Origin of the sequence: Pontibacter aydingkolensis, assembly GCF_019443125.1 — a bacterium.
Classification (GTDB): domain Bacteria; phylum Bacteroidota; class Bacteroidia; order Cytophagales; family Hymenobacteraceae; genus Pontibacter; species Pontibacter aydingkolensis.
In genome coordinates this window covers 1-57,671 of the sequence record NZ_JAHYXK010000007.1, presented here as the reverse complement: position 1 = coordinate 57,671, position 57,671 = coordinate 1, and the positions used below count along the sequence as shown (strand labels likewise).

Sequence of the window (57,671 nt, the reverse complement as noted above, 5' to 3'; positions counted from 1 at the left end):
TAACGTCTGACGCTGCTGAGGCTTTTGCAGAGGCCCCAGGCGGTTTCTACGATGCAGAGGTGGCAGCCAGACTGGTGAAATACCTGTTCGCACCGCGCAACTCTATGGATCCGGCTGATGCTTACCGTAAGTTCCGTGGTCGCGATGCCAAGATAGATGCACTGATGCGTGACCGCGGTTTCCCGGTGCCTAAGCCGCAGTCTAGAAAATAGCATACAGCTGCCATGATATAAATTTGCTGTACAGCTAAAAGTATAAAAGCCCTGTAAACAAAGTGTTTACAGGGCTTTTATACTTTTAGCTTTTATACTTAGGTGGCGCTCAGGCTGGTATTCCAGATATCTTTGTCCAGTTTCCAATTACCGTTCTGATTATGCCATACTACGATATACTTACCTTTATCAACCATAGCACCATCAGCTCCACTCAAAGTATAATTTCCCATTTCTATAGCTGTGTTTTCGCATGGCTGCACTTCCATCGTCTCCAGCTTAACCTCTTTTATGCCCATTCCTATGGCACCTTGCCAAAAGTCTTGCACAGCTTGTTTACCTTTGATGATATCCATACCTGCAGGTAGCAGCATGCCTTCATCTGTGTACAGGTTGGCTACGCCTTCTGCATTACCCTGAGCAAAAGCCTGCATAAATTTTTTGTTGACGTTCATGATCTCCGCCTTGGTGTTCCTGGTAATTGTTTCCATATTGCTTACTTAGTTTATATAATGATTGTTAATGATATAGAATAACTGGTACTTATTAGATTGCTTAAATACAATTAAAAATAAGAATTAAACTAGTATCAACCACTAACATCATCCCCCCGTTACACTTATTAAGTAAGGGTATAATTTTATCGTGCAGATCAGGTTAAAGTAGTGGCTAAAGTAATTATCTGATATAGTGCACAGGATGGTAGAGCATCCTAAACCATACATGTCTGAGTGCTCCCTAAATTCTGTCTGTTTATCAAAAAGTAACTTTTACCACCTCACACCGTCTTTAGTAAAGTGCAATGTTATACTTTAACCAACGTGTGCCATTGAAAACAATTTTACAACACCGTATACTCTTAATTCTGCCTTTAATTCTTTGGAGCGCAGTATGCCTGGCACAGTATCCAGAGGATAAGCCCGAAGAAAAACCATACCTTAAACTTGGCGGGGCAGTCCGATTCAATTATAACCTATCCACCTGGAAAGAAGACCAGTTGGAGCGTGGCGGCGACTTTGGTTTCGATCTGTTTCGCATCAATGCTGAGGCAGAATACAAAGGCATCAAATTAAATGCAGAATACCGTTTTTATTCCGAAGCTTTTGGTGGACATTTTTTGAAGCAAGGCTGGTTTCAATACGACTTCTCAGACCAATCGCAGATACAGGTAGGCTTGCACCAAGTGCCCTTCGGCATTCAGCAATACAACTCCAACAACTGGTTCTTTAACATGACCTATTATGTAGGTTTTGAGGATGACCACGACATGGGTATAAAGTATATACACGACTCTGGGAGGTGGCAATGGCAGGCAGCTTACTACAAAAGCGCAGAGGATTTTGTGTTCAGTTCCCAGGAGCCCAGCCCCAACCGCTATTCTTACGACGTAACCGGCCGCAACAAAGAAAACAACCAGCTGGACTTTAAACTGGTGCGCCGCTTAGGTGATAGCCTTGCCCATGAACTGGGTTTTTCGTTGCAAGGCGGTCTGCTTTACAACCTCGACACAGAACGAAACGGCACCCGCCACGCCGGGGCCATACACTACGAGTACAAAACCAACCACAGCCCCTGGAATGTAAAATTGCAGGCAATGCTCTATCGCTTTGACCCAAAGTATGCAGCTGGTAACAACCTTAACTTTATAGAAATGGGTGCCTACGGTGCCAATTATAACGTTGCTAATAAAGGTGAGATCTATACATTGGGAGTAGCTTACCACATACCAGTAAACACCCGTCTGCTGCAAGGAGTAGATATTTACAACAACTACGGCTACTATAATAAGCGCGTAAGCGGCTACGAAAATGCACACATGAACGTGCTTGGAGCACTCTTCACAGCTGGCCCCATGTACATCTATACCGATGCTGCATTTGGCTACAATCACCCCTGGCTGGGCCCCGAGTGGGCCAACGCCTTTACAACCGGAACACCCGGCGATACCAGGTGGCATATGCGCTTTAACATTAACATGGGCTATTATTTCTGATATTATAATGCAGATGAATGAGTAAAGTAAAAACTAATACAAAAAAATCTTTCGGGCTGGATGTAAATGGTCCCGTGTTCTGGTCTTCCATCGTATTCCTGATAGTCAGTATAGCACTAGTGCTCATATTCCGGAAAGATGCGGAGGAGTTCTTCGGTGACACGCAGGCGGCGGTTACAGCAAATATGGGCTGGCTATTTATACTTAGCGTGAACATCTTTGTGGTGTACTGCCTGTTTATGGCTTTCAGTCGTTTTGGGAAAATACGGTTGGGCGGCAAAGATGCGAAGCCGGAGTTCAGTACTTCTTCCTGGTTTGCCATGCTGTTCAGCGCCGGCATGGGTATTGGTTTGCTTTTCTGGAGCATTGCCGAGCCTGTTAACCACTTCCAGACCCCTCCTCTGGGCGAACCGGGCACACCAGCTGCTGCCAGGCAGGCCATGAATTATACTTTCCTGCACTGGGGGTTGCATGCCTGGGCAATTTATGCGCTGGTGGCGCTGTCACTGGCTTACTTTACCTATAACCGGCAGCTGCCCCTTACCGTGCGGTCTGCTTTTTACCCTTTTCTGGGAGAGCGCATTCATGGCATTGCAGGGCATGTGATTGATATACTTGCCGTAATAGCTACCCTGTTTGGTCTGGCTACTTCATTAGGCTTAGGCGTGCAGCAGGTGGCATCTGGCTTAAATCATGTATTCCCTGCCATTGTAAATAACGTAACCACCCAGATCATACTTATAGGCGTTATCACAGGCATCGCCACCATTTCTGTAGTAACCGGGGTGGACAAAGGCGTGCGCATCCTGAGTGAGTGGAACATCCGCATTGCCCTGTTTATACTTTTGGCCGTGTTGGTACTGGGTCCAACAGTTTTTATACTTGGCTCTTATGTGCAGAATACCGGCTCCTATATTGGCAACTTTATGCAACTCTCTTTCTGGAACGAGGCCTACTCAAACAGGAACTGGCAAGGCAGCTGGACGGTGTTCTACTGGGCCTGGTGGATCTCATGGGCACCATTTGTAGGAATTTTTATTGCGCGGGTATCCAAAGGAAGAACTATCAAAGAATTTATACTTGGCGTGCTCATTGCTCCTTCCCTACTCTCTTTTCTGTGGATGACGGCCTTTGGCAGCACAGCCCTCCGCGAAACCCTTGCCGGAGACCTGACTATTGCTGAGGCAGTGGCAGCCGATATGTCAACGGCCTTGTTTGTGTTCTTTGAACAGTTACCATTCTCAACAGCGCTTTCTGTGATAGGAATTATACTTGTAGCCGGCTTCTTTGTAACCTCCTCCGACTCCGGCTCATTGGTTGTGGTCAGCCTTACTTCTGGGGGCAAGCCCGATCCGTCGGTGGCCATACGGGTTTTCTGGGCGCTGGCTGGCGGGGCAATTGCGGCAGTACTGTTACTTGGCGGTGGCCTGCAGGCCTTGCAGACAGCTGTTATCATTACCGGTTTGCCCTTTGCTATTATACTTTTGTTAATGTGCTATAGCCTCTACCGCGGCCTAAGCGAAGAGGCACAAGAAGAAACCAAGCTGGGTAAGGCACAGGAACGCAAAGCGTATCAACAGCTGGTAGCAGAAATGCTTGCAAAACGCGCCCAGAAGCAGGAAACCATTCAAAAGTCTAATCCCATAAATCCCCCAAAACCTGACGCGCCATGATTAAGATAGATGCCATGATGGTCTGCTTAGACCTGAGCGATATAGACGAAAAACTAGTTGCTTTCTCCAGGACTATCTGCGAGCGCATGCAGGTGGGTAAAGTATACTTTGTACATAACATTAAGCTGTATGAACTGGGCGATGATTTCCGCGAAATGTTTGGTGACGTGGACCTGGCCCAGGAGGTAGAAGGCAACATAAACGACATTGTAGACGAGCAGTTTGCCAATAAAACAGCTTATGAGGTACTGGTAAGCGAAGAACCCAACACCGAAGTTATACTTGCCGACCTGGTAAAACGCTACAACATTAAACTAACGCTACTGGGTAAGAAAATGAGCACCAAAAGCACCGGCTCATTGGGCACCAAGCTGCTGCGTATACTTCCGTGTAGTGTGCTGGTGTTTCCCGAGACAGCCAGCTTTAACATACAAAAAGTGCTGGTGCCGATAGATTTCTCTGATACTTCGGTACATGCGCTTCGGCTTAGCAAGAACCTCTCAGACCAGTTAGGCCTACAACTTGAGATCATGCATGTGTACCGCTTGCCCTCTCAGTTCTTTCCGTTGATATCAGAAGAAAAAGCAGTCAGAAAAGCCGAAGAAGTTGTAAAAGGAAAATTCGCTGATCTGCAAAAGCGACACAATGAAATTGCCGGTATACCTTATACTTTGGTACGGGCCGCTAACAAAAGTATAGCAGAACGCATCAGCCTGCACCTCGAAAAAGGCCGCCACGACCTGCTGGTGCTTGGCTTAAAAGGTAACAACCCGTTGCCATCGCTAAGCCTGGGAAGCGTGCCTACCGAAATGTATAATACCGATATCAATGTGCCGCTATGGCTGGTGTATTCCGAAGAAGTGATCAAATAAAATATGGTGGTTTACAGAAGCCAAAGGCATAAGCTATACTATGCCGGCCCTAACGAGGTTTCGGATGCCTGTAACCACCATGTCTATACCGATAGCACCCAGGAAGAAGCCATTGATGCGAAGTAGGATCTCCATGTTTTTGTCGAAAGCAACCTGTACTTTTCTGGAGCGCATGCCGCGCCGTAAGTTTTTAAGCCCCATTATAATACCAAAATTCACCAGCATGATGATGACCAGCGAAAGTATACCTTGCCACAACACCAGCTGCTCCGACATCAGTACCGTAAGCGAAATAGTACCGGCACCCACCATAAATGGCAGTGCGATCTCAGAAGCCAGGTCGTGCAGATCTCCCTTTATCTGGATAAAGGCTTTTTTGCCCTGCACTATAAAAATATAAGCGAAAGAGAACAGTACAATTCCCCCGAATATCCTGAACGATTCAAAATTGATGCGAAACACCTTTTGAAACACCAGATCGCCCAGTAGCAAAAAAGCAAGGTAGATACCAAAGGAAATACTGCTCGCTTTGATAAAAACAGATCTGAAATCCTCATCAGGCAGGTCGCTCATAACAGGCTTCAGGTACAGGAAGAGCGCAAAGGGGTTTAGCATCACCAAAAAACTAACTATAGCTGTTATCATAAAATCAGGAGTGTTTAGGGGTGCTTCTAACTACGCAACATTGAGAAGCTGGATGTATAAAGGTTGGTATTTAAGCTAACAAATGATTAATTGCCCACTCCTAGCCTATCCAAGGATTATACTCAGGATATATGCCGCCCATTTAAGTGCAGCGGTAGCTGGTGGTTTACAATGAGGCCAGTTTGTAAAGGCTTTCTGCGCAAGCAGAAATTATACTTTATTTGATATACACTTTGCGAGATTTATACTTTTTGAAGAATTCCCCTCTTGGGAGGGGCAGGGGTGGGTTCATTTACAGTAGCCAAAGTATAAAGTATAGTCAAGGTTATCGTCCTTGCTTCTCTGAACAAAGCAGTTAAAAACTGCTGCCATACTTAACCACCTTTACCGCTGCGCTCAAACTGGCGGTATGCACTTAATTATTTTTTCCAACTATTTACTTACCTTAACCTATAACGGTATCCGCGGATAGTTTTGTACTTCAACCTCTTCCCCACTCTTCGTGTTAATTATGCGGCTTGGGCGGTTACTTTGCGCCAGTTCATGCGCTTTGCCTAGTGCTTCTTCCTCACTGCTGAATATGTCTACAGTAGCTTTACTATGGTCCAGCACCTGCCACTGCTCTTTCTCCTCATCCCATGCTATGCGGTAAATATTATCTCTTAATTGGTGCTTATCCCGGATCAGGTCAAGTATAACTTTGCCATCGCTGTAGTTGCCATCCGGGTAAGTCATAGGCAACAGGGCAAAAAAGATATAGTACATCGAAAAGTATGTAAACTGGTAGGTTAGTATTCCTGCCTCCACCACCTCTTCTTCTACCAGATACATCACGGCAACGGATGATATGGCATTAAACAGCACTCCTCCTGAAAAAATCAGGATATAAGCGAAGCGCTGATTTCGCTTCAGGTTATCAAAAGAGCACAAGCCATACCAGAAGTAGTACTTTCTTACCTCCAACATTCCCACGCGAAAAAGCACTCTTCCGGTGCCTACCGTTACTTTTATGTTTTTTCCGCCCATCAGCCAGGCAAAAAACACATGGCCAGCTTCGTGCAGCAAAGAAATTACCGGCAGCACCAGAAAAAAGGCCAGGAAGAACTTAGGAAGATCACTAATGCCAAACATAACCCTACTTGTTACGATTTCTGGCAGCTTTGTTCCATTAAAGATAAACAAGTAACCTACCTGACAAGAATAAACAAGATGAATTGGTTTATACTTTAAAGTATGAACATCTCAGACACCTGCGCGTTATTGGATAAAATTGAAAGCTAATTAGAAGATTGAAGAGATTCCTGAAAGCAAGCTGGCAGATACTGAAAGACTCTAAAAAGAACTTTCAGAAAGACGAGCCTATCGTCTACAGTGCGGCTATTGCCTTTTTTACAATATTCTCACTTCCTGCCATTCTCATCTTCCTTACTTTTCTGGGTAATATCTTTTTTCCGGAGAGTGAGGTGCGGCAAGCGGTGGTGCAACACATAGAGTCTCTGATCACAAAAGAAGCGGCTCAACAAGTAGATGAGGTACAGAGTAATATCAGCGAGGTGCCTTTAAGTTTCTGGGGTATTGTAGTGGGCCTGGCAGTGGTTATCAAAAGCGCTACGATCATTTTCTTTATCACCCAGAAAGCCCTGAACTCGGTGTGGCAGGTACGGGTAAAAACAGGGGTTAATTACCTGAAGTTGTTAAAGCACCGGGTTATTACACTGGTGCTGGTGGCCAGCCTTGGCTTCTTCTTTTTATCAAGTATTCTGCTGGATGTGCTGCTGAATGTTTTTACTGATGAGCTGCGAGAGCTGTTCGAGGAGCACCTTAGCCCTGCCCTTCGCACCATAAACACGACATTTAATATTGCTATGATGCTGGCTTTCTTCACTGCTTTACACAAATTTTTGCCCGATGCCAAGGTAGGCTGGAAAAACGCATTAGCCGGCGGCGTGATCACTTCATTTCTTTTCCTGATCGGCAAAGAAATCATCAATCTTATACTTGATAACATTAAAGTAACAGGCATTTACGCGACAGCTGGTTCGCTGGTAGTGTTGCTGCTATGGGTATTTTACTCTGCCGTTATCTTAATGCTGGGAGCTGAGGTTACAAAAGCCTATTCCGATTACCATGAAGAGGACATAGAGCCTTCAGAGATAGCCACGAAGTATAACCGCACAATGGAAAAGGAAGCGCAGCCTTAGTCTCTGCTACAGCAAATCCTTTACAGCCATTATAATAAACGCAATCGTGCCCCCGTAAACAGCAATTTTTGTTGTGGTGGAGGCATTCTCTAAAAAAGACGTTTGGCTGTTATACTTTATCACACCCAGCATAGTAAGCGACAAGTATAAAAACAGGATGATCGGAATAAGCGTGAAAATTATTTCTAGTATGCTGCTCATGTATCTTTAAAGTATAAGTGTAACACCAACATAAAAACAGCACCTCCAAAGTATGGGCTCTGGAGGTGCTGCAAGTATAAATTTAAGCGTAGAGACTAGTATGCTCTGCCTCCCTTGTTCTCAACAAAGTTCATAAAGGCACGATTTACAACACCTGTACCGCCCGGAGTTGGGTAGTTGCCGGTAAAGTACCAGTCACCTTTATGGTTCGGACATGCCTGGTGCAGGTCTTCTATAGTTTGGTAGATAACCTGAACTTCGGCGTTGATACCTGGCGCTTTCACTATTTGCGATACTTTGGCAGATATTTCATCAGCAGTAAACTGATTGAACAGCTCCTGAACATAGTTCTTCTCCTGGAAAGCCGGTGTACCCTGCGCCTCTACGCATTTCTGATAGACTTCCTGTACCATGTTGCTTTTACCATGATCATCCAGCAAAGCCAGCATAGCCCTGAAAGCCACAAATTCCTTTACTCTGGACATATCGATGCCATAGCAATCCGGGTAGCGGATCTGAGGTGCGCATGACACGATGATGATCCGCTTTGGCTCCAGTTTGTCCAGCATTTTGATAATGCTTTTCTCCAAAGTGGTACCACGTACGATAGAGTCGTCGAGCACTACCAGCGTATCGATGTTCTTCTTTATTACCTCGTAGGTGGTGTCGTAAACGTGCGTAACCAGATCGTCGCGGCTGCTGTTGTCTGTGATGAACGTCCGTAGTTTGGCATCTTTAATTACCAGCTTGTGCGCCCTCGGCTTGTACTGTAATATCTCGTCGAGTTCGGTTTCGGAAAGCTGGTTGTTTAGAATGGCATTTTTACGATACGTGCGCAGGTAATCTTCAATTCCCTTCATCATGCCAAGCCACGAAGTTTCGGCGGTGTTCGGAATATAAGAGAAAACCGTATCCTTTAGGTTATAGTCTATTGCCTCCAGTATCTGATTACACAGCAAACGGCCCATGTTCAGACGTTCGTTATAGATCTCAGGGTCGTTGCCCCTGGAGAAGTAGATGCGTTCAAAACTGCACGACAATTTCTCGCCCTGCGGCATGATCTCCTTCAATTCAGGGTTTCCGGCTTTATCAACGATCAGGGCATGGCCCGGGGTTATCTCCTTTATCTGATTGTAATCAATATCGAAAGCCGTTTTAATAGCAGGCTTTTCAGATGCGATCACCACCACTTCGTCATCCACATAATAATAGGCCGGACGAATACCATTCGGGTCACGGACAACAAAAGATGCACCGTAACCTGTTAGACCAGCCATGGCATAACCACCGTCAAAATCCTTACAGGCGCGTTTTAAAACACGCTGCAGGTTCAGGTTCTTCTCGATCAGGTTCGTTATTTCCTTGTTGGTGTAGTCACCTTTCTTGAACTCGTCGAACAGCATCTGGTTCTCTTCATCCAGAAAGTGTCCTATCTTCTCAAGTACAGTAGTTGTGTCGGTTTTATGTTTTGGATGCTGCCCCAACTCGATCAGTTTGGCAAACTGCTCATCTACGTTGGTCATGTTAAAGTTACCGGCTACTGCCAGACTTCGGCTGCGCCAGTTGTTCTCACGCACCATTGGGTGGCAGTTGTCTACGCTGTTAAGGCCGTGTGTGCCGTAACGCAAATGGCCTAAGTAAACATCGCCTAAAAATGGCATGTTTTCCCAGATCCACTCCGTATTGTTTGCCTGCTCCGGGTTATCTTCCTTCAGCTTTTTAAATTCCTTGCCAATCTTACCAAAAATACTGTCGATGGCGCGGGTTTTAACAGAACGAAAACGATTGATGTAATCTATACCAGGAAGGGCGTTGATCTTGATACTGGCTACACCTGCACCGTCCTGCCCCCGGTTGTGCTGCTTTTGCATGAGCAGGTACAGCTTGTTAACGCCGTACATTGGGGTGCCATACTTCTCAACGTAATACTCGATTGGTTTTCGGAGCCTGATCAGGGCTATACCGCATTCGTGCTTAATAGAGTCGCTCATGGTGCTTTTATAGTGCCAGCAGTTGGTCGATCCAGTTGAGGAGCAGGTCTGGTTTAAAGAACAGCACCAGCAACGGAAGAGCGAACAACGCTAATAATAGTTTATTCGACAGTGAAGTAACTAAATTTTCTTCTCTTAAATTCCTTTTAAGGAAAAGGTAGTACGGAATCTTTATATAATAAAACAAGGCTACACCAGTAAGCAGAATACCTACCACCAGCAACGCCAGCAGCATTGGGTTGCTACCTAAAGTATAAGCCTCCCAGATATTGGTAAAAATAAGCAGCTTGCCCATAAAACCGGCCAATGGCGGCAGGCCTGTAAGCGATAGCAAGTATAGCAGCGCCATCACGCCCAGGTACGGGTATACTTTGCCAAGCCCAGAGAATTGTTCCAGGTCCTCCACGCCCAGTTCATCTTCCGAGATCTGCAGAAACAGAAAAATGCCAAAGTTCATGAACAGCAGCACCGCCAGGTAAAAAAGTATACCGGAAGTATAATTAGTACCGAACGCCAGCAAAGCCGCCAGCAGAAAACCCGCATGCGAAATAGATGAAAAAGCCATGAGCCTGCGCGGTGTTTTCTGCCACAAAGCAGTCAGGTTACCAATAACCAGTGTTGCCAGCGCCGCAATGCCCAAAAACAGCTGCACATCCGAAAAAGCAAGGCTATCGGCAAAAGGAGTTACAAAGCGAAGTATAACGATTACACCTGCCATTTTTGGGCCGGTAGAAAACAATGCAACTACAGGCATAGGTGCACCACGGTACACATCGGGCACCCAGAAATGAAACGGCGCAGCCGATATCTTAAAGAAGAACCCGGCAAATACAAGTATGGCCGCTATAGCTACCAGCAGGCCATCCGCCTGTAAAAGGGCTAGTCCGAAGCCAGTGGATGTATAGTTAAGCGAGCCGGTAAAGCCATAGAAAAACGACATGCCATATACCATAACCCCTGCCGAAAGCGAACCATACAAGATATACTTAATGCCGGCCTCTACAGAGCGGCTGTTATCTTTAAGTATGGTTGTGAGGATGTAGGAAGCGATAGAAACAGTTTCGATAGCCAGGAAAACCATGAGCAGGTTAACAGACTTGGCCATCAGGTTGAGGCCCAGCACAAGTATAAGTATAAGCCCGTAATACTCGCCACGGCCTTTTTCGAGGTGCTCAAGCGGCTTGTTCTGCAGTGATAGAAGTATGGTAAAGATGCCTGCCGCACTAAAAAGTATACCGCCAAACCTAGCCAGCCCGTCAGATAGCAGCAAATCCAGGAAAATCTCGTCGCCGGAAGTATAACCGCCTAAGATCTGGATGATCAGGGTAGCGAATAAAGCTGTAAGCGCCAGCCAGGGCAGCAGTTGCTTTATAGTTTTAGACTTGAAAAGATCTAGGGTAACCAGCAGCAGAAAAAACCCGGCCAGCAGCAGCTCAGGCAGTAAAGAACCTGCACCTGAAACTATGGCGTTGATCTTGTCTGATAAAAAAGCTGCCTGTTCGTTCACTTATTTGGTAATCGATGATAAAACCATGTTTAACTGCTCCTGCCCGTTCTGTAGTACCAGCTCCGTAAAACCGGTAACCGAAACACCCATTTTATCGAGCAGCAGGTGCGGGAAGATACCGAATAGCACGGCAAGTATAGCCAGCGGCACCAGCATCAGGTATTCACGTTTGGTCAGATCGAAGATCATTACTTTTTCGCGCAGCTCCGGGAATATCCAGTATTTGCCGAAAAACATGCGCTGCAAGGCCCACAGGTAATAAGCGGCACTCAGCAGCAGACCAACAACAGCCACCACCGTCATCCAGCGCGGCAGCATACCCGTTACATCCGGGGCGCTAAAGCCACCCAGCAACACCATCAACTCCGAAATAAACCCTGAGAAACCCGGCAAACCAAGCGAGGCAAAGAAAGCTATCACCACAAAAGTTGTGTAAGCCGGCATGCGGTTAGCCAAACCTCTGAAGTTAAGAATCATTCTGTCATGGGCACGGTCATAGATGACCCCAACCACCAGGAACAGCATAGCCGATATAATGCCATGACTGAACATCATGTAAACAGCACCATTCACCCCCTCTACAGTAAGCGAGGCTAAACCCAGCAGCACAAAACCCATATGCGACACCGACGAGTAAGCGATCAGTTTTTTCAGGTCGTTCATGGCCAGGGCACACAGTGCACCGTAGATAATGGAGAGCACGCCCAAACCACCAACAAGTACAGAAAAGTATGCACCGGCGTCCGGGAATATTGGGTAAACTATACGGATCAAACCATAGCCACCCACTTTCAAAAGTATAGCTGCCAGCAACACCGATATTGGCGTTGGTGCCTCCACGTGGGCATCGGGTAACCAGGTATGTACAGGCACCGACGGCACCTTGATAGCAAAACCGGCAAACAGCAACAGGAAGGCGATAAAGCGAAGCGGCAAATCCCAAAGTATACTTCCTGAAAGCACGTGCAGCAAACTACCCGGTATAAAGTTGGCAGGCTCCATCATGGCAGGTATGCTGAACGTACGCACCAACTCAGAGCCGCTGATCACGTTTTGCTGCAGCATTTGCTGTACCTGGAGTATAGCATCCGGACTGGCAACACCGTTTTGCAATAGGTTTAACTGCACTGCCGTAGCCATAGGATCAATCACCGAAGTATACAACCCGATCATCACGATAAGTATGAATAGCGAGCCAACCAGGGTATAAATAAAGAACTTGATTGCAGCGTACTCACGCTTCGGACCACCCCAGATACCGATTAGGAAGTACATTGGCAGGAGCATGAACTCGAAAAAGAGGTAGAACAGGAAGAAATCCAGCGCCAGGAAACAGCCCATTACGCTTGTTATGAGCAGCAGGTAAAGCAGAAAGTAGCCTTTGATGTTTTTGGTGATGGTCCAGGATGAGATGACCCCTATAACACCGATAATGCCCGTTAGCAGTACAAGGCCAATACTAATCCCATCTACGCCTACAAAATAATCTATCTGCAAACGGCCCAGGCTACCCAGCGAAAAACCGATCCAGTTCAGTTTCTCTACAAACTGATACCCCATCTGTCCGTTTGCAAAAGCTGCACCATCGAACCTGAAGTATAAAAGTATGGCCAGTACCATCTGCACCATTGCACCGGCCAGCGCCACAACCTTAATGGGCTGTTGCAGTCGGGTAGGCAAAAGCAGCACAACAAGCGCCGCCAGCAAAGGTGAGAAGATTAAGCCGCTAAGTATAAAATCCATCAACTGGTTGATTGTTGATTGTTAGTTGTTGATTGTTGATTGTTAGTTGTTAATTGTTATCGTTAGACACTCATAGGTCTGTAAGACACTGTGAGGTCTGATTTCTTCTGTACTCTGCTGCTTCGGATTTGCAATCCGAAAGAGCAATTTGGCAATTCAGTGCCAATTCAGTTTATTACTCCAGACAGAAATCCCTCTAATCACTAAAATCCCCCTTAATCTGTGGTCAAAGATACTTTAAAACAGAACGATATATAGTATAATCAGAATAAATCCGAATAAAGAATAAGCGTAGTAGCTCTGCACTTTACCATTTTGCAATCCGCGGCCAAAACGCCCCAGAAATTTAGAGGTAGCCGCGATCAGCCATACTGTGCCGTCTACAAACAGCCTGTCGAACCAACCTATCATTTTAGAGAACACCACCAGCCATTTGCTACCATAGTTCAAAGTATAGTCAATTACCCGCTTATCTACCCTGTAAAGCCCTTTTGCTAACAGCAGGATTGGGGTCACAAAAGTATAATGGTATAGTTGGTCGAGGTAAAAGTGATTGTAAGATAACCTGCTGAATGTACTCGTTGGCTGTTCCTGCAGCAGTTCTTCGCTGGTTTTGCGGTTATACTTTGCCAGGGCTATGGCTATACCCGCTGCTGCCAGCAAGGCCGAAGCAATGCCTATCAATATATGCGGCAAGGTGTTCGAATCGTCCTGCAGCCTCACTGTCTGTACCAGGTTATCTGCCAGCAACGCAATGTCGTAATTTTTCAGGCTGATGCCTTCTACTACCCAGCTACCTTTAAAGACCAGCGGATTGAGAGAAAAGAAAATTCCCAGCGAAAGTATGGCAAGTAAAATAACCGGCACCAGCATAACACGCTCCGTTTCCAGTTTATGCGAAAACCGTATCTGCTGCACATTAAACGGAGCCCTGAAACTGCCAAAGAACATGAACCACATGTGGCGCGCCATGTAAAAAGCCGTGAGCACCACCACTACAAAGCCAGTAACCGGAACTATAAAGTATATCAGATTGCCATTGCTGCTCATAGTTTGCGCCCAGGCCCAGGCCACTGAAAGTATGGCATCTTTAGACAGAAAACCCGAAGTAAGCGGAATACCAGCCAGTGCGGCTGCAGCCAGCAGGTAACTATAAAATGTGAGCGGCATTGTTTTGCGCAGGCCTCCCATATTACGGATATCCTGGGCATCTACGTTACCAACAATATGCGAATGGTGCAGCCCCCGGTGCATGGCATGAATGATGATACCAGCATTGAGGAAAAGCGCAGCCTTAAAAAAGGCGTGTGTGGTCAGGTGGAAAAGCGAGGCATCGTACGCGCCGGCACCCATCCCCATTACCATATAACCCAGTTGGGAGATAGTTGAAAAAGCCAGCACTGCTTTTATATCGTATTGTTTAAGCGCAGCTAAGGCACCGACTAAGGCTGTAATGGCACCAACTATAGCGATAATGGTAAGTGCATCCGGCGTAAAAAAGGCATAGCAACGGGCCACTAGGTATACACCGGCTGCTACCATTGTTGCAGCATGTATCAGCGACGAAACCGGCGTTGGCCCCTGCATGGCATCGGGCAACCAGACCTGCAACGGAAACTGTGCCGACTTACCCACACAACCCATAAACAAGCCCAACCCGGCCAGCGTTAAAAACAACGGACTAAGCTCCAGCAGCCAGGACTGGCCGTTTAAAGTATAGCTTAGTATAAAGTCTGTACTCACCCAGTTCCCGGACCCGATCAGCGCTCTAAGCGCCTCCAGATCGAATGTGCGGAAGTAAGTATAAAAAGCAAATAACCCCAGCAGCAAACCAATATCTCCTACCCTATTTACTAGGAAAGCTTTTTTGCTGGCAGCAGCAGCAGCAGGCCGCTGGCACCAGAACCCAATGAGCAGGTACGATGAAAAACCAACCAACTCCCAGAACATAAATAGTAATAGCAGGTTATCCACCAGCACAATACCCAGCATGCTAAAGGTAAATAGACCCAGGTAAGCAAAATAACGATGGTAGCCTCTATCGCCGTGCATGTATCCTACAGAGAACAATTGCACCAGCGACGAGATGAAGGTAACGATCACTAACATCAGCACTGTGAGGTTATCTAAAAGTATACCTGCTGTGAAGTCAGAAACTATAGTTGCCGGGATGGTAAACCAGGTAGTGCGGGAATGGAAAATGGCTGTGTTCCAGGTTTGGGTAAAAAGCCACACTGCAAGTACAAACGAAAGTCCTGTCAGACCTATGCTCAGCCAATCGCCCCGACGGGGTAACTTACGGCCAAACAAGTATAGAACTATAAACCCGAGTAGCGGCAGCAGCAACACTACCAATGCTGTAGTGGTCTGTAGCGTGCCTGCCAGCGGCTTTAAAAGTTCGGACAGCTCCAAGTGTATACTTTATAGTTTCAGGGTTTGCTCTATTTCAGCGGCCAAAGTTAAGTATATTGGACCACAGATTAAGGGGATTAAATTGATTTATATGATTTTTCTGGCAGGACCGCAGATTAAATATTTTTTTTGGAATTTTTGACAGGTGATTTATGCTATTGCCTGCAGTTCTGGGTCCAACCACTCCTAGCCCCTACTTTTCTAAGGCGGGGAATTTTTACCTGCTTTAGATAAGTATAAACTTTGTTGTTTTAGCTTAACCTCCCTTCCACCAAGATCCTTACAGGATGACAAAGTATAAGGCAGCAGCAATTATGATTACACAAGAAACAGTAAGTAAAATTCCCCGCCTTAGAAAAGGAGGGGCTAGGAGTGGTTGGATTACCTGGATAAGTTACTTCTCAACTGTAGCGATCTCGCTTAGGTTGGCAGTTTTAAAATGCTGGTACACGCGCAACACAATAGCCAGCGCCACAGCAGCCTCGGCGGCAGCCACTAGAATAACGAACAGCGAAAACATCTGTCCCTGCAAGAGCGATGGATCGTAGCGGCTGAAAGCTACCAGATTAAGGTTAGCAGCGTTAAAGATCAGCTCAATGCCCATCAATACTACCACCGCGTGGCGTTTGGTGATAACTGCCAGTATGCCCAGGCTGAAAAGCACAGCACTCAAAAGTAAAATATGTTCTAAAGGAATCTGCTCCATCGTTATACTTTCTGTTTATCGGTGGCAATGTAAGCGGCTCCCATCAAGGCGATCAGCAGTAGCAACGAAGCCAATTCAAATGGCACCACAAAATCGGTCATCAATTTAAGGCCTATACTTTGCACAGTACTTTTTTGGTTGCCCAGCACATCCATCTCTATTGTCTGCAGCCACGGAAGTAAACTGATATTGGCCTTAAGTATACTATAGCTCAACCCAACAAGTATAAGCCCTGCCACCAATGTACCCCAAACCGTGTTCACGTTCTCCGACATAACCGATTTATCATGCACACGGCTACTGAGCATGATACCAAAAAGTATAAGCACCAGTACGCCACCCACATACACCATCAACTGGGTAACCGCAATAAAGTCAGCGAACAGCAGCACGTAAATGCCGGCTACACTTAGCAAGGTTATCAACAACGAAAAACCCGCATAAAGCAAATTACGCGTTAGCACCATGTACGCTCCCGAAAGTATAGCCAGTATGGCGAAGATGTAGAAAAGCACGATTTCGTTATTAGTTGTTCGTTATTAGTTATTCGTTTTTAGACCTCGCAGCGTCCGGAGGTCCTGCGAGCGTCTTGTTGCAAAGGCTTTAGCTTCGTAGTCAGACACTAGCGGGAGCTGCACACGCCGCTAGGGCTTTAGCTCTATTGCTTTCTAGCTGCCAAAGCAGCTGCTTTTGCTGCTGCCATTTCTTCCTGCTGCTTGGCCAGTAGCTGCCTCTTTTCTTCGGCCTGTTCTGGAGTGAGATCGGTGAAGTGGTAGATCATATTTTTGATGTCTACTTCCGCGAAATCGTACACAGGTGTCATAGTCAGGCAATCGGTTGGGCAAACGGTGGTGCAAAGGCCGCAGTAACAGCACTTGGCCATATCGATATCGAAAACAGGCGCGTACAAGCGCTTTTTTGTGCCGTCGGAGGTTACCCCAATCTCTTCCGTGGCTTTTACAGACTCAATCGTGATGCAATTTACCGGGCATACTTTAGCGCAAAGGTCGCAAACAATGCAGTCGTCAATTTCGTTGTGAAGGCGGTAACGGCCATTGTCGGGTACAGGCAATGCCTCGTAAGGGTACTTTAGCGTTACAAGTCCGTCGGGTTGGTTGAAGTAATTCTTATCGGATACATACTCCGGAGTGCGTCGGTTTTTAGCATTCCTGAAGTGCTTCCACGTCAGGCGCAGGCCACTTACCAGCGACTTCACCACGTCCCAGAATCCGGATTTATGTTTTATGGTTTTAGTTTCCATAATCTTAATGGAGTGTTAACCCACCCCTGGCCCCTCCCTTGAAGGGAATTATCTTACAGTTTTGTCATCTCAAATGTAATGAGAGATCTATTTAGAATTTAAGATAGATTTCTCCCTTATCGAGGGCCCCTACCCCCAGCTCGAAATGACATTTAAATTAGATCATCAGCAACCGCCAAATTCCTGCTATTAAAACAACAGCTAAAGCAATTGGTGTAAGCACTTTCCAGCATAGGTGCATTAGCTGGTCTACGCGCAGGCGCGGGTACGTCCAGCGTATCTGCAACTGCAGAAACAGCAGCACAAATGTTTTGCTCAGCAACCAGAACCCGCCCCAAAGTATACTTGATAGTTCTCCTACGGTGCCGGTGGTCCAGTAGGCCAGGCTAACGGGTCCAATGTTCGGTAAAGGTGTGTTCCAGCTACCCAGGAAAAGTATAACGGCCACTAAACTTACCAGCACCATCATACTATACTCTGCCAGGAAGAGCGCTGCAAACCTAAATCCTGAATATTCTACGTGAAAGCCCGCCACCAGCTCCGACTCCGCTTCCGGAATATCGAAAGGTGCCCGGTTACTCTCCGCCAGCGAGGCTATAAAGTATATCACAAATGCTACTAAAAGTATAGGTGCCCGGAAAATATTCCAGGTAGTGATGCCGCCTATAGTTGTCGTGTTTATACCAAGGTCACGGATGCCAAATAGCCAGTTCATCTCATACTCCAGCCCCGGAAACTGGTTCATTAAAGCGCCCTGCTGGTAACTGATCTCCTGGAAATCCAGGGATTGGCAAACCATTACCGCGGCAAGTATAGCCAACCCAGCAGGTATCTCATAAGACACAATCTGTGCTACGGAACGCATCGCGCCCAGCATGGCATATTTGTTATTAGAGCCCCATCCGGCCATTAGCAGACCAACCACATCCAATGAGATGATGGCTAGTAAGTAAAATACGCCAATGCCAATGCCTGCAGGCACCAGATCCGGAGTGAATGGGATAACCGCAAAACCAGCGAAAACAGCAGCAAAAATTAAGATGGGAGCTAATTTAAAAAGGCTTTTATCGGCAGCGGCAGGTACAATATCTTCTTTCTGCAATAGCTTCAGAACGTCCAGCACCGACTGCAAAGAACCATACGGACCAGCTTCGGTAGGCCCGAGCCTGTCCTGCATAAAAGCTGCCACCTTACGCTCTGCATACGCCAGCACGATCACTATCGAGAGCAACAGCACAAGTGTAAGCACAAAAGCAAGCATAGGCGGTCAGGGTTTGTTAACAGGCAAAGGTAGTTTTTAATGCGCTAAAATGTTACTCTGAGGCTGTTTAAAATATAATTCGGGTGTATTTCATCATATAAGGATTATTTAATATTATTACACGAACCTTCTACAACAAAACTGATGTACAACAAACTTATTCCGGCCGCTGTGCTAATACTGCTTCTTAGCGCGCCAATCGTAAAAGCGCAACAGGTTATCTCTAAGTTAGTGATCAGAGAGAAGGAAGTGTATCAGGTTGGCTCTGACAATGTTTTGCTGGCAGACACCCTGATCATGCATCGCAAAGCTACCATTCACTTCAATCATGACCAGCCAGCTTTTATGGGTGTAAACGCGGCTTTTATTTCTAAAAATTGCAAAGTTATAGCAAAAGGTCTGGACGGTTCTCTCAGAAGAACCGGTAGCAGTGGGTCTGATGGACAGAATGGAAGCCTCACAGAGATAAATATACATTTTGAGACCTTAGGTAGTCTTACCATCGACACCAGAGGCGGTAACGGAGATAGTGGTGAAGATGGAGTTTCAGAAATTGCAGCAACCTCAAAATCAGATGGTGACGGCACCTTTAAAAGTACTGCTCCCGTACGCCAGGCAAAGGCAGGAGGTGCCGGCGGTAGAGGCGGCGACGGGGGCAATGTTAAATTAACCTACAGCACCGCAGGCTTTATCCCAAGATTTAACCAGTACCGTAAGCAGCATTCCATCATCATTTTACAAATGGGAGGTACCGGTGGTAAATCCGGCAGGTACGGTAAAATTAATGGGCAGGACGGAAAAGTAGGAGAAATAAAGCTGGTAAACATGAATTTGACACAAAACCAAAACCAGTAGAAACAGCCTCAAAGTATAATCAACTATCGGCTTCAGGTTTTTTTGATAAGTTATTTGTGCCGTCATTTCGAACGCCAGTGAGAAAACCATCTGAAATTAGTGCAGAAGGAATTCTATAAGGTTCTCTCCTATCGTCGAGATGACAGTTTTTGCTTAAGTTGACAGCATTTGATCGCTATTTGTCCCATCAAATTATAATTTTTGGCAAAGCAACTCAAGTATAAAGATGTCTCTTAAATCCTACCATTCATAAATCCTAGTCCTCGACCAAATGCGGAACAAACTGCGATAAGTTCGTGATGATACCTCTTTCGCGGCGGAAGCCAATAGCACAGCCTTCACCTGCCCAGAAAACACCGGCCTGGTATTGGTAGCCACTATTGTCTTCGGGTAGGTCGCACCAGCGCTGGTATACTTGCTGCTGCTTGTCGTATTCACCGGCAACTTTAGTAACACGCACTTTATCTACTACTTCTATACTTTGCCCCTCTCTGCCAAAGTATGGCTTCCGGATGTATTTGCCGCTAAGTGGCTCCAGGTCGGTTTCGAGTAGCAGCGGGTGGTACGGGTATGCTTTCCAGAGCCAGGCAAGCATGCCTTTGCTTTGGAACAGTAACGTATAAGCAGGATTTGCGATAACCACGTTGCGCATACTTGCCAGGTAAGTTAAGCTTTGCAGCAGTTCCGGCTCTTCCCAAGCAATTTGCTCCCAGGGCAACAGCTTAAATAAAAACGGAAACTGACGCCATTGTTCGGCTCCAACCTGTGCCCACACTCCCTTTTCAGCGCTTTCTGTAGAAATACTAACCTCTTCAATTGGGCAAAGATGTGCCTCAAAGCCTGCCTCTGTAGCAGCCTGGGCTATCACAGCGCAGTTGGCCTCGTCTTCAGCGCTGGCACCAATGTAAGTCAAGAGCAAAGCCGGAGCCAGGTCATTGTTAAGCATGCGCCAGCTTTTAAGTTGCTCTACCAAGGCTTCGTACAGACCAGAATATTGATTGGCATCGTTTTTCCCGGCTGCTGCCAGGCTGGCCCATTGCACAACAGCCGTTTCAGGTATCGAGGTGGCGGTATCAGCATTAAATTCGAGTAGTTTCGGCCCATCAGGAGTCTGCGCCAGGTCAAAGCGCCCATACAGGTGCCAGTGCCTGTCGTCGTTCCAGGACTGACGCAAAATTTCCCACAGGTTTTCGGGTATCCCCAGGATCTTCAGGAATTCATCAGGTAGATTTTCGGGCACCGCCTGCACCATCATGCCGTAAAGCGTATCTGCAGCCTGCAAAAGAGCTTCTGCATCATCTTCTGATAGCACCACAGCCTCGCCGGGCACGTAGTTGGCACAGCCATCTTCCACGCACCATTCCCAGCCAAGGCCACGCACTGCAGTTTCTACGTCGCCGGTATGCGCAGTAAGACGAATATTGTTTTTCCCTTTAGCTAACATGATTTTATATCAGGATGAGATAAATGTTACTATTACCGGTTCAGGCACCGGACAAAGACGAATAAGAGCGTGGTTTATACTTAACGCTACAATACTCCATGCGAACAACGACTAACGAACAACGATCAACGACTATGCTCCAGCCCCGCCGCTTCGTCCTCTGAAGTAACCGCTTCTGCCTGTGCGAGGTGCAGTGCTTTGCTGGCGATAAGTTTGTACGTTCTGGCGCCATGCGGCTGTGTTGTTCATCACGCCTGGGTTTGCATAATAGGCAGGGTTTGGCGACATCATACGGCCAGCCATAAAGCCCATGCCGCTCCACCACAACACACTGCCTAGCCCAAAACCACCTTGGTTATAAGTACCCTGGTTAGTAGCAATATCCTTCATCCGGTTCTCCAGTGCAAGCCCCTGTAGGGTGTCTACACGGCCATCGTTATACTTTAAAATAGCCATACTTTGCCCTGGGGCTGTGGTGCGTTCGTCGGTAATCTTCCATTGGTCAGGAGCTTCTTCAGTAAGCTCTGTAACAATACCGTCCGGTACAGCTACTTCGTCGCCGGTTTTCCACTCGTCCTGCTGGTTATTTGAGTTGCAACTGGTAAGGCCCATGCAGGCGGCCGCAGCTACAATAAAAGCATTGCGCTTAAAATCGCCTATGGTCAGATATCGCTTTTTCATCGGAATTTATACTAAGGGTATTGCTTAAAGATATACTTTTTACGCAGAAGAACCTGAATTAGGTCTGCTTTATACTTTGGGTAGTAACTGCTTTGTAACCTGCCAAGACGCTCACAGGTCTTAAAGACGCTATAAGGTCATCTTGTCGCAAACTAAGACGCAAAATATTGCGTCTCTACAGAAACCTGTTTGACTTATGAATCAGAAATCACACGTTGTTACAAATTCATTCGTAATTCGTAATTAGTTATTCATAATTGGCGCAAAGCGCCCTTCTACTCCCATAACGGATAATGCTCTAAATGCACCTGCCGCTTAAAGAATATACGTGTACTTTCCTCAAATGAGCGGGTAAAATCAGATACGTAGAAATGGTGCTCGCCAATCAATTTATCAGATGCCAGATTATTTTCCTCCAGGTAATCTTTTACATGCTGGGCAACAATCTGGCTGGCATCCAGCACATCTACCTCACCTTTATAGAAATTCTCGATCTGCTTTTTAATAAGCGGGTAATGCGTGCATCCAAGTATAAGTGCCTCTATGTTATTCAGGTCAGGATCAGATAAGTAAGTGTGGATAACGCTCTCAGAGATGGAGTCATTAAAGAAACCTTCTTCTATCATAGCAGCCAGCAGCGGTGTAGCATGAGACTGAAGCTGAATCCCCTTACCCAAATCATCTACCTTTTTGCGGTATACATTTGAGTTTACGGTTTGCTTTGTGCCTATCAGTCCAATTGTTTTGTCCGGGTAGGTTTGCCCGATGTAGGAAATGATCGGATCTATTACATTCAGCACCCTGGCTTTGCTTCCTACATACTCCTTTACCAGCTCATAAGCGGCTGCTGAAGCAGAGTTACACGCAATAAGTATAACCTTACAGTTCTGCTTTATCAGCAGGTCGCAGATCTTTACGGCGTAGGCCTGAATTGCTGCCGTAGATTTATCGCCATAAGGCAAATGCGCTGTATCACCGAAGTATATAATGCGTTCGCTTGGCAGCACTTTTGTAATTGCCTGAGCAACAGTAAGTCCGCCAATTCCGCTATCAAAAATCCCAATGGGTCTGTGTTTAATTTCTGTTACCATGCGGTGCGAAGTTAGATAAAACCATTAAAAACTGACGTTTACCATCAAAATAAGTACGTTCACCTGATAAAAGCGCCACAATGAATGTTATTAGATATATTTAAGTTCTACTAATACCTTTAATATTACAATCTAAAAATTATATATATAATTTTTGTTAAATTATTTGTTGCTTAAAAACAAATTTATAATTTCACAGAGCAATACACCACAACTGGCTTAATGGCCAGCCTGCTACAGGAGACTAAATACAATCCGGCCAAGATTATTATAAATTTAAAACTAACAGGAGCCCTTATGCAAACTGCATTTACCATACCTAACCCTACCGTAAAACGGACATCTCTGTATGGCAGCTTATCAACACGGTTTGTTTCTTTTCTGGTAGACACTTCGCTCCTGGTCTTTTGGTATACTGTTATTTTATACTCTACCTCCGGAGAGTCGCAGCAGCTTTATACTTGGAAAGAGTTACTTCAGGATGGCACCTTTAGTATAAACGAAGTATGGATTGTCTTTAAGATGCTTTTCTTTAACATTTATTTACCTGTACTGCACTGGCTGTATTATACTTTGCTGGAGTCTTCGCCAAAGCAGGCGACTATCGGCAAATTCACCCTGGGCCTTAAGGTAACAGACTTGCGTGGCAAGCGCATTAGTTTTGCACAGGCTAACCTGCGTTATTTTTCCAAATTGATTTCTGCTGCGCCACTGTTGCTTGGTTTTTTGCTTATACTTACCACCAGGCGATGCCAAATGCTGCACGATTACCTGGCCCGTACTGTTGTAGTAACAGACTAGCCAGTCACTAAAAAATTGCACTTTTATTACCCCCCTTTTTATTACACTCGTATAGGTTTAATGTATAACCTATAAGAAAGGAGGATTGTGATGAGATTTATTCCAACCCGCTTTCATGGTGTTTTGGACTATGTAGTGGGATTATTATTTATAGTTGCACCGTGGCTGTTTAACTTTTCAGATGTTACATATGCCACCTGGATTATGGTGATAGCAGGTGTTCTTGTACTACTTCAGACTGTTTTTACAGATTTTGAGGTAGGGCTGATACGGAAAATACCGATGCAATCGCATTTAATGGTAGACTTTGGCTTAGGTGTTATCCTGGCTTTGTCGCCATGGATGTTCAACTTTGATCATTTGGTATTCATGCCGCATTTGATCGGTGGTATATTTGCTATTATAGCCTCGCTTACCACGCACCGGGTGCCTAGCAAGTCATACACTACGCGACACGCACATCAGGATAATCCGGTGCGCTAACTAAATTTAAATGTTTACATGTAAAACAACAGGCTGGCCTTTTCAGGCTGGCCTGTTTATTTTTTTGCCCTTTGCTCTGGATATTAATGTCTAAATTTGCAGTATGAATTACCTATCAGCAGAAAATATTTCCAAAAGCTTTGGCGAACGCTGGCTTTTTAAAAACCTGAACTTTGGCATTAGCCAGGGCCAGCGGGTAGCACTTGTTGGTGTAAACGGATCTGGCAAAACTACCTTGCTTAACGTGCTTGCCGGGAAATTACCTCCTGATGAGGGCAGTGTTAGTGTGCGCAAAGAAGTAAGTATAGGTTACCTTGGCCAAAACCCAGAGTTCGACGAAGATCTTACAGTGCAGCAAAATATCTTCTCGATGCAGAACGAGACACTGGACGTGATCAGCCAGTACGAAGCAGCCATAGCTAACCCGGAAACCAGCGCAGAGAAAATGCAGCAGCTGATGGAGCGCATGGACGAACTGCAGGCCTGGGATTTTGAAGTAAAAGTAAAGCAGATACTCTCTAAACTAGGCATCAACAACCTCGATGCTAAAATAAAGCACCTCTCCGGAGGGCAGCGCAAGCGTGTGGCCATGGCCCGAGTGCTGATTGAAGAGCCCGATATGCTAATACTGGACGAGCCAACCAACCACCTGGACCTGGATACTATCGAGTGGCTTGAAGGCTTGCTGAGTACGCAGAATTCTACCCTGCTGATGGTTACCCACGATCGCTATTTTCTAGATAAAGTGGCCAACGAGGTAGCAGAACTGGATAACGGCCAGATCTATTCCTATAAAGGCAACTACAGCTATTTTGTAGAGAAAAAGGCAGAGCGTGAAGAAAGCGCCGCTGCTGAAACCGAAAAAGCCCGCAACCTGATGCGCAAAGAGCTGGACTGGATTCGGCGACAGCCAAAAGCGCGTGGCACAAAAGCAAAGTATAGAGTAGATGCCTTTGAGGAGCTAAAAGAAAAAGCCGCCAGAAAAACCACTGGTCCGCAGTTGGAGCTTTCGGTTAAAACAACGCGCCAGGGAGGCAAAATCATCGAGGTAGAGCACATCTCTAAGTCATTTGGTGATAAGAAAATTGTGGATGACTTTAGTTATGTGTTTAAAAAGAAGGACCGCATAGGTATAGTTGGGCCGAACGGAGCAGGCAAGTCTACTTTCCTGAACATGCTGGTGGGCAACTTAACGCCAGATGCGGGCATGATAGACGCTGGCCAGACTACAGTTTTTGGGTATTACACCCAGGACGAACTACAGTTTAAAGAAGACCAGCGCGTAATTGATATTGTAAAGGAGATCGCCGAGGTAGTGGAGATGGCCAACGGCGAAGTGATAACGGCAAGCCAGTTTTTGCAGCACTTCCAGTTTGCGCCGCCCCAGCAGTATACTTTTGTAAGCAAATTAAGCGGTGGCGAAAAGCGCCGACTGCAGTTGCTGCGTGTGCTCATCAAAAACCCGAATTTCCTTATTCTGGATGAGCCTACTAACGACCTGGATATTATCACGCTTAACATACTGGAGGACTTTCTGCTGAACTTTGGCGGCTGCCTGCTTATAGTAAGCCACGATCGTTATTTTATGGACCGGCTAGTAGAGCATTTGTTCGTGTTTGAGGGTGATGGCAAGATACGCAACTTCCCGGGCAATTACACCGACTACCGTGAGTGGCTAAGAGAACAAGACAAACAGGAACAGGACATAAAACCTGCACCTGCTGCACCTGCACCTGAGAAAAAGACAGAGCAGCCAACTAACAAGCGTAAAGCCACTTTCAACGAAAAGAAGGAGTACGAGAAGCTGGAGAAGGAGATTGAGCAGATGGAAACCCGCAAGAACGAGATAATCGAAACCATGAACAGTGGCAGCACCACCGACCATGAAACGCTGCAAGCCTTGGCAACAGAATTGAAAAGTATAAACGAACAGCTGGAAGAGAAGGAATTCAGGTGGCTTGAACTGGCAGAACTGATGTAAGCTGATCAATCAAAAGTATAAAGCATTTACTTAAGGGGCTGGCAAAGTATAATGTCAGCCTCTTTTTATTTCTCCAGCCCTTTTACAACTACCACGTTCCGTTCATTTTGATGGCCTACTTTTAAGATGTGACGTTCAAAGTCTTTGGGCTTGTTAATGATTTTAAAGAATTCGTCCAGGTACCTGATCGTTTGTTTCCGGTATTTGTCGTCCAGCAGGCTGTTGCTAGTATAAACCCGATAGATATCGGCTTTGCGGTTGTTGAAGAACGGTACTAGCTCTGCTATAGCATCTCCCGGAATACTATATCCTCTGAAGAGGCGCTGCCTAACTGATGAGATACCTAATTCCGGAGGAGGCGTTGCATAAGGCGCCATCACCAAACCAGTATAATCAAAATCGAAAGGTACCGGCACTGGTTTACCATATGAGGCAATGTACAACAACATAATATTGTGGCGGTAAGGAACAGACCAGTCGGTATTGCCTATCATGTACTGAAACAGGGCTAGTTTTGCCATTGTACGGTTGTCTGTCGCATCCATTCTAATCAGCAACTCATCTGGCATTATGGTAGCTACATTTCTTTCTGCTAAATCATCTTCGTCTTCTATCAGAAATGCATATCTTATTTCAGGTTTTCTTTTACCTGCCACGTCTTCGTAGCGTATCTGGCATAACCTAACCCTGAAGCTTACATCTGTAACAATATTATAAAGTTTATAAACAAGGTACTCCCGCAACACATAATCTTCGTTATTGCAATGTGTAACCAGTTTAAGCTTATTTACCTTCCCAAATACAGTTTTCTCAACGGTGCTGCGCTTAAAGTTCAGCATCAACGGCGGAAAATTACACACTGTAGGGTCCCGGCGCCTGTTACCGCGTACCCTTACCTTCAGCGCTTCAGTAACTGTTTTACCCTCTTTGTCCTGATAAGTGATGGTAGCACTATGGTAGCTTCGTTCTTCTCCCCTGTCTTTCAGCATCTCCTTCATATCCATGGTAAGCGTAAAAGCCAGTACTTCTTCATTTCTGAATAGCGGGTTTTCATTATTTTCCCGTTCTTGGCCAATTGCAAAACTATTTACCAAAAAAGAGTTGGCTGAAAGATTTGCCTGTGCTTTTAGTGGCCGAAAATCTATCAGGAAAAGGATGATAAGGGAATACAGAAGACGCTTTTTCATGGGTGCAGTCAGCTGTTAAAGAATTATACCCTTCCAGAATCGAGAATTAAATCAAGATAAAGCTCAGGTTAAAACATTAGTTAAAGTATTACACAGCCCATAAAGGCCGCGACTTTCAATTCCAGTTACTATCAACAAACTTTAGTTTATTCTCTAAAAAAAGCTCTCGTATCGGGCTCCCCTGCATCTGTGCCGTATCCAGGAAAAGTTGCAGTTTCAAAGAGTCTTTCTGAAGCACAATGCCTGCGGAGTCTACATTATAAGGCACCACAACTGTATCGATTCGTGGCATATACACGTTCCGGTCCATTTCAAAGCCTAGTAACTTAGCAACTGTAGGAGCAATATCAATTAAAGTATACTTAGGCTCCACAACGTTGGCTTTCTTAAAATCAGGGCCCAGCGCCAGCAAACTCACCTTTTCGCATCCGGCACAATTATCACCATGTTCTTGCCAGCCCTCTTTAACTCCATCCAGATGGCGCCCATGGTCGTTGGTGATGATGAGGGTAGTATTATCTTTATAGAACGGATCGTTTTGCAGGAAGTCCCAGATCTCTTTTACATACCTGTCATTCCTGGAAATGCCTCTTAAATAATAAGCCCAATTACCTGCGTGCGCAAATCCGTCAGGCTCCATAAAATTAATAAGCACAAGGTTAGGCCGGTGCTTTTGCATTATCTCCTTCGCTTTTGCTGTGGTAAGCGAGTCTGCTCGGTAACCAGTACCCGGCCCATTTATTCCAGCATTTATAGAAGGCATAAATTTGCCCTGCCACTCTGGGTCCAGCGTATTGGCGAGTATATGCAATTTATCTTTACTGGATATGATCCAAGCCGCTGTTGACGGCTTTCCGGTGCTTTTTAGCCAATATTGGAAAACAGAAGGATTTGAAGGCAACTCATCCCCATAATTGTCTATAGGTTGGTTTACGCCTGTTGTAATGGCAGCATGCCCGGAATTAGTATAAGTATAGGCATCATTGTAGAAATTATTTAAAAATCCACCCTGCGGTTTCATCTCTCCGGACATGTTTGGAATTAACCCAGGTGTGTTGCCCCATGTCTCTGAATACCGTGGGCCATCTATTACAATGATCACCACATTTTTTGTCTGGATCGCATCTTTTTTAGAACCTGATGAACCACCCGCGCAACCCCAGAATAATAAAAGTATAAAAAGCAGTAAAAGGCAATAAATTATACGCTTTAAAAGTGTTCTGTTCCTATACTTGCCGGATAAAACCATTGCGGCCATGGCTTATGCTTTACAATATTAAACCATTCATTTACAATAGCTTATACATTGTATTAACGCACAACGTTGTATCAGCAGGAGATAATATTAAAATATCTTAGCAGCCACTTAAAGTATACTTTATGAAGGAAATGCATGCAGTATGGCTTTATACAAATATCCCAGGTTGCGAGATTCTTTTCTGTTAATGATTTAACGCAATAAGTGAAGCACCTTCTAAAATAAAATAGGCAGCCCAAAGCTGCCCTTATACTTTAAAAATTTCTGGATATACCTGCTGTTAGCGCCAGACTAATATTTCGTGATTGTGAGCTGAGGCCTCTGTAGAAACTCTCGCTGATGATTACTCTGCCGCCACCTGAGGGAGTGCTCATTTGCCTCTCTTCGTATCTGTTGTTATACTTTGCATCTACTTTCAACAGACCAAAATTCAGCCTTGCATCTGCACTCAAAGTTAAATTGTTTCCAAGTGGCCAGGACATACCGCCTCCGCCAACAACACCTGCATCAAACTTGCTTGTCCACTCGGTGGTAACTGTTTGTTTAAAACTGCTAGTGTTACCGCTCTGCCCCCATGATGTAGTTGCCCTCGCGGAGCTGCTGTCTGCTGCTATGCCTGCTGCATTTACAAGAAAAGCAGTATAAACACCCCCAGTTATGTAAAAGCGCGAGCCAGGATCAAGTTTATACTTTACAACTAAAGGCAACACCAGATAATCGTTTCTTATATCCCGCTTATAGTACTTCCAATTCTCCGTCATGTTTGAGCCCTGCTGTTTTTCAGAGTAAGATGTATAAAGCAGGTTTAAGCCTTTTTGCTCGTAGTTAATACCAGCTTCTACTGTTAGCTTCTCATTTAGTATGCGTTCTGCATACAATCCTGCTACCAGGCCTAAACGTGTATTACCAAGGTCACCAGTATAATCAAAGGTATAAAATTCAGAATCACTGTAGCTGATGCAGTTGGTTGTACCATCCGGACAATCGCCGGCAAACTTGTTGGGTGCCTCTACAAACAGCAGGTTAGCAGCAGATAGCCCTCCTCTAACTCCAACTCTCAGCTTACCCACCTCTATGGTTTGTGCGGTAGCCGAAGTATAAGTTATATATAAAAATGCCAGGGCAAATAAACGAGTTAGAATTGTTTTCATAGGAAAATCAGATTTTAACATCAAATATACTGAAGCTGCCATATTATATGATAGATCAACAGCCTGAAATTAAAAATCTGTGTAAAATTTGCTTTTCAGCTTAAAACCAACATCTTTGCAACAAGAATTATAAAATGAACCAGAACACTGCAGCCATAACAGTACTATCGTTACCTATGCCACTTGGCATGGAGTTGCTGCATGTTGTTCATTCTTATTGCCTGAGCGTGTATAGCTATTATAGCTATCATTATTACCGCACATTACGCGCTCTCTTTGGCAATCACTCCGATAATAAATCATAAATAACAGGAAGAACTAAACGTTAACCTGAAGTGATAGAAAAAAGCAGAGCGAAAGCCCTGCTTTTTTTGTTTGTACCTAATTCATTTATCCATAAAGTTAAAACCAAAACCCATGAGCCTGACTCAACAATACAGCAACTATACCGAAGAAAACCATAAAGTTTGGGCAATCCTGTTTCAGCGCCAGATAGAAAACCTACCGGGCAAGGCCATCCCTGAGTTTTTTGAGGGCCTGAAGCTCGTTAATTTTAAACCGGACCGCATCCCTGATTTTAACGAGGTAAACCAGCGCCTGAAGCAGCTAACCGGCTTTGAGGTAGTGCCTGCTCCTGGCATTGTAGATGATGCCGTGTTCTTTAGCCTGATCGCCAATAAGCAGTTCCCGGCCACAGTTTGGATCAGAAGTATGGAGCAACTGGATTACCTGGAGGAGCCGGATATGTTCCATGATGTGTTTGGACATGTGCCTTTGCTTACCATCCCTGTTTACTGCGAGTTTCTGGCTGCCCTATCGGCGATGGCGCTGGAGCACGTGGATAAGCCGGATGTTATTGATAAGCTTACCCGCATTTACTGGTACACCATTGAGTTCGGCTTGTTCCGGAAACAGGGCGAGGCAGCAAAAATTTACGGAGCCGGTATACTTTCCTCTGTAGGCGAAAGTAAGTTGTCTGTGTCCGACGAAAGTATAAAGTATGGCTTTGACGTAGATCACATTCTGGACACGGCTTATATCAAGGAAACATTTCAGAGCCAGTATTTCTGTATAGAGAGCTTTGAGGAGTTACTGGAGAGCCTGCCAAAAATAAGTGAGGCCATTGCAGCCATGCGCCGACAACTGGAAAAAGTATAAAAAAGTGTAAAAGGCAGCTCAGTTAATCCAGAGCTGCCTTTTATACTTTAATGCGTTAGTTCGTGGCTTATCCTGAAACCAAGCTTGCGTGGTTTGGTGAGGTGGGTGTTCTCCAGTTTCTGCTTCAGAGTGATGCGTTCTATATCAGACACATCCTGTCCCATCAGGTCGTTGTTAACGGCTGCTACCATGGCACTTTCTACAACCACACGTAGCGTTTTGGTTGTAATTACATTTTTGGCCATGTTCGTGATTTCATCGTATGGCAGGTCGAGTTGCCTTACGCCTTCTATACAGAAGTGGTTTTCGATGTTTACCAGCATCCGCCCTACCAGGTAACCCGGATCATCCAGCCTGTTATACTTTATCGTGTCGGCCATAAAGTTATAGGCCATGATATGCCCGAAGAACCGCCTTCTGAAATCCTCATCCACATAGTCGTTGCGCATGATCTCGTAATCGTCCGGGAAGGTGATGATGTTGGAGTGCATTACAAATACAAGCAAATCTCCTGAGAACTTTATGTGAAACTCATGCTCGTTCACGTTACGGTACTCAATTATCACGTTAGCGTCCTGCTTTGTTATTCTGTCAGTAAGTTCGTCTACTATTTCCTGTGCTATCTCTTTCAGCTTGTTAAAAGTAGCAAGGGTATTCCGGTAAATTTCCTGCTTTGTAACAGATTTCTGGTGCAGGCCATTTACAATATCATTTAATCTATCTTCCATAGTATGTATCTGTATCAGATTTGCCAGATGTAGTTTGTACCGTAGTTTAAGGTACTTTGTTTAAAAATGAGCGTTAATTAATGATTTAGGGCAATATAAGTATGCTGAGCTAGAAAAGCATGCCTTAAGGCAGGGCTTTATATTTTCTGTTTCTGCACATAGATTGGCGGCGGCTGTAAGCCAGGCAACTCCTGCCCCTGCAGCTTAAAAGCCACCTGCCTGATACCTGGTTTAGCCGATGGATACTCTAGCAACATAGCCTGCGCCTGTGGCAGCCGCAACGCTTCCGGTATAGCGTTTACTGCACCAGCCGGAACATGCTGGCGGTGCAATTGCTGCAGCAGTTCGTCACGGAGCTGCGCTGCTATCAGTTTGCTAAGTATGCCATTAAGCTCTCCTCTGTTTTGCACGCGGCTATAGTTATTTTTATACTTTGGATCATCAGCAAGTTCGGCAGAGCCAAGTATGGTACAAAGTCTTTTAAACTGCCTGTCGTCGCCAATGGCCAACACCAACTGTTGCTGGTCTTTGGTAGTATACACGCTGCCGTAGGGTACAATGGTGGGATGCTCTGAACCCATTCGCTTTGGCTCATACCCTGCCACCAGGTATGCTGTGCCTTGGTTTGCCAGCGCCGAGATAGCTGCCTCCAGCAGCGACACTTGCACTAGCTGGCCTTTGCCTGTTTTATAGCGCTGCAGCATGGCCACCAGCAAACCTTCTTTTAGCTGGTGCGCTGTCAGGATATCCATTAAGGCAACAGGCATTTTGGTTGGCTCCCCATCTGCTTCTCCGTTCAGGTACATAAAGCCACTTTCGGCCTGCACGATGGCATCGTAGCCGGCCCTGTTATCGTGGGGGCCGTAGCCTGTAATGTGGCCGTAAATAATGCGGGGATTTATACTTTTAAGCGTGTTGTAGTCAACTTTCAGTTTTTCGGCATCACCGGGCTTATAGCTGGCAATCACTAAATCGGCTTCTGTTATCAGTTTGTAAAGCTGTTGCAGATCTTGCTCATTTGTAAGGTTTAGCGGTAGCGAAGTTTTACCCCAGTTGGCAGCGCAGAAATAGGCAGGCGTATCGGTTTCGGCAGATTCGGAGCTTAGCTTCCAGGTCCTGGTCACGTCGCCTTGTGTAGCGGCATTCTCTACTTTAATAACCCTTGCACCTAGCTCGGCAAAAAATTGCCCTACACTGGGCCCAGCCAGCACACTTGCCAGTTCCAGTACCAGTATATCTTTAAAAATTGCTTCCACGTTTTATGTTTTACTTAAGCCAGCTCGGCCAGCACATTATCTGTCAGCTCTAAGTTATGGTATACTTTCTGAATATCGTCATCGTCCTCTAAGGCATCTATCAGCTTAAGAATTTTACGCACCGCCTCCGGATCATCCACCATAACCGTGGTTTTAGGTAAGCGTTGCAGTTCTGCTGTCTCTGTTTCGAGTTGTAGTTCCTCTACTTTTTTCTGCAGCGCACCAAAATCCTCCATGGCACAGTAGATGGTTATATAATCCTCTTCAAACTCCACATCCTCGGCGCCACCGTCTGCCAGTTCCAGTAGCAGTTCATCATCTGTTAGCCCAATTGCCGTATCGCGCTTTACCACAAAAACGCCTTTTCTATCGAACAGAAATTCTACAGAGCCATTGGTACCCAAGCTGCCGTTGCCTTTGTTAAAAATGGTGCGCAGATTCTGCACGGTTCTGTTAATGTTATCAGTCAGGCACTCTACAAAAACAGCAACTCCGTTCGAGGCATATCCTTCATAAGTTACCTCAGTATAATCCCCGTCTGTGCCCTCACTCTTTTTGATAGCACGTTCTATATTATCTTTGGGCATGTTAACGGCCTTGCTGGTTTGTATAGCCAGCCGCAGGCGCGGGTTACCGTCTGGGTCTTGGCCGCCAACTTTGGCCGCGACGGTGATTTCTTTGATAAGCTTCGTAAATATCTTTGATCGCTTGGCATCCAGAGCGCCTTTCTTACGCTTAATCTGTGACCATTTATTATGTCCTGCCATGTGTAGAGTTTAGTATTAGCTATGGTTATTTTTTATTGTCATGCTCGTATGGCAGAGCAAAAAAACAAAAAATGAAGGAAGTAAACCCAAAAAAAGAGCAGCCTGACACCAGATCAGGCTGCTCTTCAAATTCGTTTTTATGTATAAATGTTACTATAGGCTATAGTAACATAAAGATGGCATTGATAATATTCAGACCTAACAGAAGAAAGAAGTTAGGTGAGTCTTGTACAGCTCTTTTCATGGCAATATAGTTTATTAATTATATTTTACTAAGACGATACTGTTTATACAGCTTATTTCATCTTACGCCATCACAAAGCAAATGTTACAATAAAATATAACTTTTTATATATTAACCAAAATACTAAACATATATATATATCACAATATTTACGCTCATATTAAGATTTAAATGGATTTGCACGCATTAAAACAATAATATTTAACAATCCATATATATTGTATTTAATACTAATACATCCAATTATAACACATATACTTCATATTTAACAAAAGTATAACTTTACTTAAGCAGATTTTGCTGCAAGCAGCAGTTTGTATATTAATCTTATATTTATCGTATCTTTACCTAGTTAATAGTGCCTGCTATGATTTGCGGGGCTTGTATCTTTAATTTAACAAACAGCTATACTTTGGATTTCCATTCGTTTAACCTACACGAAAACGTGCTAACCGGGATTGACTCGATGGGCTACAACAAGCCTACTCCCGTGCAGGAACAAGCCATACCTTTAATTCTGGAGCGTAAAGACATGATTGCCTGCGCCCAAACCGGTACCGGCAAAACAGCTGCCTATCTGCTGCCCCTGATAGATCGTATTTCACATGAAGGCTATGAGCACACCAGCACACTTATACTTGTGCCAACCCGCGAGCTTGCCAAGCAGATTGACGAACAGGTAGAGGGCTTTGGCTACTTCGCCTCCGTTAGCTCTATTGCTATTTATGGCGGCAGCAAAGGCGGCGACTGGGACCAGCAGAAACGTGCCCTAACAACCGGCGCGGACATTATTATTGCCACACCGGGCCGCCTGCTGGCGCACATGGCCATGGGCTATGTTAAGCTGGACCAGCTAAACCACCTGGTGCTGGACGAGGCCGACAAAATGATGGACATGGGCTTTATGGATGACCTGCTCAAGATCATAAAGCAGTTGCCTAAGGAGCGGCAGACCCTACTGTTCTCCGCTACCATGCCACGAAAAATAAGAGACCTGGCACAGCAAATTTTACAGAACCCAGCCGAAGTAAACCTAGCCATTTCGAAACCGGCTGCCGGTATAGACCAACGCCTGTACCTGGCTTACGACAACCAGAAGCTTCCTTTACTGGAGCATTTGCTACAGGAACAGGAAGTACAAAGTATGATCGTGTTTACCTCGCGCAAATCAAACGTGAACCAGATTGTGCGTTCGCTACGCAAAATGGGTTTCGGGGCAGAGGGTATACAATCAGACATGAGTCAGGAAGAGCGTGAACGCGCGCTGCAGGGCTTTAAGAACAAACAGCACCAGATACTGGTAGCTACTGATATTGTGTCGAGGGGCATTGATATTGACAGCCTGAGCCATGTGGTGAATTTTGACATGCCGCAGGACGCTGAGGATTACGTGCACCGCGTAGGCCGTACGGCACGTGCCGCATCTACAGGTGTGGCGATAACCTTCGTGAACGAGAAAGACATGTTTAAGGTGCAGAAGGTAGAGCGCCTGATAGAAAGGGAATTACCTAAACTATCTTTACCAGAAGACTTTGGCCCCGGTCCGGCTTACGACCCTACCAAACGCCACGACACCAGAGGTGGCGGCAGGCAAGGTGGCGGCAACAGGCCAGGCGCTGGTGCTAAAAAGCATGACCACCGCAGCAAGCATCACCGCAAACCCGGTAACCCGAAAGAGGCCGGAGCAAAACCACAGGCACAGGGCGAAACAAGTACTGCAGAAGGTGCCACAAAGCGTCCTAACAACCGCAACAGAAACAGGAACCGCAACCGGAACAAACCAACAGACGGCGGAGAAGTACAATCAACTCCACAAGCATAAAATAAGGCAGCTCTAAGGGGCTGCCTTTTTTGTTTACACATATTCCCTTGACTCCTAAAAGGATATCAGTTTTATAAAGGAATAACTAACCTATTATACCTTCAGGCGAGGAAGTAGCAGAATATGTATCGCCTGAGCAGTTACATTAATGGCCTGCCACAAAACAATGATAGCTTTACCTTATACTCTTACGCTAGTTACCGCTTTGCTAATAACTGGCGTGTGAGCGGAAATGTGGGACTTAACTCACCTACTGTGTTACTGCAGGGCAGATAGGTCAAGGTATGTTTACAACAGTGTTTCTATGAACAAGCAATTCCTGAAAGACAATAAAGCAAGTATGACATTATCAGTGAGCAGCCCGTCCCAGAAAGAAAAACGCTGGTTCACAGATGTTGAAGACGTTAACTTCTATCAATCGCAGGAATCATACTTTATTCAGCGGAGGGTAAATCTATCGTTTAACTACCGCTTCGGTAAATTAGATACCCAGATTGCCAAGAAGAAGCGCGGCATGACCAATGATATGTAAAGAGTAGCGGCGGAAATGCTGGAGGTGGTAACGGCAGTTAAACAGGTTTAAACCCATACTTCATGTATTGCATATACTTATATAAACAGCAAAGGAGGCCTTGAAGCCTCCTTTGCTGTTTATATAAGTCCATACTGGTTAGAACCTGTCTTTATCTTTGCCAAGTTGCTTTACTAACTTGTTATAAACACCAAGCAACAAGAAAGATGGCGCCCACTGTCCTACAAACAGGGCTTCTTCGTCTTTTCTCATCACTTTTAAAGTAGCTGAAATAGCCATTGAGCCAAGAGCAGCCCATAAGTACATATCTGACGGTATCCGCGCAGTATATTCCTCAATAGCCGCAGCTACAGGACCTTCTTTCTTTTCCGGATTATAGCTGTCTGCCTTTCTTTTGATATCATTTGCGTCCATAGTTATTTTATTTAGAGGTTTTTGTTAACATTTAAATAGAAACGGAGCAAGTACGATGATTGTTTATACTTTCTTAAAATTTTGTAACCAAACATATAAAAGGATATTACACAATAACCATCTGCACCTTGAAAACCTTAGCCGAAGCGCGCTCAGATGCGTAACTATCTGTAAGTAAAAACGCCTGACCAAAATCACCCTATAAACTACATCTGCATGAACCGCACCCACATCCTCCATCAACTCGAAAACCACCCAGATCATTGGGATGTGCTGATAATTGGCGGAGGAGCAACCGGTTTAGGTATAGCCGTAGATGCCGCTACACGTGGTTACAAAACCCTGTTATTGGAGCAAGCTGATTTTGCGAAGGGCACCTCCAGCCGAAGCACCAAGCTAATACATGGCGGCGTACGGTACCTGGCCCTCGGACAACTGAAACTGGTACTAAATGCACTGAAAGAACGTTGGCTGCTGCTGCACAATGCGCCGCACCTGGTAAAAACACAGCCATTTGTAGTTCCGGTTTATACCTGGCGCGAGGCATTTCTATATTTTTCGGGCCTGAAACTTTACGACCTGCTGGCAGGCAAGCGCAGCTTAGGCAACTCAACATTCATTAGTAAGAAAAAAGCTTTAAAAGCATTGCCCACCATTAAAGCTACTGGTCTTAAAGGCGGCATACGGTACTACGATTGCCAGTTTGATGATAGCCGGCTGGCCATAAACCTGGCTCAGACAGCTGTAGAAAACGGGGCTTGTGTGCTTAATTACATGCAGGTAACAGGGTTGCAGCAAAACGATGCTGGCAAAGTATGCGGTGTGGTGGCACAGGATTTAGAGACCGGTTTAATGTACAAGCCTAAAGCGAAAGTAGTAATAAATGCAACTGGCGTATTTGTGGATGACATACTCAGACTAGAGCAACCCGATGCCAAACCACTAGTGCGCCCAAGCCAAGGAGTGCATCTTGTGCTGAGCCATATTTTTTTACCGGGCAGCGAGGCACTCATGATACCAAAGACTCCAGATGGCCGTGTGCTGTTTGCCGTTCCGTGGCAAGGCAAACTGTTGGTAGGTACCACCGATACCATACGCAACACACCCGAACTGGAACCAAAAGCCCTGGACCGGGAGGTTGATTTTATACTGGAGACAGCAGGTGGCTACCTTACCCGAAAACCTACAGCTGCCGATGTGCTGTCGGTGTTTGCGGGGCTGCGGCCATTAGCTGCCCATAAAGGCAACCCCAAAGAGAGTAAAGACATTGCCCGCAATTTTAAAGTCATACTTTCCGGCAGCAACCTTATTACCATTACCGGCGGCAAATGGACCATCTACCGCGAAATGGCCGAAAGCACCCTGAATAAACTGATCAAAGCCAGTCTTCTGCCACACAGGCCATGTATTACCACAAATCTACCTATCCATGGCCATACGCTACAGCAAAGTACAAACCCACATTTACATGCCTACGGAGCAGATGCCACAGCCCTAGAGCAGCTACAGCTGAAACATCCGGAGCTTGCCAAAAAGCTGCACCCTGCTTATGCTTATACCAAAGCCGAAGTAGTTTGGGCAGTACGCCACGAAATGGCAAGAACGGTAGAAGACGTGCTGGCACGGCGCCTGCGCCTGCTTTTCCTGGAGGCAGAGGCAGCCATAGCAGCTGCTCCGGCAGTAGCAGCCATACTTGCCGACGAACTACAATTGCCCCGGGAGTGGGCAGACGAACAGATAAGGCAATTTACTTTACTGGCCAAAGATTATACTTTAACCCCACCTGTGGCTGTACATCAAATTTAATAAATCCATTATCGAACATGATCTATCAAGTAAATTAATGTTTAAACACAGTAATTTTTGATTACCCCCATTTTTTTGCTTATACTTATTAAGTTGTGGATAAACCAGCCTATGCATGATTTACGTATGCTTTGCTGTTGAGCCGTTGTTTTATAAGCAGGGCACTCGCAATCTTAAATTAATTTTTCACCCAATCCTAAAAAGAAACCTAACATGGTACTACTAAAGAAAGGGACTATCGCAGCCGCATTTGTAGTGGCATCTGTGTTCGCCGGACAGGCTGCGTCCGCGCAAGATGCCTCCGCCCCTGTTACTCAGGAACAGTTAGACGCAGTAGCGTTCTCTGACGATGAACTTCAAAAATTTATTAAGGCCAACACCGCCGCCGTGGAACTTCAAAAAGAAGGACGCGAAGCCGTGGTGACTACTATAGAAGAGGCTGGCCTTACCGTAGATCGCTTTAATGAACTTGCACAGGCAAACAGGCAGAAAAAGCTGGACGAAGTTGCCAAAGACGACAAGGAGAAAGAAGCCTTTGCCAACGTGGTTAAAGCTGTTGTAAAACTACAACCTGAGAACAAGCAAAAAGTAGATAAAGCTATTACCGACCAGGGCCTGACCATGGAGCAGTACGAGAAGATCTACACTGCTTTCCAGAACGATAAGGCAGTGCAGACTAAAGTGCAATTGCTGCTGCAGGAGAAATAAGCACTTCTATTTGAATAGGCTTAAAGAGCACCGGTTTATACAAGCCGGTGCTCTTTTTATTTGAGTGATTCCTAAATTTATACCCCCTTATCACGCTGCTCACTTATGTATAGTTTGATGCACTATACAATTACTTTATCATTCGATTGAGGGTAAACTTTATATTATACTTTTATTACATTGCTTGTGACACCGAAGAGTGAGCACCTCAAAGAAAAACTTAATTGTACTCCAAACATAGTGTCAATAACCGTATGATTACGCATAGCCGCTAGTAGCTCAAATATTTAATAATATAAAAATCTATGAAACAACTTTTACTCGTCCTGTTTATTTTCTCATACTTCTGCTGTAACGCACAGAATAGAAACAATGAGAGTTCAGTTCTACTTCTGAGTAAGAATGGAACATCAAACCCCGTTGAGCTGGAATTGAAGCCTAACAAACCAATTAAAATCAAAACGACCGATGGCAGGAAGTTAACGTTAATCCATTATTCTATACTTGGTGACTCCGTAATTGTATCTTCAATGGACACAGTTGCTTTAAGAAATATCGCATCATTAAAAGGAAAAGTAAAAGGGAATGCCCTAAGAAAACTTGGCGGCGGTTTAGTGGCTGGGACAGGGTACTACTTTGTAATGGTAGGTTACCTTGTAGGCACCATTGCTTTTTACCCTCCTGCATATCTAATAATTCTTCCTTCTGCTGGTATTGCCTACGCAGGTCATTATTTATCAGGAGCAAGGCACTTTGATACGACCGAAAAATGGGCATTAAGCATAAATGAGGTAGAATAACAACAGCTAGCACGGTCATAATATATGCTACGGCTACGGCTACGCCTTCCCCACATTATGCACAATCCGTTACAATCAGCCATACGATAAACCCATAATCTATGAAAGCAGGAATCTTTTCTGTTCTGATCGGAATTACAGGACTGATAGTGATCACATACTTTATTTACCAGGCAAATGTAGCGTATCAGCAACCGGAGGAATTGGCAACACTTTATACTTTGAGCACCACTACTATAGCAATCTTTTTTATACTTGAGGCAGCAGGAGTTGCACTAGGTATACTATCTTATAAAAGAGGCAATAAGAAGATCGGGCTTTTCGGAATGAGCCTTTGCAGCCTGAACCTCATACTTTTATATGCCCAATTTTAAAGTATAAAAAATCTATACTTTAGCTCCTACTGCACCGGCAAATAAGAATGCACTTAAGTCTCAGAGCTGAAAGCAGAAGTGTTTCCCCTAAAATCTTCCGGTTATTTGCAGATGCCTTATTATCTTTAAGGCTTTAAATAAAACTGTATGCCTTTACAAGTAATTTGCAAAGCGTTTAATGAACTTACGCCCCAGCAAATGTATGAAATGCTCCGCCTCCGTAGCGAGGTTTTTGTAGTGGAGCAAACCTGCGTGTTCCTGGATATGGATAACAGGGACCAGGACTGTTACCACCTGCTGATCTATAAAAATGATGTATTGGAAGCCTGCGCCAGGTTGGTACCTCCGGGAATTTCGTACCTGCAAATGTCTATTGGCAGAATTGTAACGAGCCCTGGTACACGCGGTACTGGACTTGGCAAAAAGTTAGTAGAGATTGCCATTGCCGAGTGTTATCGTTTATTCGGCAACGGTCCTATCCAGATCGGTGCACAGCTGTACGCCAAAGGCTTTTACGAGTGGTTCGGCTTTGTGCAAACCGGCGAAGTATACGATGAGGATGGCATAGACCACATCCACATGATAAAGCCTTAACTGGCTGTAGTTTATACTTTGTTATGCACGAACAACCTAACTCTGAAATACTGCTGTCTCTGGTGCGCATGAAAATGCCCTTCGGTAAGTATAAAGATACCATACTTTGCAACCTGCCTGTGTCTTACCTGGAGTGGTTTTACAGAGAAGGTTTTCCGGAGGGTAAACTTGGTATGCAACTGGCCACTATTTACGAGATCAAGATCAACGGACTGGAGTACCTGCTGGAGCCTTTGAAACGGCAGGCTCGCAACAGTTAATAACTAATTTAGCTGATTTCTCCTTTACCGGTCCAAACACCCCTGCAGGTTTACCTCACCCCAGCCCTCTCCTAAAAACAGGAGAAGGAGTTCCATACTGCCTCAACTGCCATCACAGAAATTACAACCACACTCTTTGTCGTCCTGTAAAGGATCTTGTGTGAAAGGAGGTTAAGCAGAAGCTACAGCGTTTTTGCTTTCGCTAAAGTAGTGCCAGACTCCACGCCTTAGATAAGGAGGGGCAGGGGGGTGGACCACGTAATGCTTAAAATACCACCTCCACATCATCAGTTTTGGCACCTATCCTAATCCTACTGCCGATTCCGCCGTATGTTATAATTCTGATAAACAATTACAGCAGCCATGGCAAAGAAAATTGAGCACGAAAAAGAAGACCAGCAGTTTACTATAAAACTGGGCGAGGATGATGCAGAACTGGCTTATACTTTACCCTCTGAGGGGATAATCTGCTTTACCCATACGTATGTGCCCGAAGATGACCGGGGCAACGGACTGGCAGTTAAAATGATAGAAAAGGGGCTGCAGTATGCCCGGGAGCATAACTACAAAGTAAAAGCCACCTGCCCGGCTGTCGTTAAATACCTGAAGCTACACCCCGAACACAACGATATTACTATTTAAACCGAAGCTTTATACTTTAGATTAATATTTGCTATCTTGTACCTGCCGGCTTAAAGCATGGCATGCTGCCAGATGAAAAGTAAATTATCTTACTCCCTCCTCCTGCTCTTAATTGTATTATGTGGATGCAAACAGCACGAGGAAGACTTTATCAGCAAATATTGCCCCGGCTCCTGCACAGTCATTAAAGGCCAGCTAACTACTGATGACGGCACAACTCCTTTACCTGGCGTACAGTTACTGGCACAATGGCGACTGGACGGCACCCTGGGCTTTGGCGGAACTGTTCGAAAAAAAGCAGTAGCCACCACTGATGCCAATGGCAACTATGAACTTCGCCTTCTGCTCCGCGACGATGAACTAAACAACGATTTAGGCAGAAGAGGTTATTTAATAGTAGATGCCACAATCAACACTAGCCAGTTCCTTACCTGCTACGGCGATACCTACCTGCAACATTACTTTAATCTTAGCCGCGACACCACCATCACCTTAGATTATACTTTGCCTCAGAAGGCCTTTATTGAGGTAGAAGCCAACAACCTGCAAGCTATAGGCTCAAACGACATCTTCCTTTCTCAGGCCTTCTTTAAATCTGGAGAAAAGGGAGACGACAGCTGCAGCCAAGGTATTTCCTGGAGCAATCAAAGTAATACACAAACTTCAACTATACCTGTTGCAGCCAACCAAACAGTAGTACTTCGTACAACCAGGCGTGATAATCAGGTTGAAAGTGTGTCGGAACAAACATTTAGGCTATTGCCAGGCCAGCGAACCAGCGTACAGATTGCTTTTTGACAACCTCCTCAATGAGAAAGTTTATACTTTGCCTTACCTTTTTTTGCCTTTGCACAGCCGCCTTTGCTCAGGACACGCTCAGGCACACATCCCGGTTTAGCATTAGCTACAGCAGCTCAATACCTGTTGGTGATTTTAGAAGCACTACCTATGAAACTGATTATCCGCCCTTTGCTACAGATGGTGGCCTGCTGCAGTTAAGTTATGCCTATGGTTTAAAGTATAACCTGTATGCTGGTGCAACGTTGGGCTGGCGTCGAAATCCATTTAGTTTTGAGAGCTTTTTGGAGAACGATGATGAGTTGGTGTTAAGCAAAAAAAGTAAGCCATGGCAGTCTCTGCTGGCGATGGCTGATGTACAGTACCTGCTGCACGCACGTGACGGTTTTGCTTACATAAAGGGATATTTGGGGGCATCCTTCAACAGCACGAATACGCTGCACATTGTTACACCCTACGGCACCATAAACCATACTGCTGCCAAAGCAACCGCCCTGGCCTATGGAGTAAGTGCAGGAGCTCAGATCAATATAAGAAACTTTGGCATAGGCCTGGATACTGGCATACTTTCTACGAGACCAACATTTGAGCGGATAACAGCACAAGGCACAAGTGTAAAGTATAAACAGCCCATAACCACGCTTCAATTTGGCTTATTTGCAGCTTATACTTTATAGTGCTTTTAGGGCTTGATCAATCACCCCTTTTGATCGACTTACTACAACTATGTTTTCTTTGATCCTGCTGATTTATACTTTTACTCCCCTGCCTTTTCCACTTTGTGGCCGCCAAATTCATTTCTCAATGCCGCTACCACCTTGCCCGAGAAAGTGTCTGTTTCGTAGGATCGGTAACGCATCAGCAACGACATGGCAATTACAGGCGTGGCCACCTGCATGTCCAGGGCAGTTTCTACTGTCCATTTTCCTTCGCCGGATGAGTGCATGATGCCTTTGATACCAGATAGCTCCGGGTCTTTGCTAAAGGCGTTCTCTACCAGTTCCATCAGCCAGCTGCGCACCACCGAGCCGTGGTTCCAGACACGGGCCACTTCTTTGTAATCCATATCGAAGTCGCTTTTGTGCAGTACTTCAAAGCCTTCTGCAATGGCCTGCATCATGCCATACTCTACGCCGTTGTGTATCATCTTCACGAAGTGTCCGCTGCCTGGTTTGCCTACATGCAGATAACCTTTCTCCACCGATACATCCCGGAAAATCTCTTCACAATAAGCAAAGGCATCCTGCTCCCCTCCTATCATGGTGCATGCACCGTTTCGGGCACCGGTCAGACCGCCACTCGTGCCACAGTCCAGCAAGAAAATACCAGAGCTCTTCAACATTTCAGCCCGTTTAATAGAGTCTTTGTAGTTGGAGTTTCCGCCGTCAATAATAATATCTCCCTGCTGCAGATGCGGCACGAGTTGCTCTATCACAGCATCCACAGGATCGCCGGCAGGCACCATGATCCAGACTGCTTTTCTGCCGGTAAGCTTTTGCGCCACTTCCGGTATAGTATAAGCCGGGGTAATTCCTTCCTTGGCGATGCTATCTATTGTTTCCCTGGCAATGTCATAGGCTACCACCTCGTGTTGGTGGTCTCTGAGGTTTAGTGCCAGGTTATATCCCATTTTTCCGAGTCCGATCAGTCCTATTTGCATGGTTTGTTTTCTTTATGCTATAACATCTGCAGCAGTGCTGCATTTATACTTTGGTTATTTTATACTTTAAACTGCGCTACATGGCTAAAGCTGCTCTCAAGTTTAGGGTAGAGTTCTTCAAAAAGTGCGTAGTTGCGCATGTATACTTTGTTAGCCTGCTGGTTAGGTGTAAATGTTTTGTACACTGTAATAAGTTGGCTGGCGTCCTCCAGTTTATCGAGCATACCCAGCGCATGCATACCCAGTATAGCCGCACCTAAGGCTGAGCCTTCGGCAGTGTCTGTCAGGCGTACTTCCACGTTAAAAACATCTGCCAGCATTTGTACCCACAGTTCCGAATGAGAAAAACCTCCGTTGGCGTAGATCCGCTTTACCGGCCCCATTGTCTGCTCCAGCGCTACACCCACACTGTATACTCCGAAGATAATGCCTTCCATCAATGCCCTTAAAAAATGCGCACGGCTGTGTGTATAGTGAACTCCAAAAAAACAGGCTTTGGCAGCGGCATTCCAGTGCGGTGAGCGTTCGCCGAGCAGGTATGGCAGAAAGAGTAGCCCACCAGAACCCGGTGCCACTGACGCCGCCTCCGCGTTAAGCAGGCTAAAGATATCTTCCTCATTCTCCGTGGCTGCTGCTGTCTCTGCTCCATAAAAATTATCCCGGAACCACTGCAGCACAATGCCACCGTTGTTAACCGCACCGCCCAACACATACTTTTCCGGGGTAAGCACATAACTGAAGATGCGCTCCTGCAGGTCTGTAACTGGTTTGTTTGCCGTAACACGAATGGCGCCACTAGTGCCAATAGTAACCACTGCATCGCCCTCACAAACTGCATCAGACCCTAAATTAGCCAAACACCCATCACTTGCCCCGATTACAAAAGGCAGGTTGGCATCTATACCTAAATCTAAGGCAAAGCCAGCTTCCATACCTCTGAAAGTATAACTTGTCGGGACAGGCTCCGGCAGTTGAGAGGTGTTTATTCCTGCCACCTTTAAGGCATCGGCATGCCAGCTTAACGTAAAAATATTGAACAGCCCTGTGGCAGAGGCAATGGAGTAATCTGTTTTATACTTCCCGTAAAGCTTGTGAAAAACATACTCTTTGATACCGATAAATTTTGCTGTTTTCCTGAAAAGCTCCGGCTCTGTTTCGCGCAGCCAGCAGATTTTGGGCAGTGGCGACATGGGGTGCAGCGGGGTGCCGGTGTGCAGATAAATGCTGTGGCCCAGTTCGCTGTTCTTGATGTTGGCGGCTTGTTTTATACTTCGTGCATCTGCCCAGATAATGCAGTTTGTAAGCAACTTACCGTTTCCATCTAAGGCAATAAGGCTGTGCATGGCACTGCTAAAGCAAACGCCTTTCAGTTCGTAGTCTCCTTCACGCAGCAACTGAATTACCGTTTTCAGGCAACTCATAACAGCTTCAAAAACAAGTTCGGGGTCCTGCTCGGCGTGGTTTGGTTTAGTGCTTATAATAGGATAATCTATCGCATAGCGGCACAACGGTTTAGCCTCCGTACTAAAAGCCACCGCTTTTGTGCTGGTAGTTCCTATGTCTATCCCGATTACTGCCTGTTGTTTCATATAAATTAGCTAAGCTTTACCTACGCAACACAGGCCAAGTATAGTTATACTAAGTTCTTTTTAATGCTTAGCAGAACTAATTCTATCAGGTTCATTTCATTTCCTATGCTTATATTTGATACCTGAACCAGACTAAACCAACCATGAAACCTTACCGCTTTATACTTGGGCTTTGCTTGCTTGCTACCCTGCATCAGGCTCCTGCCCAGGACCTAAAAATTGACAAGAAAGTAGCCAAATCGCTTAAGAAAGTAGAGCCAACCGATATCAAGAAACATATCTGGTATTTAGCCGACGACAAGTTACTGGGCCGTAAGCCGGGCACACCGGGCTACCAGGCTGCCGTTGATTATGTAATCGACAACTATAAAAAAATGGGCGTGCAGCCAAGCGGTGAAAATGGCACCTACCTGCAAACGGTTAGGCTGCGCACTGCCAGAACAGGCAATAACCCTACTTTGGTTTTATCTGATAGCAAGAATACGGCTACAGCACTTATTGCAGACAAAGACTTCACTATTTACCCTAACCCCAAAGATGCAAACGCTTCTGTAATGGGCACGGTTGTGTTTGCCGGCTACGGTATTAGTGCGCCCGACCTGGGATATGATGATTACGCCAACCTGGATGTGAAAGGGAAGATCGTACTCGTGCTGCGCGGTGCTCCGGAAAGCTTCCCGAACACAGTGGCCTCTTACAGCATGGATACGCAAACCATACTTAAAAACGCGGCAGAGCGTGGCGCAGTAGGTGTTATACTTGGCAATACAAACCCGAAAGCACCGGTGCCTAACCTAAGAGGCGGCATAAACAATGTGATGCATGCAAACGGCGAAGTTGCCTTTTCAAGAACTTATCACCCAGACATCAAGTTATTTGCAGCAGTAAACCACGAACAAACCGATAAGCTACTTTCCAGCGCCGGAATTAACCTTACCGATGCAGTTGCCGGAATGAAGAACGGAAAGCCTGCCTCAGCAGAACTTGGCTTCTCTGCAAAAGCTGCTTATACTTCTAATTACACCGACATCGAAAGCCACAATGTTGTTGGTAAGATAGAAGGCTCTGATCCAAAATTAAAGAATGAATACGTAGTGCACAGTGCCCACCTCGACCACGTTGGCATTGGCAGACCGATAGACGGAGATTCTATCTACAACGGTGCGCACGACAACGCCTCTGGTGTAGCCAGCCTGCTGGAGATTGCAAATGTTTATTCTCGCCTGAAAAAGAACCCTAAGCGCTCTGTGTTGTTAGTAATGGTTACCGCCGAAGAGATGGGCCTGCTGGGCTCCGCATACTTTGCCAAGTACCCAACTGTGCCGGCCAACAGCATCGTAGCCGACATTAACACCGATATGCCAACCATTATTGCGCCGTTGCTATCGGTGGTGCCGCTGGGTGCGCCGCACTCCTCATTAATGGGCCCTGTAACCAAAGCCGCCAACTACCTTAAACTGGATATTGAGGAAGACCCTGAGCCGGAGCAGAACCGTTTTGTGCGCAGCGACCAGTATAGCTTTGTAACGCAAGGCATACCTGCCCTGCACATTAAGTATGGCAACAAAACTCCTGACGGCAAAAACAACCTTGACGAAACCGTAAAAGTATGGCGCGCTAAATACTACCACAAACCTCAGGACGGTATTGACGGCGTGTTCGACTTTGAGGCTGGTAAAACCTACGTGCAGCTTAACTTCCTGATCGGTTACCTGGTGGCCCAGGACGAGCAGCGCCCTACCTGGAACGAAGGCGACTTCTTCAGCACCCGCTTCGGCAGAAAATAGCAAAGATCAGATTAAAAGCCCCGGTTATACTTTGTGTAACCGGGGCTTTTTATTGAGGCAAACCATATTTAAAGCAAAAACGGAGATGTGGAAAACGTACATCAGGTGTTAATAATTAAAACACCCTGAAAGTATAATTAACTGACTCTCAAACTCATCACAAATATTACTCAACACCCTTGTTTGCACCTGTGTAAAATTTGTCCACATGCACATTTCCTGCATGTTTATTACATATTTTTGTAGAGATACAAAGGAGGAAAACAGTCATGGAAACGATGCAGCACACAGTAACAAAGAGCACTACACACAGAGGAGAAACTATAAGAGAAGCTATTAAGGCAAGTGGTGTGGCTATTGGCGTAGTAGCCGACAAACTCGGTATCAGCAGGAAAACGCTTTACAATAAGTTTAAAGAAAGCAGCATTCCGTTCAGTTTTATACTTCGCCTGGGCGAGGTTATACACCACGACTTTTCACAGGAATTCCCGCATTTGAGTAAAAATGTAAAAAAGGAGCCTGCCATGCCGCAAATGCCTGCCAGCACCAACCTGTTTCTGCCATTCGACGGTGAGCCGGCCGGCACGCCAAAACCCAACAACATGAAAGAATGCGAAGCCGAGCTAGTAGCCCTGCAACGTAAGTATATTGCCCTGCTCGAAAAGTTTAACGAGTTGCTGCTAAAGACATCCGCTAACTAATAGCCAAGTCTTATTCTAAGGAAATATACACTCTGGCGCGGGCATCCGACCCGTGACCTGGAGTGGGTTCGAGTCTCCAGACTCGCTGTTACAAGATAACTGCTACTGCCTTTCCCGCAGATCGGTATCTACCTGGTCCGGGTTACCAGCTCTGAACGTAGCCACAGCTTTGTTGCCGGCATACAGCGTAAGCACATCCCCTGATTTTCTGTAGGAGGTGGTACTACGCAACGCCTCCATCAGTTTGTTCTCTGTTTCGATATAAGGGCAGCTCATACGGGTACTCGCCAAGTCTGACAGCTGCAGGGAGGTTTCCGTTAATTTATACTTGCCTGAAAATTTGTTACAGCCTGCAAACCCGAGTATATCGTTTTCGCGTTCCTGCAGGCGCATGTAAGCCATCCGGTTATCCCTGGACTCGGGTACGTTTTCTCCTTCCAGCGATAGTAACATCCAATAAGCATCCAGAATAGTTTCATCGTCGGCTAAGGGGGTGGCTGGCTTTGTTGTACAGGCTTGCGCGTAAACGACTGCCAGAAGTATAAAAAAGAATCGGTGTATAGTTTTCATATCTATAAGTTCATCAGTTTTTGGTGCTCTATACAATACGCAGCAGACAGAAGTAAAGTATAGCCAAAAGCTATTTACATGAAAAAGCCTGCAGCATTTGCCACAGGCTTTGCATAAATTTAAATTGGCTTATACTCCGAAAGTATCATCACCATAGCTGCCAGCACCACTCCATGCTCCATAGTCAGGACCAGAGCGTCCCTGGCGTCTTTCACGGCTGCTTCTGCGCTCTCCGTCACTGGATCCTGCCTCACTTCTATGCTCGCTTACATTGGCGCGGTTAGAGGCATAGAGCCCGGTGCCATAATTATCCTGGCTCTGGCCACGTCTTGGGCTTCTTATCTCGCCGCTATATTTAAAATCGCTATTGTCATAGGTTCCTTCGTAATAAGGACTTTCGCCTTGCATGCGGTTACGGCCATAGTCGTTGTCTTCGCGTCTTTCCCGGATAGGACCGCGGTCCAGGTAATGGTCTGCTGTACCAGCGTTATAGCTTCTGTAGCGATCGTCGGTGCGGTTCTCGTCGCGGGCAAACTCGTTGTAGTGGCGTCCTTCTCCGCTATAGCGGTAACTGTTATCCTGGCGGGCATACCGATCGTTGCCACCAAAATTATTGCCTCTGGAGTGTCTGGTATCGCGTTCGCTTCGCCAGCCAAACTCATTGCCTGCACCGTGATCTCTGTTGCGGTTATTGCCCATGTATGGGTTAGGGTCGCCGTAGTGGTAGTGCTCTCTGCCACCGGTTCTGTAATCATCGTGTTTACCGGATTGCATCGGTCCACTGCTTGAGCTACCTGTACTGCCAGTGTTTTTTACATTCCTATACTCGTAGCCCTGATCAGGCATACCGTAATAGTTACCGCCGCCACTGTAACGGTCACGGTAATTGTCGAACTGGCGGTTACGATCTTCGCCGTAATTATCCCGGCTTCTGTTGCTGTAATAGCTATCGTTTCTTTCCATAGGTGTTGTTTCTTTAAATGATCGATTTACTTTATCTATAAACGAACCACAGCCGCCAACGTTGGTTTAGCTTATACTTTTCAGTACAATACTTCAGAGAAAACTGCTTTCTCTACAGCAGCTCACGAGGGAATTCAGTTACTGTTTTATTAGATTTTATAAAGTATAAAACTACACCACCATTGGGTCGTGGCTTGCCCCTACTAATTCGGTATTTATCCTGCTCTGGTTAAAGCTAAAAACAAAAAGGGAGCTACCTTACCGGCAGCTCCCTTTCAATATCAAAGTATAAAAACTTAGCTTAGTTACCCGCAGAAGTAGTTACAGTAGCAGGAGTTTTTTTCTCCTCCTTGTACTTGTTATCAAACTTCTCGTACAGGTACTTCTGCTTGTTGCTCAGGTCGATTTTGCGGCCCTGAATAAACGCAAGGGTTACATTGTTAGTGCGCATATCCAGCAGATCACCAGAGGATACTACAATCGTAGCATCTTTACCCACCTCAACAGAACCAGCTTGCTTGTCGATACCCAGAATCTTTGCTGTATTTAGAGATATCGAAGCCAGCGCCTGTTCTTTGTCCAGACCATACGCAGTGGCAGTACCGGCAATAAACGGCAGGTTACGGATACCATGGATGCTCAGGTCATAATCTAGCGCAAAAGTAACACCTGCCTTATGCAGCAAGTATGGCGTTTTGTAAGGCATGTCCACATCTTCTTCGGCACGCGATGGCAAGGCATGTACACCGGAGTAGATTACAGCAATATTATTCGCCTTCAGGAAGTCAGCAACCGCTACGGCATCTTGTCCACCCACGATCACAATGTTTTTCACACCGTGCTGCTTTGCAAAGTTTACCGACTCTATGATCTCCTTGCCATAGTTCGCGTGGATGTACAGCTTTTTGGATCCATCGAACAAACCGGCAGTGGAAGCCAGTTTCAGGTTCTCGTTATCGTGCTTGCCAGACTTATACACAGCTGCATCTCTGAACAAAGAAGTTAATTGGTTCAGGGCCTCCTCACGCTGCTCTTTCATGCGGCCAAGACGGGCATCATAAGCACTGTTACCTGTGGCGATCAGCATGTTTGGCCAGTTAAGGTGTATACCTTCATCAGCTTTTACTATAGCATCTTCCCAATTCCAGGCATCCAGTTGTACTACAGACGATGTACCTGAAATAGTACCGCCCACAGGTGTCACCTGCGTCATCAGTACACCGTTCGTACGTATCGTCGGGATGATATCAGAGTCAGTGTTGTAAGCAATTACCGAACGTACATGCGGGTTGAGATCGCCTACTTCGCGCCAGTCAATGGTAGCACGTACACTTTCGATCTCGTTCAAACCAAGCGTTGAGTTAGGATGGATCAGACCAGGGTAAATATGCTGACCAGTAACGTCTACTACATCGTAGCCGCTCAGGTTTGCCCCGCTCTGCGGACCAGCATATGTGATCTTGCCTTTGTCAAAACCTACAGCGGCATTTTCTACCACCTGGCCATTGCCTATGTGCAGCGTAGCACCTTTTAGCAGCACTGGCTTGCTTTGCTTTGGCGCAGCTGCTGGTACCTGTGCAAAAGCAGGCACACTAAGCATAAGCGCTATAAAAGCAGAAATATATCTTTTATGAATTTTCATTTCGAATCAGTTTAAGAATTAATGCGCAAAATACGACTCTTCTTCGGCGTGCTCTAAGTCTTCGCAATGCACTACGCTGGCTCTTCGGTTAACAGGAGCCTGTGTTCTGGCACCACCGGTTTTAGCATTTAGCATAGCTTGTACCAGGCGCATACGCTCTTTCTCCAGCTCCACGCGCATTTGCTCGTCACGCTCTAAATCGTAGTAAGCTATACCGTCCACAAAAGTCTTCAGCGGCTTGGCGTAGATAGATAGCGGGTTATCGTTCCAAAGTACCACGTCGGCATCTTTACCGGTTTTTATACTTCCCATTCTATCGTCCAGGTGCAGAAGTTTTGCTGGGTTAAGCGTTACCATTTTCAGGGCATCTTCTTCGCTTACACCCGCATACTTCACGCTCTTGGCTGCTTCCTGGTTCAGGCGGCGCGCCATCTCGGCATCGTCGGAGTTAATGGCCGTAACCACACCCAGGTTATTCATGATACCGGCATTTTGCGGGATGGCGTCTTTCACCTCCATTTTGTAAGCCCACCAGTCAGCGAAGGTAGAACCACCAATGCCACGCTCTTTCATTTTGTCGGCTACTTTATAACCTTCCAGAATGTGCGTAAAGGTGTTGATCTTAAAGCCCATCTCGTCAGCCACTTTCATCAGCATGTTAATCTCAGACTGCACGTAAGAGTGACAGGTGATAAAGCGCTTCTCGTTCAGGATCTCCACTAAAGCATCCAGTTCCAGGTCGCGGCGAGGGGCAGGAGTCTTAGCTTTTTCTCTCTTAGAAAGGCTGTTGTAGTTCTTCCAGCTCTGCTCATACTCTTTTGCTCTCTGGAACGCATCTACAAACACCTGCTCCACACCCATTCTTGACTGCGGGAAACGGATGTTCGCGTTATTGCGGTTAGACTGCTTTACGTTCTCACCAAGTGCAAACTTAATGTAACCGTCAGCGTTCTCTACCATCAGCTCCTCTGGGCTCTTGCCCCAACGCAGCTTAATAATAGCCGACTGGCCACCAATCGGGTTGGCAGAACCGTGCAGCAACTGCGATGTAGTAACACCACCAGCCAACTGGCGGTAAATGTTGATGTCGTCAGAGTTAACCACGTCGGCCATACGCACCTCGGAAGTTACAGACTGTGTGCCTTCGTTCACGCCGTTCAGGGCAATGTGCGAGTGCTCGTCAATAATACCAGGCGTTACGTGCTTACCTGTTCCGTCAACTATTCTGGCACCGTTCTCCGAAAGGTTTTTGCCTACCTTGGCAATCTTGCCGTTCTTCAGCATTACGTCTGTGTTCTCCAGCTTACCTTCTTTCTCGTTCGTCCAGACAGTAGCATTTTTGATGATAACAGTTTCCTGCTTCGGCATTTCAGTCTGGCCATAGGCACGGAATGGATAGATCATATTACCCAGCTGTGGTGCTTTGGCAACTTTTGTGCTGTCGCTTTTCGCTTTCTGGCTCATAGCCTCCGAGAAAGTGGCCGTCCATTTAACAGACGAGGCGTCAGGCAACTGGCCTTCACCCTGCAGGTTTTTGTCCTGTAACCAACCGCTTAAACGGATGCTCTCTTTGCTCTTTTTATCTTTGTTGAAAGAAAGAGTTACCAGGTTACCGTTGAAAGTAATTTTACCAGTTACTGTGTCCTTGGCAATTACTTTTAGTTCAGGCTTTTCGGCAGTACCTGAGATCATGAGTTTACGATCCGGCTGCTGTGCCATCTTTAAAGTATAAACACCTCTATAGTCAGATGGCATTTCAGAGATCTTGTACTGGCTGCCCTGTACCCAGTTCTCAAGTATAATATTATCAGCTGCAAACAGGTTACCGCTGGTAATGATAAAGTTAGCCAGCATGCCTTTGTTCAGGCTACCTACTTTGCTATCAGCATTAAGAAGTTTAGCAGGAGTGGCAGTAAGTGCTTTTAAAGCCTCTTCTTCGCTCAGGCCATACTGTATGGCTTTGCGCAGGTTAGGCAAAAAGTCTTTTTTATCTTTCAGGTCAGCTGCTGTAAAGGCAAAAGTAACACCTGCTTTGTTTAGTAAAGCAGCATTTGCAGGAGCCATTTCCCAATGCTTCATAGACTCCAACGGCACACGGCGCGCATCAAACGGGTCTTCCACGTTATAGGCATCCGGGAAGTTAAGCGAAAGTATAATCGGGGCATTGGTTGCTTTGATCTCTTTGATCATCTGATACTCATCGCCGCCGCCTTTAATGATGTACTGCCTACCAAACTCATCGCCTACCTTATCGGCACGCAATACGTCCAGTTTGCCGCTCACTTCAAAAATCTGGGGATACTTGTTTGCAGCCGTAAAAGCTGTAAGCGAAATATTCTGCTCTCTGGCCGGGTTATTCGCATTCCACTGGGCATCCAGGTAAGTCTGGCGCAGCAAAGCAATAGCACCCATCAGTGAGTTAGGGTAATCCTGTGTCGAAGAGCCTTTATCAAACGACAGCGCACCGGCAGCTTTGTCCAGCACTACTACTTCGTTTTCGCGCTTGTTGTCGGCAAGGGTTACCAGGGTAGCGGTGCCACGGGCAATTCCGTCGCGGTGCACAGCCAACACAGAGCCAAAGCCCAGCTTGCGCATTTCCTCGGCCTGCTTTTTGTCAACTTTAAAAAGCTCAACAGCGTTTGTCTCAGGGCGTACTGCTTGGTTCCAGTTGTAAGCGCCCTGCTTTTTAGATTCCATCTGAGGTGGCGAACCCCATCCTCCACGTTCACTTTTCACCTCTGGCATTCCGTAGCTGGTGAACATATCTACCAAACCCGGGTAAATATGCTTTCCTTTGGCATCGATGGTAACAGCACCTGCGGGTACTTTTACATTAGTGCCAACGGCCTCTACTTTTCCGTTGCGGATAAGCAGGGTTGCATTGCTGATGGTAGTTTTGTAATCTGTGTGGATGGTGGCGTTGGTGAGCGCTACTAGTCCGGAGCGTTCATCATACACCCCATTGCGCGGAAAAGTCTCCTGCGCCATTACGTAGCTTGAGCCAAAAGCAAGGCAAGCTGCAATGGTTAAGATTTTTTTCATCCGATTTAGTTAAGGTGGTTTTAGTTAGAATAGTTGTGGATACTCAAATATAAAATCTATCCTTGAAATTACTATATTCTGAAGTCATAATTTATTGTACTTCAGTAATTAACGATAATATCCAAGTATAAATAGTGTTTATACACTAATTTAAGTTCCTCCCTATAGACTATAGTTTTTGCAAAAGGCTTAATCACACTTGTAGATTAAGTATAAAATAGTTCGTATATTACTTAAGTTTCAGCTACTTAACAGGCAGCAACCTGGCTAACAGCGAAAAGCACTTCACGTTTTTTAGCTTCTGATCATGAAAAAGATTTTAGTGTTAGTTGTGCTGCTGTTAACGGTGGCACTCCCCCCTGTGCAGGCGCAAACCGAAACCACCGAGGTTACTCCTGCAACACCACAAAAGAAGCATGGCTTTATACCGATACCTGTACTTTATTACACCCCCGACACAAGGCTTGGGCTTGGTGCGGCTGTAATTGGCTATATGCAGCTTAAAAGTAAACACGATAGCACCTATACTCGCCTTTCCACGGCGCGCCTGCTGGTAGATTATACATTGAACAAACAAACAGACCAGCAACTGGAATGGAGCATTTTTACGCGCGAGGAAAAGTACCTGCTGCGCGGAGAACTGCGGCATAGAAAATATGTGGACCGGTTTTATGGCATTGGCAACAGATCGCTGGAGGCTAACGACGAGAAGTATGAGTATGAGCTGGTAAATGCTAGGCTGGGAACGCTCAAAAAATTTGGAAAGCATACTTTTGCCGGCCTCGATTTTCAGTTTACCAACTACTACAATGTAGAGCTGCACGACGGTGAGGAAACCGGCACAAGTATACTTTTAACAGAACAGGTGCCTGGTTATAAAGGTGGTTACAATGGTGGGGTGGGCGCCGTATTCCTCTACGACTCCCGCGATAACGTGGCATTTGCCAGCAGCGGTATTTTTCTGGAAACGGCAGCCTACAGGTTCGGAAGTATACTTGGCGGCGATTTTGACTACAGCAACTACAGCGTAAACTTTAGCAAATACTTCGCGCTTAAACCAAACCATGTACTGGGTAGCAATACCTTCATCAACATAAACACCGGCGAAACACCACTGTACAGGTTAGCACCTGCCGGCGGCGATAAAATTTTAAGAGGCTATGCCCGTAACCGCTTTCTTGACCAGAATTTTGCGGGCACGCAGGTAGAGTATCGGTTTCCGGTTTACAAACGCTTTGGCATGACCACTTTTGCTGGCCTGGGCGATGTGTTCGACAAAACTTCGGATGTAAGCTTCTCTACGCTTAAGTACTCCGTAGGCGGCGGCATTCGCTATGCTCTTAACCAGGAGCAGAAACTAAATATCAGGGCAGATATTGGCTATGGCCGCGAAGGCACCAACTTTTACATTGTTATCGGAGAGGCATTTTAAACAGGCAGGGTTTGCGCTAAAAGTATAAACCTATACTTTTGCATGCGTTACTAAAGCAACCCAATACCATGCCTGCAACCGAGTACCAGTTCTCCCCTCTTGTACAGAAGCTGGTATTTATACTTCTGATACTGCTGCTGCTTTTTACGCCGTTGTTTACCTCGCCGCTGGCGTTGCTGGCCGGTTTGGTTGTAGGGCTGATGGTGGGCAATCCGTTTCCGGCTGCATCAGCGAAAGGCTCTAAGTATATTTTACAGGCAGCTGTGGTTGGTCTGGGCTTTGGCATTAATCTTTACCAGGTAGCAGAAACCGGCCTGAGTGGTTTAATCTATACTTTTGTATCCCTTGCCTTAACCATGGTATTCGGGCTGGCCCTTGGTAAAACGTTTGGCATTGCACCAAAGCTGACACACCTAATCTCTGCGGGCACAGCCATATGTGGTGGCAGCGCCATTGCTGCGGTTGCACCGGCCATAAAAGCGTCGGCAAAAGAGATATCGGTTGCACTGGGCATAGTCTTTATACTTAACGCACTGGCACTTTTTATTTTTCCGGAAGTAGGCCATTCGTTACAACTCACACAAAAGCAGTTTGGCCTGTGGGCCGCCATTGCCATACACGACACTAGCTCTGTAGTTGGCGCGGCCAGCCGCTACGGCGACGAAGCTTTGCAACTGGCCACTACACTTAAACTTACCCGCGCCCTCTGGATCGTGCCACTGGTGTTGGTTTCGGGATTAATGTTTAAAACCGAGGGCAACAAAGTCTCCATCCCTACATTTATACTTCTGTTTATACTTGCCTCTGTGCTCATCACGTTTGTACCGGCAGTTAAAACAGTGTCTCTTTTTATACTTTTTGCCGCTAAAAAAGCGCTATTGCTTTCTCTTTTTCTCATCGGCGCAAACCTGAGTATGGTCACCATCCGCAGCATCAGCGCCAGGCCTTTTTACCAGGGCTTTATACTTTGGGTGCTCGTGGCTTTTACATCGTTGTTCGTGATTTACATTTTTGCGTAGGCTGATTACACATTGCGCAGGTTAGTGGCATAAACAGCAATTATGTACATTTATTAAAATGCACATAATTGCTGTTTAACCTAATAAATTCATCTTACTCGGGAGCGATTCCTACAATTACTGCCATCGATTTGTATTTAAACGTATATAGCAATAATCCAAGCCTCAGGAACTATAAACGCTTAAACATTGTCACCATCCTAATACATGAAATCATGTTCATGTATTAGTTTTTATTACAGTAAGTATAGTATGAGTAGCTTAAAAGTGCGGGTTGATCAGAAGAAGTTGGAGAGGGCCGCTTATGTATTAAAGTGTGTGGCGCACCCGGTTCGCATAAGTATAATTGATTTACTTGAGCAGCGGCAACGTTTAACGGTTTCTGAAATACAGCAGGTGCTGGGCATAGAGCAGTCGTTGTTGTCGCATCATCTTACCAATATGCGCGATAAAGGGATTGTTGATACACAACGCGAAGGCAAAAGGGTTTTCTACTTCTTAACGGACTATACCATTACGAGCATCATCAGTTGTATTAATGGTTGCAAAATGTTTTAAGGGCACCTGGCTATGCAGCCATACTTTGCGCTGGTAATTGTGTTTTCTTTACCTTTGCTGCTTTACCTTTACACTAATTAACTCAAGTTGCGTGATAGTACACGCGGTTTAACACAAAAAATCTGTTCTGCCAGCGGCTGTTGTACGTTTTAAAGTTTGCAGACTTAATTCGTAACAGCCATGACAGAACAGACC

The 57,671-nt window shown here is 45.8% G+C and carries 54 protein-coding genes (1 of these 54 running past the window's edge); 26 read left to right on the top strand and 28 right to left on the bottom strand.

All coding sequences use genetic code 11. From position 1 onward, the window contains the following. Window positions 1-212 carry the 3' portion of a M3 family metallopeptidase gene (locus K0O23_RS10200; protein ID WP_219877323.1) on the top strand. 1,987 nt of this gene lie to the left of the window's left edge, so only the last 212 of its 2,199 coding nucleotides appear in the window; its start codon lies off the left edge, out of view; its stop codon occupies window positions 210-212. A 98-nt stretch (window positions 213-310) separates the two neighbouring features. Here the strand turns inward: K0O23_RS10200 and K0O23_RS10195 are convergent, their stop codons facing one another. After that, window positions 311-703, bottom strand: a complete 393-nt coding sequence (locus K0O23_RS10195) for a YybH family protein (RefSeq protein ID WP_219877322.1) — start codon at window positions 701-703, stop codon at window positions 311-313. A gap of 338 nt (window positions 704-1,041) precedes the next feature. On the opposite strand from K0O23_RS10195, the gene K0O23_RS10190 reads away from it, so the two are divergent. Genes K0O23_RS10190 through K0O23_RS10180 form a run of 3 tightly spaced genes read left to right on the top strand, consistent with a single transcriptional unit; the run spans window position 1,042 to window position 4,750 of the window. After that, window positions 1,042-2,205 (top strand): hypothetical protein, encoded by a 1,164-nt coding sequence (locus K0O23_RS10190; RefSeq protein ID WP_246597032.1) that lies wholly within the window; start codon window positions 1,042-1,044, stop codon window positions 2,203-2,205. Between the two features lie 17 nt (window positions 2,206-2,222). Then, window positions 2,223-3,878 (top strand): BCCT family transporter, encoded by a 1,656-nt coding sequence (locus tag K0O23_RS10185; protein WP_219877321.1) that lies wholly within the window; start codon window positions 2,223-2,225, stop codon window positions 3,876-3,878. Continuing rightward, window positions 3,875-4,750: a universal stress protein gene (locus tag K0O23_RS10180; protein ID WP_219877320.1), complete on the top strand. Its 876-nt coding sequence runs from the start codon at window positions 3,875-3,877 to the stop codon at window positions 4,748-4,750. Before K0O23_RS10185 ends, K0O23_RS10180 begins: the two co-directional genes overlap by 4 nt. Before the next feature lie 33 nt (window positions 4,751-4,783). Here K0O23_RS10180 and K0O23_RS10175 read toward each other — a convergent pair whose 3' ends face one another. Next, window positions 4,784-5,395, bottom strand: a complete 612-nt coding sequence (locus K0O23_RS10175; RefSeq protein WP_219877319.1) for a MarC family protein — start codon at window positions 5,393-5,395, stop codon at window positions 4,784-4,786. 450 nt (window positions 5,396-5,845) lie between these two features. Next, complete coding sequence (locus K0O23_RS10170; protein WP_219877318.1) at window positions 5,846-6,526, bottom strand: site-2 protease family protein; 681 nt, start codon at window positions 6,524-6,526, stop codon at window positions 5,846-5,848. 158 nt (window positions 6,527-6,684) lie between these two features. Between K0O23_RS10170 and K0O23_RS10165 the strand changes: the two genes are divergently transcribed. Next, window positions 6,685-7,596, top strand: coding sequence for a YihY/virulence factor BrkB family protein (locus K0O23_RS10165; protein ID WP_219877317.1), 912 nt, complete (start codon window positions 6,685-6,687; stop codon window positions 7,594-7,596). 6 nt (window positions 7,597-7,602) lie between these two features. Here K0O23_RS10165 and K0O23_RS10160 read toward each other — a convergent pair whose 3' ends face one another. The 9 genes from K0O23_RS10160 to K0O23_RS10120 all read right to left on the bottom strand — a co-directional run bounded on the left by K0O23_RS10160 (window position 7,603) and on the right by K0O23_RS10120 (window position 18,678). Then, window positions 7,603-7,797, bottom strand: coding sequence for a hypothetical protein (locus tag K0O23_RS10160; protein WP_219877316.1), 195 nt, complete (start codon window positions 7,795-7,797; stop codon window positions 7,603-7,605). Window positions 7,798-7,892: 95 nt separating this feature from the next. Continuing rightward, the gene (locus K0O23_RS10155) at window positions 7,893-9,788 is read right to left on the bottom strand and encodes an amidophosphoribosyltransferase (RefSeq protein ID WP_219877315.1); all 1,896 of its coding nucleotides are present in this window, start codon (window positions 9,786-9,788) and stop codon (window positions 7,893-7,895) included. A gap of 7 nt (window positions 9,789-9,795) precedes the next feature. Then, a complete protein-coding gene (locus K0O23_RS10150; protein ID WP_219877314.1) occupies window positions 9,796-11,295 on the bottom strand; it encodes an NADH-quinone oxidoreductase subunit N in 1,500 nt (499 codons plus the stop codon). Continuing rightward, window positions 11,296-13,038 carry a complex I subunit 4 family protein gene (locus K0O23_RS10145; protein WP_219877313.1) on the bottom strand — a complete coding sequence of 581 codons (1,743 nt, stop codon included), beginning with the start codon at window positions 13,036-13,038 and terminating at the stop codon, window positions 11,296-11,298. Between the two features lie 237 nt (window positions 13,039-13,275). Then, complete coding sequence (gene nuoL / locus K0O23_RS10140; protein WP_219877312.1) at window positions 13,276-15,450, bottom strand: NADH-quinone oxidoreductase subunit L; 2,175 nt, start codon at window positions 15,448-15,450, stop codon at window positions 13,276-13,278. Between the two features lie 394 nt (window positions 15,451-15,844). Next, complete coding sequence (nuoK, locus tag K0O23_RS10135; protein ID WP_246597031.1) at window positions 15,845-16,156, bottom strand: NADH-quinone oxidoreductase subunit NuoK; 312 nt, start codon at window positions 16,154-16,156, stop codon at window positions 15,845-15,847. A 2-nt stretch (window positions 16,157-16,158) separates the two neighbouring features. Then, window positions 16,159-16,671, bottom strand: coding sequence for an NADH-quinone oxidoreductase subunit J family protein (locus K0O23_RS10130; RefSeq protein WP_317195677.1), 513 nt, complete (start codon window positions 16,669-16,671; stop codon window positions 16,159-16,161). A gap of 143 nt (window positions 16,672-16,814) precedes the next feature. After that, entirely contained in the window at window positions 16,815-17,417 is a 603-nt protein-coding gene (locus tag K0O23_RS10125) for a NuoI/complex I 23 kDa subunit family protein (protein WP_219877311.1), read from the bottom strand. Between the two features lie 157 nt (window positions 17,418-17,574). After that, on the bottom strand, window positions 17,575-18,678 hold the full coding sequence (locus K0O23_RS10120) for a complex I subunit 1/NuoH family protein (RefSeq protein ID WP_219877310.1): 1,104 nt from the start codon (window positions 18,676-18,678) through the stop codon (window positions 17,575-17,577). A 144-nt stretch (window positions 18,679-18,822) separates the two neighbouring features. Between K0O23_RS10120 and K0O23_RS10115 the strand changes: the two genes are divergently transcribed. Beyond that, on the top strand, window positions 18,823-19,533 hold the full coding sequence (locus K0O23_RS10115) for a hypothetical protein (RefSeq protein ID WP_219877309.1): 711 nt from the start codon (window positions 18,823-18,825) through the stop codon (window positions 19,531-19,533). Window positions 19,534-19,789: 256 nt separating this feature from the next. Here K0O23_RS10115 and K0O23_RS10110 read toward each other — a convergent pair whose 3' ends face one another. The 3 genes from K0O23_RS10110 to murI form a co-directional block, all read right to left on the bottom strand. Further along, window positions 19,790-20,977, bottom strand: a complete 1,188-nt coding sequence (locus K0O23_RS10110) for a glutathionylspermidine synthase family protein (protein ID WP_219877308.1) — start codon at window positions 20,975-20,977, stop codon at window positions 19,790-19,792. Window positions 20,978-21,109: 132 nt separating this feature from the next. Beyond that, window positions 21,110-21,658, bottom strand: a complete 549-nt coding sequence (locus K0O23_RS10105; protein ID WP_219877307.1) for a hypothetical protein — start codon at window positions 21,656-21,658, stop codon at window positions 21,110-21,112. A gap of 275 nt (window positions 21,659-21,933) precedes the next feature. Then, window positions 21,934-22,749, bottom strand: coding sequence for a glutamate racemase (murI, locus tag K0O23_RS10100; protein ID WP_219877306.1), 816 nt, complete (start codon window positions 22,747-22,749; stop codon window positions 21,934-21,936). Window positions 22,750-23,046: 297 nt separating this feature from the next. On the opposite strand from murI, the gene K0O23_RS10095 reads away from it, so the two are divergent. The 3 genes from K0O23_RS10095 to K0O23_RS10085 all read left to right on the top strand — a co-directional run bounded on the left by K0O23_RS10095 (window position 23,047) and on the right by K0O23_RS10085 (window position 26,014). Further along, window positions 23,047-23,550: an RDD family protein gene (locus K0O23_RS10095; protein ID WP_246597030.1), complete on the top strand. Its 504-nt coding sequence runs from the start codon at window positions 23,047-23,049 to the stop codon at window positions 23,548-23,550. Window positions 23,551-23,640: 90 nt separating this feature from the next. Beyond that, on the top strand, window positions 23,641-24,033 hold the full coding sequence (locus K0O23_RS10090) for an SPW repeat protein (protein ID WP_219877305.1): 393 nt from the start codon (window positions 23,641-23,643) through the stop codon (window positions 24,031-24,033). A gap of 103 nt (window positions 24,034-24,136) precedes the next feature. After that, entirely contained in the window at window positions 24,137-26,014 is a 1,878-nt protein-coding gene (locus K0O23_RS10085) for an ABC-F family ATP-binding cassette domain-containing protein (RefSeq protein ID WP_219877304.1), read from the top strand. Between the two features lie 65 nt (window positions 26,015-26,079). Here the strand turns inward: K0O23_RS10085 and K0O23_RS10080 are convergent, their stop codons facing one another. The 3 genes from K0O23_RS10080 to K0O23_RS10070 form a co-directional block, all read right to left on the bottom strand. Next, entirely contained in the window at window positions 26,080-27,201 is a 1,122-nt protein-coding gene (locus tag K0O23_RS10080; RefSeq protein WP_219877303.1) for a hypothetical protein, read from the bottom strand. A 115-nt stretch (window positions 27,202-27,316) separates the two neighbouring features. Beyond that, entirely contained in the window at window positions 27,317-28,459 is a 1,143-nt protein-coding gene (locus K0O23_RS10075; RefSeq protein WP_246597029.1) for a sulfatase-like hydrolase/transferase, read from the bottom strand. 254 nt (window positions 28,460-28,713) lie between these two features. Beyond that, complete coding sequence (locus tag K0O23_RS10070; protein WP_219877302.1) at window positions 28,714-29,610, bottom strand: porin family protein; 897 nt, start codon at window positions 29,608-29,610, stop codon at window positions 28,714-28,716. Window positions 29,611-30,027: 417 nt separating this feature from the next. Here K0O23_RS10070 and K0O23_RS10065 point away from each other — a divergent pair, with 417 nt between their 5' ends. Continuing rightward, on the top strand, window positions 30,028-30,768 hold the full coding sequence (locus K0O23_RS10065) for a phenylalanine 4-monooxygenase (protein ID WP_219877301.1): 741 nt from the start codon (window positions 30,028-30,030) through the stop codon (window positions 30,766-30,768). 47 nt (window positions 30,769-30,815) lie between these two features. On the opposite strand, the gene K0O23_RS10060 is transcribed toward K0O23_RS10065, so the two are convergent. The 3 genes from K0O23_RS10060 to K0O23_RS10050 all read right to left on the bottom strand — a co-directional run bounded on the left by K0O23_RS10060 (window position 30,816) and on the right by K0O23_RS10050 (window position 33,519). After that, window positions 30,816-31,496, bottom strand: a complete 681-nt coding sequence (locus K0O23_RS10060) for a hypothetical protein (protein ID WP_219877300.1) — start codon at window positions 31,494-31,496, stop codon at window positions 30,816-30,818. A gap of 137 nt (window positions 31,497-31,633) precedes the next feature. Then, window positions 31,634-32,752 carry a CaiB/BaiF CoA transferase family protein gene (locus K0O23_RS10055; protein WP_219877299.1) on the bottom strand — a complete coding sequence of 373 codons (1,119 nt, stop codon included), beginning with the start codon at window positions 32,750-32,752 and terminating at the stop codon, window positions 31,634-31,636. Between the two features lie 14 nt (window positions 32,753-32,766). Continuing rightward, a complete protein-coding gene (locus K0O23_RS10050) occupies window positions 32,767-33,519 on the bottom strand; it encodes a YebC/PmpR family DNA-binding transcriptional regulator (protein ID WP_219877298.1) in 753 nt (250 codons plus the stop codon). 656 nt (window positions 33,520-34,175) lie between these two features. Here K0O23_RS10050 and K0O23_RS10045 point away from each other — a divergent pair. Together K0O23_RS10045 and K0O23_RS10040 are read left to right on the top strand one after the other, a co-directional pair. Then, window positions 34,176-35,585: a DEAD/DEAH box helicase gene (locus tag K0O23_RS10045; protein WP_394371696.1), complete on the top strand. Its 1,410-nt coding sequence runs from the start codon at window positions 34,176-34,178 to the stop codon at window positions 35,583-35,585. A gap of 304 nt (window positions 35,586-35,889) precedes the next feature. Beyond that, window positions 35,890-36,117: an outer membrane beta-barrel family protein gene (locus K0O23_RS10040; RefSeq protein ID WP_219877297.1), complete on the top strand. Its 228-nt coding sequence runs from the start codon at window positions 35,890-35,892 to the stop codon at window positions 36,115-36,117. 138 nt (window positions 36,118-36,255) lie between these two features. On the opposite strand, the gene K0O23_RS10035 is transcribed toward K0O23_RS10040, so the two are convergent. After that, window positions 36,256-36,531, bottom strand: coding sequence for a hypothetical protein (locus K0O23_RS10035; protein WP_219877296.1), 276 nt, complete (start codon window positions 36,529-36,531; stop codon window positions 36,256-36,258). A 216-nt stretch (window positions 36,532-36,747) separates the two neighbouring features. On the opposite strand from K0O23_RS10035, the gene K0O23_RS10030 reads away from it, so the two are divergent. From K0O23_RS10030 to K0O23_RS09990, 9 genes are all read left to right on the top strand, one after another. After that, window positions 36,748-38,337, top strand: a complete 1,590-nt coding sequence (locus tag K0O23_RS10030; RefSeq protein WP_219877295.1) for a glycerol-3-phosphate dehydrogenase/oxidase — start codon at window positions 36,748-36,750, stop codon at window positions 38,335-38,337. A 213-nt stretch (window positions 38,338-38,550) separates the two neighbouring features. Then, the gene (locus K0O23_RS10025) at window positions 38,551-39,045 is read left to right on the top strand and encodes a DUF4168 domain-containing protein (protein ID WP_219877294.1); all 495 of its coding nucleotides are present in this window, start codon (window positions 38,551-38,553) and stop codon (window positions 39,043-39,045) included. 305 nt (window positions 39,046-39,350) lie between these two features. After that, entirely contained in the window at window positions 39,351-39,845 is a 495-nt protein-coding gene (locus tag K0O23_RS10020) for a hypothetical protein (RefSeq protein ID WP_219877293.1), read from the top strand. 101 nt (window positions 39,846-39,946) lie between these two features. Next, entirely contained in the window at window positions 39,947-40,219 is a 273-nt protein-coding gene (locus K0O23_RS10015) for a hypothetical protein (protein WP_219877292.1), read from the top strand. A 147-nt stretch (window positions 40,220-40,366) separates the two neighbouring features. Next, a complete protein-coding gene (locus K0O23_RS10010; RefSeq protein WP_219877291.1) occupies window positions 40,367-40,813 on the top strand; it encodes a GNAT family N-acetyltransferase in 447 nt (148 codons plus the stop codon). A gap of 23 nt (window positions 40,814-40,836) precedes the next feature. Next, complete coding sequence (locus K0O23_RS10005) at window positions 40,837-41,073, top strand: DUF3820 family protein (protein ID WP_219877290.1); 237 nt, start codon at window positions 40,837-40,839, stop codon at window positions 41,071-41,073. A gap of 363 nt (window positions 41,074-41,436) precedes the next feature. Further along, window positions 41,437-41,715 (top strand): GNAT family N-acetyltransferase, encoded by a 279-nt coding sequence (locus tag K0O23_RS10000; RefSeq protein WP_219877289.1) that lies wholly within the window; start codon window positions 41,437-41,439, stop codon window positions 41,713-41,715. Window positions 41,716-41,787: 72 nt separating this feature from the next. Beyond that, window positions 41,788-42,513 carry a hypothetical protein gene (locus K0O23_RS09995; RefSeq protein WP_219877288.1) on the top strand — a complete coding sequence of 242 codons (726 nt, stop codon included), beginning with the start codon at window positions 41,788-41,790 and terminating at the stop codon, window positions 42,511-42,513. 11 nt (window positions 42,514-42,524) lie between these two features. Beyond that, window positions 42,525-43,190 (top strand): hypothetical protein, encoded by a 666-nt coding sequence (locus K0O23_RS09990; RefSeq protein WP_219877287.1) that lies wholly within the window; start codon window positions 42,525-42,527, stop codon window positions 43,188-43,190. Between the two features lie 80 nt (window positions 43,191-43,270). Here K0O23_RS09990 and gnd read toward each other — a convergent pair whose 3' ends face one another. Both gnd and K0O23_RS09980 read right to left on the bottom strand, forming a co-directional pair. Further along, the gene (gnd, locus tag K0O23_RS09985; RefSeq protein ID WP_219877286.1) at window positions 43,271-44,173 is read right to left on the bottom strand and encodes a phosphogluconate dehydrogenase (NAD(+)-dependent, decarboxylating); all 903 of its coding nucleotides are present in this window, start codon (window positions 44,171-44,173) and stop codon (window positions 43,271-43,273) included. Between the two features lie 59 nt (window positions 44,174-44,232). Then, the gene (locus K0O23_RS09980; RefSeq protein WP_219877285.1) at window positions 44,233-45,762 is read right to left on the bottom strand and encodes a gluconokinase; all 1,530 of its coding nucleotides are present in this window, start codon (window positions 45,760-45,762) and stop codon (window positions 44,233-44,235) included. 143 nt (window positions 45,763-45,905) lie between these two features. Here K0O23_RS09980 and K0O23_RS09975 point away from each other — a divergent pair, with 143 nt between their 5' ends. Together K0O23_RS09975 and K0O23_RS09970 are read left to right on the top strand one after the other, a co-directional pair. Then, on the top strand, window positions 45,906-47,549 hold the full coding sequence (locus tag K0O23_RS09975) for a M28 family peptidase (RefSeq protein ID WP_219877284.1): 1,644 nt from the start codon (window positions 45,906-45,908) through the stop codon (window positions 47,547-47,549). 269 nt (window positions 47,550-47,818) lie between these two features. Further along, a complete protein-coding gene (locus tag K0O23_RS09970) occupies window positions 47,819-48,250 on the top strand; it encodes a hypothetical protein (RefSeq protein ID WP_219877283.1) in 432 nt (143 codons plus the stop codon). 102 nt (window positions 48,251-48,352) lie between these two features. Here K0O23_RS09970 and K0O23_RS09965 read toward each other — a convergent pair whose 3' ends face one another. The 4 genes from K0O23_RS09965 to K0O23_RS09950 all read right to left on the bottom strand — a co-directional run bounded on the left by K0O23_RS09965 (window position 48,353) and on the right by K0O23_RS09950 (window position 54,467). Then, the gene (locus K0O23_RS09965) at window positions 48,353-48,820 is read right to left on the bottom strand and encodes an META domain-containing protein (protein WP_219877282.1); all 468 of its coding nucleotides are present in this window, start codon (window positions 48,818-48,820) and stop codon (window positions 48,353-48,355) included. 129 nt (window positions 48,821-48,949) lie between these two features. After that, window positions 48,950-49,783: a hypothetical protein gene (locus K0O23_RS09960; protein ID WP_219877281.1), complete on the bottom strand. Its 834-nt coding sequence runs from the start codon at window positions 49,781-49,783 to the stop codon at window positions 48,950-48,952. Between the two features lie 301 nt (window positions 49,784-50,084). Further along, entirely contained in the window at window positions 50,085-51,425 is a 1,341-nt protein-coding gene (locus K0O23_RS09955; protein WP_219877280.1) for an amidohydrolase family protein, read from the bottom strand. 18 nt (window positions 51,426-51,443) lie between these two features. Then, window positions 51,444-54,467 carry an amidohydrolase family protein gene (locus K0O23_RS09950; protein ID WP_219877279.1) on the bottom strand — a complete coding sequence of 1,008 codons (3,024 nt, stop codon included), beginning with the start codon at window positions 54,465-54,467 and terminating at the stop codon, window positions 51,444-51,446. Window positions 54,468-54,774: 307 nt separating this feature from the next. Here K0O23_RS09950 and K0O23_RS09945 point away from each other — a divergent pair, with 307 nt between their 5' ends. From K0O23_RS09945 to K0O23_RS09935, 3 genes are all read left to right on the top strand, one after another. After that, complete coding sequence (locus K0O23_RS09945; RefSeq protein ID WP_219877278.1) at window positions 54,775-55,899, top strand: BamA/TamA family outer membrane protein; 1,125 nt, start codon at window positions 54,775-54,777, stop codon at window positions 55,897-55,899. Between the two features lie 68 nt (window positions 55,900-55,967). Next, window positions 55,968-56,918, top strand: coding sequence for a YeiH family protein (locus tag K0O23_RS09940; RefSeq protein ID WP_219877277.1), 951 nt, complete (start codon window positions 55,968-55,970; stop codon window positions 56,916-56,918). 252 nt (window positions 56,919-57,170) lie between these two features. Further along, on the top strand, window positions 57,171-57,476 hold the full coding sequence (locus K0O23_RS09935) for an ArsR/SmtB family transcription factor (RefSeq protein WP_219877276.1): 306 nt from the start codon (window positions 57,171-57,173) through the stop codon (window positions 57,474-57,476). Window positions 57,477-57,671 lie beyond the last annotated feature (195 nt).

What these genes read in the sequence shown, in the direction of transcription:
- K0O23_RS10195 (WP_219877322.1), bottom strand. Translation starts at nt 703, where the DNA reads ATGGAAACAATTACCAGGAACACCAAGGCGGAGATCATGAACGTCAAC.
- K0O23_RS10185 (WP_219877321.1), top strand. Translation starts at nt 2,223, where the DNA reads ATGAGTAAAGTAAAAACTAATACAAAAAAATCTTTCGGGCTGGATGTA.
- K0O23_RS10180 (WP_219877320.1), top strand. Translation starts at nt 3,875, where the DNA reads ATGATTAAGATAGATGCCATGATGGTCTGCTTAGACCTGAGCGATATA.
- K0O23_RS10175 (WP_219877319.1), bottom strand. Translation starts at nt 5,395, where the DNA reads ATGATAACAGCTATAGTTAGTTTTTTGGTGATGCTAAACCCCTTTGCG.
- K0O23_RS10170 (WP_219877318.1), bottom strand. Translation starts at nt 6,526, where the DNA reads ATGTTTGGCATTAGTGATCTTCCTAAGTTCTTCCTGGCCTTTTTTCTG.
- K0O23_RS10160 (WP_219877316.1), bottom strand. Translation starts at nt 7,797, where the DNA reads ATGAGCAGCATACTAGAAATAATTTTCACGCTTATTCCGATCATCCTG.
- K0O23_RS10155 (WP_219877315.1), bottom strand. Translation starts at nt 9,788, where the DNA reads ATGAGCGACTCTATTAAGCACGAATGCGGTATAGCCCTGATCAGGCTC.
- K0O23_RS10145 (WP_219877313.1), bottom strand. Translation starts at nt 13,038, where the DNA reads ATGGATTTTATACTTAGCGGCTTAATCTTCTCACCTTTGCTGGCGGCG.
- nuoK (WP_246597031.1), bottom strand. Translation starts at nt 16,156, where the DNA reads ATGGAGCAGATTCCTTTAGAACATATTTTACTTTTGAGTGCTGTGCTT.
- K0O23_RS10125 (WP_219877311.1), bottom strand. Translation starts at nt 17,417, where the DNA reads ATGGAAACTAAAACCATAAAACATAAATCCGGATTCTGGGACGTGGTG.
- K0O23_RS10120 (WP_219877310.1), bottom strand. Translation starts at nt 18,678, where the DNA reads ATGCTTGCTTTTGTGCTTACACTTGTGCTGTTGCTCTCGATAGTGATC.
- K0O23_RS10115 (WP_219877309.1), top strand. Translation starts at nt 18,823, where the DNA reads ATGTACAACAAACTTATTCCGGCCGCTGTGCTAATACTGCTTCTTAGC.
- K0O23_RS10110 (WP_219877308.1), bottom strand. Translation starts at nt 20,977, where the DNA reads ATGTTAGCTAAAGGGAAAAACAATATTCGTCTTACTGCGCATACCGGC.
- K0O23_RS10105 (WP_219877307.1), bottom strand. Translation starts at nt 21,658, where the DNA reads ATGAAAAAGCGATATCTGACCATAGGCGATTTTAAGCGCAATGCTTTT.
- murI (WP_219877306.1), bottom strand. Translation starts at nt 22,749, where the DNA reads ATGGTAACAGAAATTAAACACAGACCCATTGGGATTTTTGATAGCGGA.
- K0O23_RS10095 (WP_246597030.1), top strand. Translation starts at nt 23,047, where the DNA reads ATGCAAACTGCATTTACCATACCTAACCCTACCGTAAAACGGACATCT.
- K0O23_RS10090 (WP_219877305.1), top strand. Translation starts at nt 23,641, where the DNA reads ATGAGATTTATTCCAACCCGCTTTCATGGTGTTTTGGACTATGTAGTG.
- K0O23_RS10085 (WP_219877304.1), top strand. Translation starts at nt 24,137, where the DNA reads ATGAATTACCTATCAGCAGAAAATATTTCCAAAAGCTTTGGCGAACGC.
- K0O23_RS10080 (WP_219877303.1), bottom strand. Translation starts at nt 27,201, where the DNA reads ATGAAAAAGCGTCTTCTGTATTCCCTTATCATCCTTTTCCTGATAGAT.
- K0O23_RS10075 (WP_246597029.1), bottom strand. Translation starts at nt 28,459, where the DNA reads ATGGCCGCAATGGTTTTATCCGGCAAGTATAGGAACAGAACACTTTTA.
- K0O23_RS10070 (WP_219877302.1), bottom strand. Translation starts at nt 29,610, where the DNA reads ATGAAAACAATTCTAACTCGTTTATTTGCCCTGGCATTTTTATATATA.
- K0O23_RS10065 (WP_219877301.1), top strand. Translation starts at nt 30,028, where the DNA reads ATGAGCCTGACTCAACAATACAGCAACTATACCGAAGAAAACCATAAA.
- K0O23_RS10060 (WP_219877300.1), bottom strand. Translation starts at nt 31,496, where the DNA reads ATGGAAGATAGATTAAATGATATTGTAAATGGCCTGCACCAGAAATCT.
- K0O23_RS10050 (WP_219877298.1), bottom strand. Translation starts at nt 33,519, where the DNA reads ATGGCAGGACATAATAAATGGTCACAGATTAAGCGTAAGAAAGGCGCT.
- K0O23_RS10040 (WP_219877297.1), top strand. Translation starts at nt 35,890, where the DNA reads ATGAACAAGCAATTCCTGAAAGACAATAAAGCAAGTATGACATTATCA.
- K0O23_RS10035 (WP_219877296.1), bottom strand. Translation starts at nt 36,531, where the DNA reads ATGGACGCAAATGATATCAAAAGAAAGGCAGACAGCTATAATCCGGAA.
- K0O23_RS10030 (WP_219877295.1), top strand. Translation starts at nt 36,748, where the DNA reads ATGAACCGCACCCACATCCTCCATCAACTCGAAAACCACCCAGATCAT.
- K0O23_RS10025 (WP_219877294.1), top strand. Translation starts at nt 38,551, where the DNA reads ATGGTACTACTAAAGAAAGGGACTATCGCAGCCGCATTTGTAGTGGCA.
- K0O23_RS10020 (WP_219877293.1), top strand. Translation starts at nt 39,351, where the DNA reads ATGAAACAACTTTTACTCGTCCTGTTTATTTTCTCATACTTCTGCTGT.
- K0O23_RS10015 (WP_219877292.1), top strand. Translation starts at nt 39,947, where the DNA reads ATGAAAGCAGGAATCTTTTCTGTTCTGATCGGAATTACAGGACTGATA.
- K0O23_RS10010 (WP_219877291.1), top strand. Translation starts at nt 40,367, where the DNA reads ATGCCTTTACAAGTAATTTGCAAAGCGTTTAATGAACTTACGCCCCAG.
- K0O23_RS10005 (WP_219877290.1), top strand. Translation starts at nt 40,837, where the DNA reads ATGCACGAACAACCTAACTCTGAAATACTGCTGTCTCTGGTGCGCATG.
- K0O23_RS10000 (WP_219877289.1), top strand. Translation starts at nt 41,437, where the DNA reads ATGGCAAAGAAAATTGAGCACGAAAAAGAAGACCAGCAGTTTACTATA.
- K0O23_RS09995 (WP_219877288.1), top strand. Translation starts at nt 41,788, where the DNA reads ATGAAAAGTAAATTATCTTACTCCCTCCTCCTGCTCTTAATTGTATTA.
- K0O23_RS09990 (WP_219877287.1), top strand. Translation starts at nt 42,525, where the DNA reads ATGAGAAAGTTTATACTTTGCCTTACCTTTTTTTGCCTTTGCACAGCC.
- gnd (WP_219877286.1), bottom strand. Translation starts at nt 44,173, where the DNA reads ATGCAAATAGGACTGATCGGACTCGGAAAAATGGGATATAACCTGGCA.
- K0O23_RS09980 (WP_219877285.1), bottom strand. Translation starts at nt 45,762, where the DNA reads ATGAAACAACAGGCAGTAATCGGGATAGACATAGGAACTACCAGCACA.
- K0O23_RS09975 (WP_219877284.1), top strand. Translation starts at nt 45,906, where the DNA reads ATGAAACCTTACCGCTTTATACTTGGGCTTTGCTTGCTTGCTACCCTG.
- K0O23_RS09970 (WP_219877283.1), top strand. Translation starts at nt 47,819, where the DNA reads ATGGAAACGATGCAGCACACAGTAACAAAGAGCACTACACACAGAGGA.
- K0O23_RS09965 (WP_219877282.1), bottom strand. Translation starts at nt 48,820, where the DNA reads ATGAAAACTATACACCGATTCTTTTTTATACTTCTGGCAGTCGTTTAC.
- K0O23_RS09960 (WP_219877281.1), bottom strand. Translation starts at nt 49,783, where the DNA reads ATGGAAAGAAACGATAGCTATTACAGCAACAGAAGCCGGGATAATTAC.
- K0O23_RS09955 (WP_219877280.1), bottom strand. Translation starts at nt 51,425, where the DNA reads ATGAAAATTCATAAAAGATATATTTCTGCTTTTATAGCGCTTATGCTT.
- K0O23_RS09950 (WP_219877279.1), bottom strand. Translation starts at nt 54,467, where the DNA reads ATGAAAAAAATCTTAACCATTGCAGCTTGCCTTGCTTTTGGCTCAAGC.
- K0O23_RS09945 (WP_219877278.1), top strand. Translation starts at nt 54,775, where the DNA reads ATGAAAAAGATTTTAGTGTTAGTTGTGCTGCTGTTAACGGTGGCACTC.
- K0O23_RS09940 (WP_219877277.1), top strand. Translation starts at nt 55,968, where the DNA reads ATGCCTGCAACCGAGTACCAGTTCTCCCCTCTTGTACAGAAGCTGGTA.
- K0O23_RS09935 (WP_219877276.1), top strand. Translation starts at nt 57,171, where the DNA reads ATGAGTAGCTTAAAAGTGCGGGTTGATCAGAAGAAGTTGGAGAGGGCC.